The sequence below is a fragment of the Silicimonas algicola genome (assembly GCF_003148765.1).
GTDB classification, from domain to species: Bacteria; Pseudomonadota; Alphaproteobacteria; order Rhodobacterales; family Rhodobacteraceae; genus Silicimonas; species Silicimonas algicola.
Genome location: NZ_QGGV01000003.1, coordinates 353,905 through 409,178 on the forward strand (window position 1 = coordinate 353,905; position 55,274 = coordinate 409,178).

Consider the following 55,274-nt stretch of genomic DNA (forward strand, 5'->3'; position numbering starts at 1 on the left):
GGCCGAGGTGGCGCGTCACCTGAGCGAGATGGCGCAGGTCAGCTCGCGCATTGCGCCTCCGAACGGTGTGCTGAACGATCTTCTGACGTCCGGAAAGACCTTCGGCGATCTGAACGACTGACGCCTCTCAGCCGAGGATGATCCCCAGGATCACCAGCATGAGCCCGAGCGCGGAAAGAAGAAGCGCGCCCAGGTTCAGCGCCACGACCCTTTGCAGCCGGGCCTTGAGCGCCGCGTCGTCGAGCCCCGCATTGCGGGCGCGCGTCACGAGGACGATGCACCAGACGAGCCCCGCAAGGCCCGCGAGCGTCACGGCCGCGCCGATCCAGACCAGAAGTTCCATCGCCGTCTCCGCCTGCGTGCGTCCGCCACGGGCGTAATCCGTGACGCCGCCGCCTTCAACCCTTGCGACAGGCAGGGCGGGCAGCTATCGAGCAGGCCCGGACAAGGAGAGTGCCCCAGATGGAAGACAGCGTCATCGACCAGAGCTACCGCGTCACAGCCGAGGAGCTGCGCCAGTTCATCGAGAGATGGGAGCGGCTCGAAGCCGAGAAGAAGGACATCGCCGACCAGCAGAAGGAGGTGATGGCCGAGGCCAAAGGTCGGGGGTACGACACCAAGGTCTTACGCAAGGTCATTTCGCTGCGGAAGCGCGACAAGGACGACATCGCCGAGGAAGAGGCCGTCCTCGAGATGTACAAGCAGGCGCTCGGGATGTGACTTCGGGGCATCGGCCGGTGCCCCCCGGCGCCGCCGAACCGGAGACCGCGCTGCATCGCTGGTTCGCAGTTGAGGCGGGATCGTCGGAACGGCGGGCGCGACACGGCGTTCTCCCTTCGCGGGCAGACCCCTGAGGGAGATCACCATGAAGGACGCCCTATTGAAATCCGCGAAGGACCTCGCCGCGTTGCGCAAGGGACTCCTGCCCGGTGAAAGCGCCGAGTATGCAGCAGCCCGGACGGCGCTTCTCGCCGAGGAGATCGAGGCAAGACGCCACCTGACCCGGCTGGCCGAAATGCGGCATGCGCTTCCGCAGGGGCCGGTGGTCGAGAAGGACTATCGCTTCAAGGACGCGAACGGATCGGAGGTGGGTCTCGCCGACCTGTTCGGAGAGCACGATACCCTCGTCACCTATTTCTGGATGTACGGCCCGGATCGCGAACGGCCCTGTCCGATGTGTACGAACTTCCTCGGGGGCGTGAACGGCAACGCCGCCGACATCAAGCAGCGGGCCGCGTTCAAGATCCTCGGGCGCAGCACGGTGGAGCGGCAGACGGCATTCGCGCTGGAACGCGGGTGGCGCGATCTCGATTTCGTCCAGACGGTCGGCGACGACTATGCGGTGGACCACAACGCTCTGGATCCCGAGACGGGGTGGGAGTTTCCGGCCTTCGCGGTGTTCCGCCGGGAGGGCGGGACGGTGCGCTATTTCTACACGGCGGACATGCCGGCCGAAGCGGCGGATCCGGGCCAGGACCCGAGGGGCGCCGTCGATATCGCGCCCCTCTGGAATATCCTCGACATGACGCCCGACGGCCGCGGCGAGGACTGGTATCCGAAGCTGAGCTACTGACGGCTCAAGTCGCCTCCAGCACCATGTTGAGCGGCGTCTCGGCCGCGCGGCGCACCTTCGTGAAGCCGCCCGAGCGGATCACCTCGGCGATGCGCGCCTCGCCCGCCTGCGCGCCAAGCGCCGTCCCAATCTCCTGCGCGAGCGACGTGGGCACGCAGATCATCGTCGAGGCCGAGTAGTAAAGCCGTCCGACCGGGTTCAGGTTGCTTTCGAGACGGTCGCCGGCATTGGGTTCGACGACCATCCAGGTGCCTCCGGGTTTCAGTGCCGAGCGGATGTGCGTCGCGGCGGCGGCCGGGTCGCCCATGTCGTGCAGGCAATCGAAGCAGGTGACGAAGTCGAAGGTGCCGGGGAAGTCCTGCGCGCGGCCGACTTCGAAGCGGACGTTGCCGACGCCGTGCGCCGCCGCGTGGGCGGTGGCCGCCGCGATCGAGCCGGGGTGGAAGTCGTAGCCGACGAAGGTGGATTTCGGGAAGGCCTGCGCCATCAGGATGGTCGAGAGGCCGTGCCCGCAACCGATGTCGGCGACGGTGGCGCCCTCGGTCAGAAGGTCCGTCACACCGTCGAGGGCCGGAAGCCACTGCTGGACCAGCGCGTTGACGTATCCGGGCCTGAACATGCGTGCGACCGAGCAGAAGAGGCAGCCCGCCTGGTCGCCCCAGGCGACGCCCTTGCCGGTCTTGAAGGCGGCCTGCACCTTGGCCTGGTTCTCGACCATCGCGGCGGCGGTATCGAAAGCGCCGATCATGTTCGCGGGGCTGTCGGGCGAGGCGAAGACGAAGGCCTGTTCGGGCGAAAGCGAAAAGCGCCCGGATTCGTGCGTGACATAGCCCGAAGCCGCCTGCGCCGCGAGCCACTCGCGGACGTAGCGCGGATGGCATTCGGCCGCGTCGGCCAGCGTCTCGGCCGTCGCGGGGCCGATGCGCTCGAGCGTCCTGTAGAGCCCGAGCGCGTCGCCGATCCGGACGAGGGGTATGCTCATGGCGCCGCCGAGATCGCCAAGGATCTGCAGGATGAAGGTGTTCAGTGCGGTTTCGTCGAGGGGCATCGTCGTATCCTCCTGTCGCGGCTTGAGTGCCGGTGGAGGCAGCCTGCCCTCTCGCGTGCATCATGGCATGAGGCCCGTGTCCCAGAGCGGCGGAATTCTCGTGGGCCGGATGTCCCGGACGCGCTAGTCGCTGAGCGCGCGCACGATCGCCTGCGCGCGGCTGTGAACGCCGAGTTTCGAGAGAACCACCGTGACCTGGTTGCGCACCGTCTTTTCGCTCTTGCCGAGACGGCCGGCGATGGTGCGGTTGTCGAGACCCTCGGCCATGAGATGGAGGACCTCGGCCTCGGCCGCCGTCAGCCCCGCATCGCGTGGCACCGCGCCCGCGGGCGGGGTGTCGCCCAGGAAGTCAGCCAGTTCGCGGTGAAAGACCTCCCACGCCGGTTCGCCCGGGATCAGGACGTGGTTGGCGCTGTCGAGGGGGACGAAGACCGCACCGGGGACGAGGGCCGCGACCTTGGTTCCTTCTTCGAACGGCACGCGCATGTCGTTCCGGCACGAGACGACAAGCGTCGGCACCCGGATCTGCGGGCAGAGGTCGACGACGTCGATGCCCTGCATCTGCCGCAGGGTCTCGGCCGCCACCTCGGGCGAGGCCGTCTCGCGTTCCAGGTCGCCCCACCAGCGGTGCTGCTCTGGCGTGCCGCCGGGAATGAAGAGGTTGGTGAAGAACTGGCAGAACGCAGGGTTCTCGCGGCCCCATCCGATGCGGACGAAGTTGACCATCGTCTCGGCCTCGAGCCGTTCGGCGTCGGTGCGCGCCCGCGTCCGGCCGCCTTCCGCGTAAGTGTTGAAGAGGACGAGGTGCGAGACCCTCTCGGGGTGACGGGCGGCATAGTCGATGGCCAGAGATCCGCCCTGCGACACGCCGAAAAGGACGAAGCGGTCTTCTTGGATGGTGTCGGCGACGGCCTCGAAGTCCTTGTGCCAGGCCGCAAGCGACAGGTCGGCGCAATGGCGTTCGGACAGGCCGCAGCCGCGCGGGTCGTAGCGGACATAGCGGTGGTGCCGCGACATCGCCTCGACCCAGGGGCGCCAGACGGGGCTGTCGAGATCGTAGGTGACGTGGCTGAGCCAGTGCGGCGCGCGCAGGATGACCGGCCCCGAGCCACAGGCGGCGGTGGCGATCCGCGTCCCGTCCTCGGAGGTGCAGAAGGCGATGTCCTGGTGGAGTCGCATGGGGCGAGTGTAACCACTTCCGCGCGAGGCATACAGGCGGTGTGTGGGCTCGGCTGGACGCCCTCGCGACCTGCCTCGAAATCGCGTCCGGCTGCGCCTTTCGCAAGCCTGAGTGTCGCAGTTAATTTACAAATCCGACGGCGGCTCCCATACAGCCTTGAATGCGAAGCGCCCTCATTTTTTCCGCCATCGTCGTCGGGTTTGCGGGGATGTTGGCCTTCGCGGCCAGCAGCGTGGAGGCGTGGCGGTTTCCGACCTCGGACGTGACGGTCGAGGAGTTGAACGCGAGCCCTGACGCGCTTGCGAACACGCGCGCCGCCTTCGCCCTGGCGCGCTCCGGCGAGACGGTTCCCTTCCGCGTCCTGTTCTACGGCCAGTCGATCATCGGCTCGGGCTGGGGCGACCTCGCGATGGCGGACTTGGCCAGGCTTCACCCGAACATGGTCTTTCAGTGGGACAATCGATCCATCGGCGGCTTCTCGGCCGAGAACCTTGTCCATACGGCGTCCGCCGATCTGGCCGATCTCTCGCCCGACCTGATCGTCTTTCACGTCTACGGCGACCACCGCGCCTACGAGCGGACCGTCGTCGAAATGCTCAGGCGGACCGGCGCGGACATCATCCTCCAGACGGATCACGCGGACACCATTCCCGAGCCGCGCTGCCAGGTCGGTCTGACGTTGCTTGTCGCGCAGCCCAAAGGGTGCCGCTCCTGGCCCCTGCTGAGGCAAGGGAAGTGGCGCGATTACATGTCGTACCACTTCATACCGGCGCTGGCGGAACGTCTTCATCTCGCGGTCCAGCCAGTGCGTCAGGTCTGGACGGACCGGCTGCGGGCCGAGGGACGCCGGCCGGAAGAAGTTCTGAAAGACGGGCTTCACCTGAACGACGAAGGGCGTCGATGGATGGCCGACTTCTTCGTCGACTTCATCGAGCAGCAGACGGCGCGGTCGGAGGGAGCGTCCCGCAGGCGACTGCTTCCGCTGCCGCAGTCCGATGCCTCCGGCGTTCGCCGGCTTCAGACCGACGCCGACCGCGTCGAGCTTGTGTCTAGGCAGCCCCTGGGGCCCTTGTCGATCAGGATCGACGGAGAGGCGGCAGAAGAGCATCCGAGCTGTGTCGCCCACGGGCGTCCGACCGGGTCGCTGCCCGATCATCCATGGCCGTCGGTGCGCAAGGTGAGTTCGGAAAGCGCCCTTGTGCCCGAAGAGTGGCGCGTGACGATGCGCGACTTCTCGGAGGACTACTCGGACTTCGCCTTCGACGTCGTGGGCTCCGTGACCGGTCCGGACGGCACGGGTCGCGCGGGCGACGATTTCCGGTCCGGCTCCGGGCGCGTCATCCTGGATCAAGCGGACTGGACGACGGCGAGGCTGTTCGCCGAGAAGGGCGTCCCTATCCCCGACCCCTTGACCGTGACCTTCAGCGCCCGGTTCCTCTGCGACGACGTGGCGGCGGTGGGATCTGGGGGTGTGACGCAATTCTACATGACGACGCTCTTCGTGAACACGGGTGGCGGCGAGCACGTCCTGGACTTCGTTCTCGCGCCCGAGAGCGCGGCAGGCATCATGGGCGTCCTTCTGACCGATCATCGCCAATAGCGGAACGCGTTGGCGCGGCACAGGTACGGCGCGGTCGGACTTACGCGACGCGGAGGGGCGCGCTAGGGTGAGGAAATCCCAAAGGGAGTCTCACCGCATGGCCAAGTTCGTGTTCGGAATGAACCTGTCGCTGGACGGCTATGTCGACCACGAAGGCTTCGCGCCCGACGCCACGCTCTTCCGGCACTGGATCGACCAGGTGCGCGAGGCCGGCGGCAGCATCTACGGACGGCGCATCTATGAGATCATGCGCTATTGGGACGAAGAGCAGCCCGGCTGGGGCGAGGACGAGCGCGCCTTCGCGGAGGCCTGGCGGACGCAGCACAAGTGGGTGGTGTCGCGGTCCCTGACCGAGGTCGGCCCCAACGCCACGCTCCTGTCAGACGACATCGAGGACACGATCCGGCGCCTGAAATCGGAGCTTTCGGGCGAGATCGACGTCTCGGGCACGATCCTGGCCGATAGCCTCGGGCAACTCGGCCTCATCGACGAATACCGGCTCTATTTTCACCCGGTCGTCCTCGGTGGAGGCAAGCCGTTCTTCGCGGGACCGCGTCCAAAGCTTCGCCTGGTGGCGAGCGAGCGGATCGGCGGCGAGGCGATCCGGCTGACGTACGTTCCGGAGTAGGTGCGGTTCCCTGGGACAGGGTGGCGATCAGAGGATGCCGTGTCCTTTCAGCAGGGCCTGCTCGTCGCCCGCCATCCAGCCGAAGACCTTCGGTTCGCCGTTCAGCGTCTGGACGAGGTAATGGACATCGAAGTCGATCGCCGTCTCGGGTAGATCGTCGCGGGCATAGGTCGCGGTCCAGGCGGCGTGGGCGACGCAGTGATGCTCGTCCACCGGCGTGATGCGAAGGCCGCGCAGGCGCATGTGCTTCGTCCCCATCGTCCGGTAGGCCTCGTAGCCGTCGAGCATGGCCTTGCGGAGGCTCTCGTCGTTCTTCCCCGTCATCACGCCTGCGGGCGAGGCGCCGATGAACTCCGACGCGTAGAGGCGGTCAACTTCATCGGGATCGAAGTCGCCGGCGAGCGACCGGTTGAAGAAGGCCTCGTAGCGGTCGAAGAGTGTCCGGACGGCGGTTTCCATGCGCTTCGTCTTCTCGAGAGTTCTCAAGGGGAGAGTACATGGGGCGGGCAGGCAACGCGACAAGCAGATGTTGTCGGAGGTGTTTCTCAGTCCGCGACGTCGACGTCCCTGATCCAAATGCCGAACTCGGTAGCATGGCCGCTCAGCACGATCCTGTCTCCGACGGACAGGGGCCGAGAAAGCCTCCGCGAGAGGTGGCAGAAGGTCGCGCTTCCGGTTTCGAGGTGGACCGAGATGCTCTCCCGACATCTCGACCTGTTCAGGCTGATAGAAGAGATCGTGGCAACTTCCGAATAGTCCCTTCCCCAAGCGGCAGCTGCGGCCACGGGCACCAGCGACGCAAAGAAGAAATAAGAGAAAGCCGCCAAGGGAATGGAGCTCAAGAGGAGCATACAAAGACTGAAGTAGGTGGAAGCGCGCACGTTTCGCGGAATGGTCCTGCGCGCCCATCGGACCGAGAGAGCGTAAAAAAGTGAGACGAACGCAGCGGTGGTGGCCAATGTCGCCGCCACGGACAAGCTGGCCCAGAACTGGCTGGGAACGGTTCGGAACCCAAAGAACGGGGAAACGATTCCCAGTATGAACACGAACTCAAGTCCCAGAAAAAGACGTCTGGTCGGCTTCGAAGCCGCCTGAAGTTCCTCACGCACGCCTTGACCGAGAACGCCGCGTCCCAGCAAGCGATCTTTCTCCGGGTCAATGACAAGGTTTCGAAAGACAAGCCCCGGAACCAGGAATGTCAGAGCGAAGGCGAAGCCGAGCGCGACTTCGATCCAGATCGAGATGCCGGCGATTTGAACCAGAAGCAGGTATAGCAGCATCGACAGCGTCATTAGGAAAAAGGCGGCCCCCCGTCCCAGCCAGACTGCCAGTCCCTGAACCCAAGGGATCGAGCGATGCGGCAGGATCAGGGCCAACGCCATGCCGAGCCAGATGGCATGGAGCATCGCCGCCCAGAACGTTCCGAGCTGGACCTGTCCGACCATCGTGCCGCGCCCGAACAGCACGGCGAGGCTTAGAAACGCCGCCCCGCCGAGCACAAGACAAAGGATGTGAGCGGTGCGCATCGCGGTCATGCGGCCGCTCTATCGTTGGCAGGGGGCGATTTTATGGCAGTTGGTGCGCGAGACCACGTGCGCTCCCGTCAACTCGCCAGCACGTTCTTGAACTGCCAGGGGTCGGCCTCGTCGATCTCCTCGTCGAACTTGGTCCAGCGCTCCGAGATGGGCGTCCAGTCGGTGTAGTGCGCCTCGACCGGGCCGAGGTAGGGGCGCTGGACCTCGAGGCAGCGGAGGTGGTCCATCTCGTCGGTCTCGACGATGCCGGCCTGGGGGTTCTCGAGCGCCCAGGCCATGCCGGCGAGGACGGCGGAGGAGACCTGGAGGCCGGTGGCGTTCTGGAAGGGGGCGAGGTCGCGGGTTTCTTCGATGGAGAGCCGCGAGCCGTACCAGAGGGCGTTCTTCTCGTGGCCGTAAAGAAGGACGCCCAACTCGTCGATGCCCTCGGTGATCTCGTTCTCGTCGAGGATGTGCTGGGTCGCCTGGATGCGGCCTGACCCGAAGGTCTCGTGCAGCGAGAGCACCGCGTCGTCGCAGGGGTGGTAGGCGTAGTGGCAGGTCGGGCGATAGTCGGGCCGGGCCGGGTCGCCGACGGTATAGTGGTCGGAGATCGAGATCGCTTCGTTGTGGGTGACGAGGAAGCCGAACTGCGGCCCAGGCGTCGGGCACCAGGTGTGGACGCGGGTGATGGCGCCGGGGCGCGCGATCCAGATGCCGGCGCGGCAGCCGGTGGCGTGGGAATGCGCGTCCTCGGGCATCCAGGTCTCGTGCGTGCCCCAGCCCAGCTCGGCGGGCTGGAAACCTTCCGAGACGAAGCCCTCGACCGACCAGGTGTTGACGAAGGTGCCGATGCGCTTGTGGCGGGTGGATTTCTGGGTGTCGCGCTCGGCGATGTGGATGCCCTTGACGCCGAGCGACTGCATGAACCGGCCCCAGCCCTCGCGCGTGTGCGGCATGGGATCCGAGCGGCCGGTGTCGCGGGACAGCGTCATCAGCGCGTCCTTCACGAACCACGAGACCATGCCGGGGTTCGCGCCGCAGCAGGAGACCGCCGTGGGGCCGCCGGGGTTGCGGGCTTTCTCGTCGCGCACGGCCTGGCGAAGGGCATAGTTGGTGCGGGCGGCGTTGTCGGTGGTGTCGAAGTAGAAGCCGGCCCAGGGCTCGACCACGGTGTCGATGTAAAGCACGCCCAACTCGCGGCAGTGCTTCATGATGTCGAGCGACGAGGTGTCGACCGAAAGGTTGACGCAGAAGCCCTTTCCGTCGGGAAAGAGGCGCGAGAGCAGGGCGCGGTAGTTGTCGCGCGTCACGGCCTCCTCGACATGACGGATGCCGCGCTGCGCAAGGAAGGTGTGGTCGTCGAGGTTCGGCTCGATGACGAAGATCTGGCGCGCGTCGTATTCGAAATGCCGCTCGATGAGGGGCAGGGTGCCGCGCCCGATGGAGCCGAAGCCGATCATCACGATGGGTCCGTCGATGCGTCCGTGGTTCGGGTAGGCGGTCATGGGCGCGGTCTCCATTGAGAAACCGACCTATCATTGCGGGCGGGCGAGTCCAACCGCCGGTCCCGCCAGACCCTCACGGCGAGATGAAGGTCACGCCCTGCATCCGGGCGATGCGGGCGACGTCTTCCTCGTAGAGCTCGGTCAGCGCAGCGACGGTGTCCTCGGTCCAGCCCGGCAGGTCGATCTCGGTCTCGATCTCGTCGCGGAGGGCGTGCGCCTCGAGGAAGGCGGCGATGGCGCGGCGGCGCTTGGTCTCGTTCTCGATCTCGCGTTCGGCGAGAAAGTCGGTGAGCCGCGTCATCCCGTCCTCGGACATGATCGTGTCGAGCATGTCGAAGCCGCCCTCGAGCCTGGTGAAGGGATCGTGGCCCGTCACTTCGCGCATGACCTCGGACCAGATGAAGGGTGTGTCCTCGTGGCACCAGGCGACGATGCGCGCGCCGGGGTTCGCGGCCGCGATGTCGGCGATCACCTCCGACCACATGAGGTCGCCGAGCGAGAGGCCTTCCAGAATGCCGTGACCCTCGCCAGCGGCCGCGAGCGCCTCGGGCACGAATGTCGCGGGATTGCGGATGGCGAGGGCGAATTCCACTTCGTGCGAGGGCAGGCATTGGCGCAGCCAGGACGATTTCTCGGCCTTGGGGTATAGCCCGTTCTGCGCCAGGACGACGCCGACGCGGCAGAGGAAGTTCTCGTTCGACAGGACGACGCGGACCGCGGTGTCGTCGTCGCGGATTGCTTCCAGCAGCATGTCCTCGGTGTCGGTGTCGGCGGCGGACCCGCGCAGCGTCGTCGAGACCTCGCCGATCAACTCGCGATAGCGACCCGGCCCCGGCACGCCGATGCCCTCGGCTGCGAGGGCGGCGCGATTCCGCAAGATCGAGCGGATCAACAGACCGCCGTCCGTGCAATGCGCACCGAGATGGAAGATGACCTGCATCGACTGCCCACGTTTCTTGGGCGGCACGATAGACCGCGCGACTGGACAGGGGAACCAATTTCGAGCTAGGCGAATGCGATGATGACCGACCAAAACGCTCGGACTTTGCGCCGTCTCCGCCTGCGCCCCGACGTCTGGTCGGTTGGCGCGGCCGTGATCGCGGCGCTCGTGCTGATGCCGATCCTGTCGGTCGCCTGGATCGCGCTGCATCCGACGGCGCCGATCTGGGGGCATCTCGTCTCGACGACGCTGCCGCGCTACCTGACGAACTCGGTCGTCATCATGCTGTCCGTGGGCGCACTGTCGGCGGCGATCGGGACTGGGGCGGCCTGGCTCGTGGTGTCCTACCGCTTTCCCGGAGTGCGCTGGTTGCGCTGGATGCTTCTGTTTCCGCTGGCGGTGCCAGGATACCTGGGGGCCTATGCGCTGGTGGACTTTCTCGAGTACGCCGGTCCCGTGCAGACAGCGCTGCGGGAAGCGTTCGGATGGACCAGCGCGCGGGATTACTTTTTCCCCGACATCAGATCGCGTTACGGGGCGATCTTCGTCCTAACTGGCTCGCTCTACCCCTATGTCTACCTCCTCGCCACGGCGGGCTTCCGCGAACAGTCGGGGCGCGCCCACGACGTCGCCCGCGCGCTTGGCGCAGGCCCGTGGCGAAGGTTCCGCACCATCGCATTACCGCTGGCCCGCCCGGCCATCGCAGCGGGCACGGCCATCGTGATGATGGAGACGGTGAACGACTTCGGCGCTGTCGATTTCTTCGGGGTCCAGACGCTGACGACGGGCATCTTCTCGGTCTGGCTCGAAGCGGGGAACGCGGGTGGTGCCGCGCAGATTGCCTGCGTCATCCTCGCCATGATCCTCGCCCTCGTCGCCATCGAGAAGGCGAGCCGCCGGAGGGTCCGCTTTCACCGCATGACGCGGGGCGAGCACAGGATCGAGCCGCAGGACCTGCCGGGAGTCAGGGGATGGATCGCCACGGTGGCCTGCGCGCTGCCGTTCCTCGCAGGGTTCGTGCTGCCGGTCGCGGTGCTTGGCCAGCACGCCCTGACGCAGGAGGGAGGCTGGATCACGCCCGGCCTCGCGCGCGCTGTCCTCAACACCTTCGTCGTCGGTGGTGGCGCGGCGGTCGTGACCGTCACCGCGGCGCTGTTTCTTGTCTACGGCATGCGGCTGTCGGGGCGCACGCTGCCCATGGTCGTCCTGCCTGCGACGACGATCGGCTATGCCGCGCCCGGGGCCGTCCTGGCGCTCGGGCTTCTGATCCCGCTCGCCGCCTTCGACAACGCGCTCGCCGACGGCATCCTCGCGCTGACCGGGCGCGATCCCGGCCTTCTGCTGACGGGAGGCGCCACGGTCCTCATCTACGCCTACGCCGTCCGTTTCTTCGCCATCGCGCAGGGGGCGACCGACGCAGCTCTCGGGCGGGTCTCGCCCAGCCTGCCGCTGGCCGCGCGCACGCTCGGGCGGTCTCCGGGAGGCACGCTTCGGGCCGTGCAGATGCCGCTGATCCGGGGGTCCGTCGCCACGGCGCTCCTCCTCGTCTTCGTCGACGCGGTGAAGGAACTGCCGGCGACGCTGCTGCTTCGTCCCTTCAACTTCGACACCCTCGCCACCCGCGCCCACGAGCAGGCGTCGCTCGAGAAGATCGCCGAGGCCGCGCCGCCCGCCATGCTCATCATCGCCGCGAGCCTCGCCGCCGTGGCCTTCGTCGCCCGCGACATGGTCCGCGCGCGGTAGCTTGCCCGACCGCGCGCGCGTTGCTATGTGAGCGGCACGGTGCCCCTATAGCTCAGCTGGTAGAGCATCTGATTTGTAATCAGGGGGTCGGGAGTTCGAGTCTCTCTGGGGGCACCACTTTCTTGGCTTTAGCCATTTCTTAAAGCGGAGGTCACCGCCTTCCGCGCCACCTGGGGTCACGGTCAGATCCTCCGGCCGACCTGAGGCGCCCTCTGGGGGCTCGGCTTGTGCAGCTCTCGTGACGGGACTCCAGCGGCCGTCAGCCGTCTGTTCGAACCGCGATCCAGATCGTGTGGCGGGCGCCGCGTTTGGTGCGGCCTGCGCGGACCGTGTGTTCGCTGACGTCGAACCCGCACCGGGAGAGGCGTCTGGAGAAGGCCGAATCCGGCGCGGCCGACCACACGGCGAGGACACCGCCCGGGGTCAGCGCGCGACGCGCCGATTGTAGGCCCTCCGTTCCATAAATCGTCGCGTTGTCCGCACGGACAAGGCCGTCGGGGCCGTTGTCGACGTCGAGGAGAATCGCGTCGAACGCGCCCGTCGCCCCGCGTATCTGGCCGAGGACATCTCCTGTCCGCACCTCCAGCCGCGGATCCGACAGGGCCGCTCCGAAGACCTCGGCCATGTGCTCTTCAGCCCAGGCGATGAGGTCAGGCACGATCTCCGAGACGATCAGGCGCGCATTCGGGGGAGCTGTCGATTGAACGGCGCGAAGGGTGAAGCCCATGCCGAGGCCTCCGATCAGCACGCAGGGGGCGGACCGTCCGGCCAGCCGATCCAGGGCGAGCGTGCCAAGCGCCTCTTCCGAGCCGCCGAGCCGGCTGTTCATGAGCTCGTTTCCGTCCGCCAGACGGATCGAGAATTCATCGCCCCGGCGCAGAAGGCGAAGCGTCCCCCCGTCGGGGGCCGTCGCGGTCGCCAGATGGATCCACGGGACCATGGCAGCGATCCTTTCGTCGAAGCGGAGTCTTCCTCGAGCGGCCCGGTCCGGGGCCGCTCTACCCGCCCACGCGGCTGGCGGCATAGGCGATGGCGCGCTGGTAGTTGCCGCTGTCGTTCCAGGCCGACAGGACCTTGAAGTTGCGCGTGCCCTCATGGAACGGCTGACCCGGCTGCCAGCCGTTGGACCTCAGCATGTTGGCCGCCGTGGCAAGAGCGTCCACCGCGTCATAGGGATCGGCCCTGCCATCGCCGTTGGCATCGACGCCGTATTGCAGCCAGTTGCCGGCGAGGAACTGCAGGTGTCCAAGCTCGCCCGAGGGTCCTCCCCGTGTGGCGGCATTGATCGCACCCCGGTCGACGAGGGTGAGGGCCGCCAGGGCGTGGCTCTCGAACTTCGGGTGCCTGCGACAGTACGAGGCGAGCGTCACCGCACCCGACACGATGGGGGTCTCGCCAAGGTAGCCGCCCCAGCTCGTTTCCAGGCCCCAGAGCGTCGCCAGAACCGATCCCGGCACCCCGTAGCGCTTCTCGATCGCCGCGAACAGCTTCGCGTTCCGCCGGACGCGGCTCTCTGCCCCGCTGATGAAGGCGGCCGCGCTCGACCCGCTGCGCTTGGCGAGGAACGTGGCCGGATCCGACTGCAGGGTGCCGCCCTGGCTGCTGGGGTTGGATTCGAGACGCCAGGTGATGCCCGACAGCTGGCTGGATGCGAGAGCCTGAAGTCCCCGCTCGCCGATGTCGCTGCGTCTGGCATCCGAGGACAGGGCCTGGACGTAGCCGGGAAAGCCCGCCTTCTGCGTGATGCAGGGTGCCGCGACGGAGGGTGACGCGGCGAGCGAGAAAGCGACGACAACAAGGGAGAGGCGAGACTTCAAGGCGTGATCTTTCTGGGCGGACGTTGTGCAGAACTAAAGCCGCAATCGCCGGTTCAGTAAACCCATGCGGGCGTTACCCCTGCGTGGGCCGACGGTGTCACGGCATGAGCTGTCCACCGTTCACTTCGATGGTCTGCCCGATGATGAACCCCGACAGCGCCTCGGAGGCGAGGAAGAGATAGGCCCCGACGCAGTCACCCGCCTCGCCGAGCCGCCCCTGCGGAATGGTGGCGAGCATCGCGTCCATCTGGGCTTGCGTCGAATAACGCTCGTGGAATGGCGTAGCGATGACGCCCGGAGACACGGCGTTCACCCGGATGCCGTTGCCGATCCACTCCTTTGCCATCCCGCGCGTCACGTTCGAGACGAAGGCCTTCGACGACCCATAGAGCCCCGCGCCGCCGCTCGCCCCGTTTCGGGCGGCGATGGACGTCGTGTTGATGACGAAGCCGCCCTGCTTCTTCAAGTGGGGCAACGCCGCCTTCGAGGCCACGATGATCGAGCGCGCGTTCAGATCCATGATCCGGTCATAGTCGTCGTCCGTGGCCTCCGCGTAGGGGACGCGTTTGACCATGCCGCCCGCGTTGTTGATGAGACCTTCGAGCCCGCCGAGCGCCGTTGCCGCCTCTTCGACGGCGGCGGCAAGGGCCGCGCTGTCCGAGGCGTCGGCCCGGACCAGGACGGCAGAACCGCCCTCGGCCTCGATGTCCCGCACGACGCCTACGGCGGCATCGCGGCTGGAGTTGTAGTGGACCGCGACCTTTGCGCCCTGTGCGGCGAACGCGCGGGCCAGGGCCGCACCGATGCCTGTCGACGCGCCAGTGATCAGGACGCGCTTTCCATCGAGGTCGGGCAGTCTTCCATAAGTTGGGGTCAAGTTCTCTCTCCTCGAAGGGTGTCCGTGCCGAGCGGGTTGTTTGCGAACGATCTACTCAGGTGTTGCGCGATCTTTCAACTTCACACCATACTCGAAGGATAATCCGGCGATAGAAACGCCGTACTCCAGGGAGGAAATCATGGAAAAGTTAGCTGCTGCGGCAGTCTGCGCCGCATTTGTCACGGGGGCGTCCGTCGCCTCGGCGACCGAACTCGTCGGTGCGGTTCAGTTCGACGAGAACCACGCCTTCACGAAGGCCTTGCGGGAATTCGAGCGTGTCGCGGGTGAATGCTCGGGCGGATCGCTGACCTTCGACCTTCATCTCAATTCCGAGCTTGGACTCGAGAAGGACTACTTCGAGAACATGAGCCAGGGCATCGCGGTGGACTATGCCATCGTCAGCCCGTCGCACATGTCGACCTTCTCGCAGAAGGCGCCGCTGATGGACATGCCGTTCCTGTTCCGGGACCTCGATCACTGGAACGCGGTCATGGAGCAGGACGCGCTGGCGCCGCTTGCCGACGACGTCCTTCAGCAAGCCAACGTGCGCCTCATCGGCTATGCCGGCGGCGGCACGCGGAACCTGATCGTCAACAAGCCCATCACCAACATGGCCGAGCTCGAAGGTCTGCCGATGCGCGTCATGGGCGCGCCGATCCAGACCCGGATCTTCGAGGCGATCAACGCAGCACCTTCGGTCATCGCCTATGACGAGGTCTACAACGCAATTCAGACCGGCGTCATCGATGCGGCCGAGAACGAGGCTGCGGGCATCGAGCAGATGAAGTTCTACGAGGTCGGTCCCGACATCGCGCTGACCAAGCACGCCATCACGGTGCGTCCGATCGCCTTCGCGAATGCGACGTTCGAGCGTCTGACGCCCGAAGAGCAGCAGTGCGTGCTGGAGGCGGGCAAGGCCGGCGGCAAGCTGGGCCGCGATGTCGAAAGCGGGCAGGACAGCGACAAGCTGCAGGCGATGGAAGACGCGGGCCTGCTGAAGACCCACGAGTTCACCGAGCGCGACAAGCTTCTGGAGCTCGCCGGGCCGGTCAAGGCAGCCTATGCCGAAGAGCTGGGCGCGACCGACGTGCTTCAGGCCATCGAAGCCGTGAAGTGACCAACAAGGCCCCTGCGTCGCACGTCGCGGCGCGGGGGCCCATTGTCCGACACATCGAGCAGGACGCGCCATGCGCATGATTCTGGAAGGCTATTACCGCCTTCTGAAGATACTCATCACTGTGCTGATGGCCGGATTGATCGTGCCGGTCTCGATGCAGATCCTCAGCCGCTACACAGGCGTCATCCCGCGGTACATCTGGACGGAGGAGATCGCGCGGTTCTGCTTTGTCTGGATCATCATGATCGGCGCGATGATCGCGGTCCGCGACGGCACCCATTTCGACGTGGACGTCCTTCCGCACAGCGCAAACCCCAGGATCGAGTTCGCCTCGCGGCTCTTCGTCAACCTTGCCATCCTGGCCATGGCGCTGTCGTTCCTGTGGTGGGGGCAGGATTTCTTCGTTCTCGGATCGCGCCAGCAGTCCGAGATTTTCGGCCTGCCGATGTGGATGATCTACGTCGCCTGGCCGCTGGCCGGCGCGACCTGGGCGCTGTTCATCATCGAGCGGATCTACGACGACATCCGGGGCTCCGGCCCGACCGAAGGGGATATGCATGGGGCCGGGTGAAGTCGCAGCGCTCCTGTTCGGAACCTTCGGTGTCCTGGTCGTCCTGCGCGTTCCCGTGGCCTTCGCGCTTGGCCTTGCCGTGGTGCCGGTCTTCTTCATAGACGACCGGCTGACGCCGGTTCTCCTGATGCGCGAGATGTTCAAGAGCTACAACGCCTTCATCCTTCTCGCGGTGCCGTTCTTCCTTCTGGCGGCCAACCTGATGAACTCGGCCGGGATCACCGACCGGCTGATCCGGCTTGCGCGCGCTCTCGTGGGTCACTTTCCGGGGGGACTCGGCCACGTCAACGTGGTGGTCTCGATGCTGTTCGCCGGCATCTCGGGATCGTCGACGGCGGACGCGGCGGGCATCGGCTCGCTCTTGATCCCGCAGATGAAGAAGGAGGGCTACGGGACGTCCTTCTCGGTGGCGATCACCGCCTGTTCCAGCGTCATGGGCGTCATCATCCCGCCGTCGATCCTGATGGTCGTCTGGGGCGGCCTGATGTCGGTCTCCATCGGCGGCCTGTTTCTCGCGGGCGTCATTCCCGGCATCCTCATCGCCCTGTCGCAGATGATAACGGTGTATTTCTACGCCAAGCGGTACGGCTATCCGGTGCATCAGCGCTCGACCCTTGCCGAATTGCTGAGTGCCATCGCAGGCGCATCGCTGGCTCTGATGACGCCTGTCATCATCGTCGGCGGCATCGTCGGAGGGTTCTTCACCCCGACCGAAGCCTCGGTGGTCGCGGTGCTCTACTCGCTGTCGCTGGGCCTCTTCGTCTATCGCACCATCACGCCGCGACAGCTTCCGCACGTCCTCTACGACAGCGCGCGCTTCGCCGCGATCACGCTCTTCTGCATCGGAACCGCTTCGGCCTTCGGGTGGTGCCTCGCCTACTTCAAGATCCCCGCCGCGCTGGTCGACCAGATCGACCAGATGGGCCTTGGACTGATCGGCACGGGGATCATGTGCGCTCTGGCCTTCCTGCTGATCGGGATGTTCATCGACGCGATCCCGGCGATCATCATCCTCGGCACCGTCCTCTATCCGGTGACGCAGCACGTCGGAATGCATCCGATCCATTTCGCGATCATCGGCGTGATGAGCCTCGCCTTCGGACTGGTCACGCCGCCTTACGGGCTGTGCCTGCTGATCGCCTCCGCCATAGGTCAGATCCGACTGATCGAGGCCCTGCGGGACGTCATCGTGATCCTACTACCGATGCTCGTCGTGCTCCTCGTCATCATTCTTGTCCCGGACCTGATCCTCGCCTTGCCGAGATGGCTGATGCCCAACTTCGTGCAGTGAGGCCTGATCGACGCGGGGCGATTGAGCGGGACGGACGGTCGTGTGTCAAAAGGCATGGAGTGGCAGATGGCGCGAGGGGCGCGTCCGACATGGTGACGGAGCCGGAATGACCCCATGACCGAAGGCACGGCGCGGCGCTGGCCGGTGATTTCCGCCCTCGGCGTGGTGATGATCTTCACCTGGGGCAGCACTTACTACCTGATGACGGTCCTTGCCGCGCCGATCGCGGCGGACACGGGGTGGAGCCTCGGGGCGATCACCGGGGCCTTGTCGGCCGGGCTTCTCGTGGCGGGGCTTGCCTCTCCCACGGTGGGCCGGGCCATTGCGCGCCACGGGGGGCGGCCGGTCCTGGCGGCGGGATGCGCCTTGATCGCGGCGGGACTTCTGGTCATCGCAATTGCCACGAAGCTCTGGATGTTCTGGGCGGGCTGGCTGGTCCTCGGCCTCGGCATGGCGGCGGGGCTCTACGACCCGGCGTTCGCATCGCTCGGGCGGCTCTACGGCAGGGACGCGCGCAGCGCGATCACGGCGCTGACGCTCTGGGGCGGCTTCGCCAGCGCGGTGTGCTGGCCTCTGTCCTCGCTGATGCTCGAAGCCTGGGGGTGGCGCGGGGTCGCCGCGACCTATTCCGCGCTCCACCTGTTCGGGACGATGCCGCTGGTGCTCTGGGCCATTCCCGCCGCCGACCCGCCGGGGGAGCGGCCGCCGTCCGGTGCGCCGCCTCCGAGCGGTCTCGAGGGGCGTGACGCGCAAGTGTTCGGGCTGATGGCGGCGATGCTCGTCGTCAACGGGCTGATCGTCGTCAATGTCTCGACGTGGCTTTTCACTCTGTTGCAGGCGCGCGGTCTGTCGCTTGCGACCGCGGTGGCGCTCGGGGCGCTGATCGGTCCCTCGCAGGTGGGCGCGCGGGTGCTCGAGATGGCGGGCAGGGGGCGGCACCACCCGATCTGGACGCTGGCGGCGTCGGTCCTGGCCATCGCGGCGGGGCTGGCCTTGTTGGCCGCTGGCGTGGGTGTCGCGGGGGCGGCGCTCATCCTCTATGGCGGGGGCAACGGGCTTTTCTCCATCGCGCGGGGGGCGCTGCCGCTGGCCGTGTTCGGCGTCGAGCGCTATCCCGCGGTCATGGGACGGCTGGCGCGCCCGTCGCTCGTCGCACAGGCGGCGGCTCCGTTGCTGGGGGCCTGGGTGATCGCCAACGCGGGGGCGGACGCTGCGCTCTCGACGATCTCGGCGCTGGCGGCCGCGAACGTGGTCCTTCTGGCGTTGCTCTGGCGCGCCGTTCGTGGGTGAGCGACGCATCCGAGGCTCTATCCGAGACATCGGGATCGTAACGGCGCGTTCGAGCCCCATATGATGTCCGGCAGTGGTGAGGCCTCGTGGGGGCTCTGCGCGACAGGATCGCGCGAAACAGGACGAGGAACGCAGATGACGGATGTTCATGGCGGCCCCACAGGGGCGACGGACGGCAACGCCGCAAAGCGAGCCTGCCCGAGATGCAGCCCGCTGTCCCCAGGCGTGGCTGCTCTGCGAGGCGCGCGTCCCGTCGGCCAGGGCCAGTCCTAGCATCATGGCATCCGTCACGATCACGCACGCGACCCACTATCGCTATCAGGCGGCGGTGACGCTTGGTCCGCATCGCATGATGCTGCGCCCGCGCGAGACGCGGGATCTCTCGCTGACGTCGTTCGAACTCGACATCGTGCCTGCGGCTCGCATCGACTGGTCGCACGACGTGGCGGGCAACGCGATCGCCACGGCGAACTTCGATGCGATGTCCGACACGCTTTCGATCCGCTCGCGCACGCGCGTCGAGATCACCGCCCCGGTCTGGCCGGTCTTCCCCATCGCGGCCTCCGCGACGTCCTTTCCGTTCGCCTATGACATCGACGACCTCGTCGACCTCGGCGCCCTCGTCGCGCCGCAGTACGCCGACGATGCAGGGCGGCTGACGCACTGGGTCGAGGGCTTCGTGATGGGACGGCCGACCGACACGCTGTCGCTTCTCAAGGACATCAGCAACGGCATAACCGCGCAGATCCTCTACGAGAGCCGCGAGACGGAGGGCACGCAGGGGCCTTTGGAGACTTTGGACAGGGGCTGGGGCAGTTGCCGCGACTTCGCGGTGCTCTTCGCGGAAGCGGTCAGGACACTTGGCCTGGGGGCGCGTATCGTCTCGGGCTATCTCTTCGATCCGGACAGGTCGCTGATTGGATCCTCGGGCGGCGGATCGACCCATGCCTGGGCCGAAGTCTTCGTGCCGGGCGCCGGTTGGATCCCCTTCGATCCGACGAACCGTGCCGTCGGATCCGCCGGGCTCATACCCGTCGCCGTGGGGCGACGGATCGAGCAGGTTTCACCGATCAGCGGCAGCTTTCACGGCCGCACGTCCGATCAGCTGTCGCTCGATGTGGAGGTGAAGGTTTTCACCACCTAGACGCTTCGGCGCGTCGCAGGGGTGAAACGGTCGCGACCGCGCCTCGCACGGTCGCGACAGATGCAGGCAAGTCAGCCTTCGGTCTTTTCCGCGTCGGGAGCCGTCTCTTCAGCCTCAACCACGGGCGTCGGCGCCTTGCGCATTCCGAACCGCTTCATCTGAGGCTTCTTGGTCGGCTGGCTCAGGAATTCCTTCAGGTCCAGCTGCTTCTTCGGTGTTGAATAGCCCATCGTGTCGTCTCTCCATTTGATTTCGAGGTCACCGATGAGCAGAAGATACTCGTCAGTTCAGTATCCTGCGTTCAAGTCGTCCGCACCATTACAACACGCCCCCCTCCCGCAAAAGCAGGAGGCCAGGCTTCGGTATCTGTCGGCGACAGGTACCGCGGGGGCACCCTGTCCGTCCGTAAAGCAAGGCAGGCCCGGGATCAACGATCCTGGTCGCGCGCCTCGCGGGCTGCCTTCAGACGGGCGGTCTTGTCGGCCCGCTCGGTGGCTTCGGCGTCGATGATCACCTTCGCCGCCGCGCTCGTCTTGTCGATAGGCGTCGACGGAGAGGGCCGCTTTTCCTTGAAAAGGCCGACGGGAACGCCGTGTCGGTCCCGGGCTCCCTGCAGACGCGGTGCGCTGAGGAGAAGGTCATCGATTGAGTTGCTCATGCGCGGTCCTGTAACTTCGCGGCTGTGCCGCGTCCGGGTTGAGTGAAGGCAGCGGCCAAAGAGGTCCCGTGACGGCTCATGGCGGCGCTCTTCGGCTGTGGCGGCGTCGGCGGATGCGGCGGCCCCGCGGTCGTCGTCTTCCAAGTGAAAGCCGATGGAAAAGGAAAAGGGGCTGCCGATCAGAAGATTGACGCCCCTGTAACTTAAGGGACAAAACCCTGATTTACAAGGGGCGCCGAAAGTGACCGGGGGCGACTCGCCCCACCGTTGCTCCAGCATCGCGCTCGAGGACTTGCCCACGGCCCGTCACCGCCAGCCTTCGCACAAAAATCCGGCGTTCCCCGCGACATCGCGGGTTTCCTCTGGCCTTTCGCCTCTTTGCCGGGCGAGAATGTGGAGGAGCGGCGAGAAAAACGCCGGTGGCGGACGAGGGGTCAGCGAGGCACATGACGGACCGGCCGGTCTTTGACGAAATGTGGGGCACCGGCGAGACGCTGCGCGAACCCTACCGCAAGTTCCACGACTGGTTCTCGGCCGAGGACCCGGCGCGGCTGCGCGCCAAGCAGCGCGAAGCTGAAGAGCTGTTCCGCCTGAGCGGGATCACCTTCAACGTCTACGGCCGCGCCGAGGCCGAGGAACGCCTCATCCCCTTCGACATCATCCCCCGCATCATCGGCGGCGCCGAATGGAACAAGCTCTGCAAGGGGATCGAGCAGCGGGTTCGCGCCATCAACTCGTTCCTTTACGATGTCTACCACAAGCAGGAGATCGTGAAGGCGGGCCGCATCCCTGAAGCGATGATCTCGGGCAACGAGGCGTTCCTTCCGCAGATGATCGGGGTCGAGCCGCCGGGCGGCATCTACACCCACATCGTCGGCATCGACCTCGTCTGCACGGGGCCGGGTGAGTTCTTCGTGCTCGAGGACAACGCGCGCACGCCCTCGGGCGTCAGCTACATGCTCGAGAACCGCGAGACGATGCTTCAGATGTTCCCCGAGCTGTTCTCGCAGAACCGCGTGCAGCCGGTGCAGAACTATCCTGCGCTTCTGAACCAGTCCCTGTCGGATTGCGCGCCGGCGGGTGCGGCGGATACGCCCGTCGTGGCCGTGCTGACGCCCGGCATCTACAACTCGGCCTATTTCGAGCATTCCTTCCTGGCCGACCAGATGGGTGTCGAACTGGTCGAGGGGCAGGATCTGCGCGTGGTCGACGGGCGCGTGGCGATGCGGACGACGGACGGCTACAAGCCGATCGACGTGCTCTACCGCCGCGTCGACGACGACTTCCTCGATCCGCTCAACTTCAATCCCGATAGCACGCTTGGCGTGCCGGGGATCATGGACGTCTACCGCGCCGGCGGCATCACCATCGCCAACGCGCCCGGAACCGGCATCGCCGACGACAAGGCGATCTACTCCTACATGCCCGACATCGTCGAGTTCTACACCGGCGAGCGGCCGCTTCTGAAGAACGTGCCCACCTGGCGCTGCTCGGACCGGGAGTCGCTATCGCATGTCCTCGACAACCTGGGCGACCTCGTCGTGAAGGAGGTCCACGGCTCGGGCGGCTATGGGATGCTCGTCGGTCCCGCCGCGGGCAAGACCGAGCTGCGCGAATTCCGAAAGAAGCTGGAGGCGAAGCCGCGGAACTACATTGCGCAGCCCACGCTTGCGCTGTCGACCTGTCCGATCTTCTCGCGCACCGGCCTGACGCCCCGGCACGTCGATCTGCGTCCCTTCGTCCTCTTCAGTCCGAAGGGCGTCACCATCACGCCAGGCGGCCTGACGCGCGTGGCCCTCAAGAAGGGGTCGCTGGTGGTGAACTCGTCCCAGGGCGGCGGCACCAAGGACACCTGGGTGCTGGAGGACTGAGGCGATGCTGGGCAAGACCGCGAACGGCCTCTTCTGGATGTACCGCTACCTCGAGCGGGCCGAGAACACGGCGCGGCTGATCGAGGCCGGGCAGCGCATCGCGCTGACGCGGCTTCACGGCAGCGATGACGAGTGGCGCGCGATCCTCCAGACGGCGGGCGGGCTCAAGGCCTTCGAAGCGGCCAACGAAGGGGTCACGAAGGAAGCCGCGATCAACTGGCTTCTGCGGGCGCGGGAGAACGGATCGTCCGTCCTGCGCTGCATCGAGACGGCGCGTCAGAATGCGCGGCTGGTGCGTACGGCGATCACGGGCGAAGTCTGGGAGTCGATGAACTCGACCTACATGATGGCGCAGGAGACGCTGGCGCGGAAGGTGGGCGAGCGCGACCTGCCGGGCGTTCTCGTCGCGCTTCGCCGGCAGACCGCTCTGGTGCGTGGCATGACCCACGGGACCATGCTTCGGAACGACATCTACAACTTCGCGCGGGTCGGCACCTTTCTCGAGCGCGCCGACAACACGGCGCGGATCCTCGACGTGAAGTACTATGTCCTTCTGCCGTCGGCGAGCGCCGTGGGCGGCGCGGTCGACAACGTCCACTGGGAAAGCATCCTGCGGTCGGTCTCGGCGCGCGGAGGCTTCCGCATGGAATACGGCCCCGGCGCCGGCCCGCGCCAGATCATCGATTTCCTGATCCTCAACACGAAGATGCCACGCAGCCTCGCCTTCTGCGTCAACAAGCTGGGCGAGAACCTCAAGTACCTTGCCCCGCCCGAGCATCCGACCGAGGCACAGTCCATGGTGAGCCGCATCCAGCAGGACCACCTGCGGCGCGACATAGACGACGTCCTCGATTACGGACTCCACGAGTTCATCGAAACCTATCTCGACCTTCTGGCCCGCGTCGCGCGCCAGATCGAAGTCGACTACCGGTTCTACGAGTGACCCGCATGAGGCTGATGATCAAGCACACGACCCGCTACCAGTTCAAGAAGCCGCTCCGCTTCGCGCTTCAGCAGATCCGCATGACGCCCCGGACCAACGCCGCACAAAGCGTCGTGTCCTGGGAGACGCGGGCGACGGGCGGGACGAAGGAGCTGGTTTTCCTCGATCATCACCGCAACGTCACCGAGCTGATCGCCTGCGGCAAGGGCACGACCGAGCTGGAGATCGTCTCAGAGGGCGAAATCGAGCTTCAGGACATGAGCGGCATCGTCGGCAGGCACATGGGGCCGGCGCCGCTCTGGCTCTATCGGCGCGAGACGCCGCTGACCGAAGCGAAGACCGGCGTCAAGGCACTGGTCCGCGGTCTCGACAGCGCGGGCGAGGCGCTGGAGCGGCTGCACGCCTTGTCCACCGCGATCCGCGACAGGGTGGACTATGTCACGGGCGTGTCGCAGTCCGACTGGACGGTCGAAACGGTGATCGAAGCGGGGCAGGGCGTCTGCCAGGACCACACCCATATCTTCCTCTCGGCGGCGCGCGAGATGGGCTTCCCGGCCCGCTACGTCTCGGGCTACCTCATGCTGAACGACCGCACCGCGCAGGAGGCGATGCACGCTTGGGCCGAGGCGCAAATCGAAGGGCTGGGATGGGTCGGTTTCGACGTCTCGAACGGCATCTCGCCCGACACGCGCTATGTCCGGGTCGCGACGGGACTGGACTATTCCGAGGCCGCGCCGGTATCTGGTATGCGCGTCGGCGGGTCGGGCGAGCGGCTCGACGTCTCGCTCGACGTGGTGGAGCAGTAGAGGGCGCCCGTGACGTATTGCGTAGGTATGGTTCTCGACCGCGGGCTCGTGTTCATGTCGGACACGCGCACGAATGCGGGTCTCGACAACATCTCGACCTTCCGGAAGATCACGCTCTGGGAGGAGCCGGGCGACAGGGTCCTGACGCTCCTGTCGTCGGGCAACCTGGCCACCACCCAGTCGGTCGTAAGCCTCCTCAACGAGCGCTCGAAGTCGCCCGAGGACCGGACGCCCACGCTTCTGACCGCACCGTCGATGTTCCAGGCGGCCAACATGGTCGCCGACACTCTGCGCGAGGTCGTCGCGCGCTACCGGCAGGGGGGGCTCACCGCCGAGACGCAGAAGTTTTCGGCGACGATGATCCTCGGCGGCCAGATCGGGGAAAGCCCGCCGCGCCTTTTCCTGATCTATCCCGAGGGCAATTTCATCGAGGCCGGACGCGACACGCCGTTCTTCCAGATCGGCGAGACGAAATACGGCCGCCCGATCCTCGTCCGGGCCTATGACCCCGCCCTGTCCTTCGAGCAGGCGATGAAGCTTCTGATCGTCAGCTTCGATTCCACCCTGAAGGCGAACCTGAGCGTCGGCGCGCCCTTCGACTATCACCTCTATTCGAGGGATAGCCTGAAGCTGGGTCCGACGGGCCGCATCGGGGTCGACGATCCCTACTTCAACGAGATCTCGCTTGCCTGGGGCAACGCCCTGAAGGCTGCGCTGGACAGCCTGCCCGATTTCGAGAGGGTGCCTGATCCCTAGGAGGGATTAGCGCTCCGTTCAGGTTTGGCTTCTATGAGAGCCGGGCCTCAAGCGGATTGGACACCTCATGTTCTCGTTTCTCGATCGCGTCGGGATCGGCGCGAAACTTCCCGTGCTCATAGGGCTTCTCGTCGCCATGACCATCGGCGTGTCGGGCGTGCAGTCGTACCTTTCGATGCGCTCGGTGCTGGAAGCAGAGGCGACGGCGCGGCTGACGGCCATCGGCGCGCTGCACTCGGACCGGATCGAGGAACTGCTGCTGAAGATCGACGAGGACCTCGAACATGCCGCCGGCGATCTTCAGACCGCCCTCGCCATCCGGGCCTTTCACACCGGCTTCGATGCTCTCGACGCGCCCCGCGACGAGTTGCAGAAGGATATCGACGACAACACCTATCCCGCCGATCAGAGATACCTCCTCATCGAATCGCCCGGCGGCCGGCTGTACGACGTCGCGCACCGCCGCTTTCACCCGATCTTCGAAACTCTGATGACCGCGGCAGGCTATTACGACGTCTTCCTCTTCGACCTCGAGGGCAACGTCCTCTACTCGGTCTTCAAGGAGCGTGACTTCGCCTCGAACGTGCTGGACGGCGACTTGCGCGACACCGGGCTGGGACAGGTCTATCGCGCCGTGCTCGACGCCGAGGAAGCGACCGTCGTCTTCTCTGACTTCGCCGTCTACGGGCCCAGCAACGGGCTGCCGGCCGCCTTCATCGCGCGTCCGGTGTCGGACGAAACCGGCGCAAGGGTTGGTGTCGTGGCCTTCCAGATGCCCGTGGGCGAGATCAGCGCCGCCGCCTCGGGACACGGTGCGGGCCTGGGCGAGACGGGCGATTCCTTCCTGGTCGGGCCCGACGGGCTTCTGCGGTCCGATTCCGTCCGGACCGAAACCAACGACATCCTCAAGCGCGAGGTTCGCAACCCGGCGCTCGACGCGGCAATCGCGGGGGCCACGGGCACGACGACCTACGGCGAGGGCCCGGGCGCGACGATGGCCTACCACGCGCCGGTGTCCTATCACGGCACGAACTGGGTGATGCTCACGCTCCAGTCGTCCGAGGAGATCTTCGCGCCCCTGGGAGCCTTGCGGATGAGCCTTCTTCTGCGAAGCCTCATCCTTCTGGCGGTCGCGGGCGTCGCGTCGCTCTTTGTCTCGCGGAACCTGTCGCGCCCGCTGGTGGCGCTGGGAACCGCGGTCCGCCGGATCGCCGAAAAGGATTTCGGGACACCTGTCCCCGCGACAGGGCGCGGCGATGAGATCGGCGCCATCGCGCAGTCGGTCGATGCCTTCCGCGCCGACCTCGCCGAGGCGGAGGCGAGCGCGCGCGACGCCGCCTTCAAAAGCGCGGCCTTCGAGGCGACGGGCGGGCCGATGCTCTTGACCGACCTCGATCTGAACGTCGTCGGCGCAAACGCCGCCTTTTCCCGCCTCGTCAACGAAAACGCGAGCGACTTCGAGATCGAGGGCGAGATCACCCTCGACCACCTGTGCGGCATGAACCTGACGCAGATGTCCTTCCTGCCGCTCGAGGTCCGGGAAAAGATGTCCGATTTCCGCAATCTGGCACTTCGCAAGAAGCTGTCGGTCGGCAAAAGCTATGTCGGCCTTCTGGTCGACCTCGTCCACGACCGCGACGGCAACGCGATCGGCTACGTTCTCGACCTGAAGAACCAGACCTTCCAGATGGCGTCCGAAGTGCTGGTGCGCGCCATCGATCGCCAGCAGGCGCGGCTCGAGCTTGACCTCGACGGCACGGTCAGCGCCGTGAACGATCGCTTCTGCGCCATGCTTGGCCGGTCGCGGGACGATCTCATCGGCACGTCCGGCCGCGGTCTTGTCGAAAGCATCGACAGTCCCGATACGGATATCTGGGCTCAGGCGGTGCAGGGCGAGGGCACGACGGGTCAGTTCAAGATCATCGGCGGAACCGGCGACCGCGTTCTCGACGGCAGTTTCAACCCGGTCCCCAACCAGGACTGGAAGACGACGGGCTTTCTGGTCATCGGCGTCGACGTCACCGAGGCGCAGCTGGAAATCGACGCGGCAGAACGCGACCGCGCCGAGCGGCAACAGCACCTGGCCGACGTCGTGAACGCGCTCAGCGTCACCCTGACCCGCGTGTCCGAGGGCGATCTTACGGCGAGGATCGACGACGCCTTCTCAAGCGAGTTCGATCAGCTTCGCGTCGACCTCAACACCGCGGTGAAGCGCCTGTCCGACGCCTTCGGGGCGGTGGTCGACACCGCACAGCTCATCGACGGCGAAGCGGCCGGCATCCACTCGTCGGTGACCGAGCTGTCCCGCCGCACCGAAAGCCAGGCCGCAACGCTGGAAGAGACCGCGGCGGCGCTGCAAGAGCTGACCGCTTCCGTCACATCCTCGGCGTCGGGCGCGGAAGCCGCGGCCCGCATCGCGCGCCACGCCCGCCAGAACGCCGAGCAAAGCGGCGGCATCGTCCGCGAGGCCGCCTCGGCCATGACCGCCATCGAGTCCTCCTCGCAGGAGGTGTCGAAGATCATCGGGGTGATCGACCAGATCGCCTTCCAGACCAACCTCCTGGCGCTCAATGCGGGCGTCGAGGCCGCACGCGCGGGCGAGGCCGGTCGCGGCTTCGCGGTCGTCGCCTCCGAGGTGCGGGCCCTTGCGCAGCGCTGTCTCGAGGCGTCGAACGAGATCACGGGTCTCATCAATGCCTCGCGCGATCACGTCCGCCGCGGCGTGTCCCTCGTCGGCCAGGCGGGTGGCGCACTTGAAAGCATCGCGGCTTCCGTCCTCCAGATCTCGGACAACGTGGGGCAGATCGCGCAGGCGACGGGCGAGCAGTCGAACGGCCTGACCGAGATCAACGCCGCCCTTTCGCAACTGGACGAAGCGACCCAGCACAACGCCGCGATGGCCGAGGAATCGACGGCCGCGGCTCAGGCCCTGGCGAAAGAAGCGAATGCCCTCACCGCGACGACGCGACGCTTCAACATAGGCCGCAGCGCCTCGCGCGAACTGAACGCCGCCTGACGCGCATATGGCTGCGGAACTACTCCGCAGCCCATGCGGGCGATGGCGTCAGTCGAGCTGCGCCATCACATCGTCCGAGACTTCGAAGTTCGCCGTCACCCGCTGCACGTCGTCGTCGTCCTCGAGCACCTCGATCAGCCGGAAGAGCTTCTGCGCGCCTTCGAGGTCGAGTTCGGTGGTCGTGGTCGGCCGCCAGACGAGCTTGGTGGATTCCGCCTCGCCAAGTGTCGCCTCGAGCGCCGCCGAGACGTCGGCGAGATCGGTGTCGGCGGTATAGATCGCGTGGCCCTCGTCGGAGCTTTCGACGTCTTCGGCGCCGGCCTCGATCGCCGCCATCATCACGGTGTCTTCGTCGCCGGCAGTGGTGGGATAGAGGATTTCGCCCTTCTTCTCGAACATGAAGCTGACCGAGCCCGTCTCGCCCAGGTTGCCGCCGTGCTTGCCGAAGGTCGAGCGCACGACCGAGGCGGTGCGGTTGCGGTTGTCGGTCATCGCCTCGACGATGACCGCGACGCCGCCGGGACCATAGCCCTCGTAGCGGATCTCCTCGTAATCGTCGCCATCACCGGCCTGCGACTTTGAAATCGCGCGCTCGATCACGTCCTTCGGAACCGAACTCGTGCGCGCTTCCTTCACGGCGAGGCGCAGGCGCGGGTTCTTCTCGGGGTCGGGATCGCCCATCTTGGCGGCAACCGTGATCTCCTTGGCGAGCTTCGAGAACAGCTTCGAGCGCGCCTTGTCCTGGCGCCCCTTGCGATGCTGGATGTTCGCCCACTTGCTGTGGCCTGCCATGGCGTTCCCTCGTCCTTGCCGCACCTCGAAATTCGGCCCGGATATAGGCCGCTTCCTGCGGTCTTTGCAAGGCCGTCCCAAGCCGCCCGGCCGCGCCGTTCCGCGATGGACGCTCGACTCAAGCGATGCTATCCCTAGTGTCATGCACGTAGCCGACCCCAAGATACGCATCGAGCCCGGTCGGATTCGCCCGCTCGACGACGCTGCGATCAACCGCATCGCGGCGGGCGAGGTCGTGGAGCGCCCGGCTTCTGCCGTCAAGGAGCTGATCGAGAACGCGCTCGACGCGGGCGCGCGACGGATCGACGTGACGGTCGCCGACGGCGGGCGGCGGATGATCCGCGTCGCCGACGACGGCTCGGGCATCGCGGCCGAGGATCTGCCGCTCGCCCTGTCGCGCCACGCGACGTCGAAGATCGACGGGTCCGACCTTCTGAACATCCACACCTTCGGTTTCCGCGGCGAGGCGCTGGCCTCGCTTGCCGCCGTGGGGCGTCTCAGCGTGACCTCGCGCCCCGAGGGCTGCGACGCCGCGCGGATCGAGGCGCAGGGCGGCGCGCCCGGTCCGGTTCGACCCGTCGCAGGGCGGCCCGGCACGGTGGTCGAGTTGCGCGATCTCTTCTACGCCACGCCCGCGCGCCTGAAGTTCCTGCGCACCGAACGCGGCGAGATGCAGGCGGTGACCGATGTCGTGCGCCGCCTCGCCATGGCCGAGCCATACGCCCGGTTCTCCCTCTCCGACGCCACCGACGCCCCGCGTGAGGTCTTCGCGGTCGCGGCCGAAACCGGCGATCCGCGCGATGCGCTGACGGCGCGGCTGGCGGCGATCCTCGGCCCAGATTTCGCCGCGAACGCCATCGCGGTCGACGCCGAGCGCGAGGGCCTGCACCTGACCGGCCTCGCCGCTCTGCCGACATGGTCGCGGGGGTCGGCGGTGCACCAGTATCTTTTCGTCAACGGCCGCCCGGTGCGCGACAAGCTTCTGACCGGCGCGCTTCGGGCGGGATACATGGACGTGCTGTCCCGCGACCGCCATCCGGCCGCCGTGCTTTTCGTCGACTGCGAGCCCGCGATGGTCGACGTGAACGTCCATCCTGCGAAGTCCGAGGTTCGGTTCCGCGACCCGGCCACGGCCCGCGGCCTCGTGGTCTCGGGCCTGCGCCGCGCACTTGCCGGAGCGGGTCACCGGGCGTCCTCGACCGTGGCCGAGGCGACGCTCGACGCGTTCCGCGCGCCGTCCGACGCAGGTCCGCGCGTCTACCAGATGGACTTCGCCTCGCGACCTGCACCCTTGCCGCGCACGCACATGGCCGAGGCTCCGGTGCCCTTCGCTCCCGCGTCGGCGCGCGCCGAGACGTCGGGGGACGACGCGCCCCTCGACCAGCCGCTCGGTGCGGCGCGGGCGCAGGTCCACGAGAACTTCATCCTCGCGCAGACCCGCGACGGCCTGATCCTCGTCGATGCCCATGCCGCGCATGAACGCCTGGTCTACGAGCGCCTGAAGGCGCAGATGGAGGGCACGGGTGTCGCCAGCCAGGCGCTTCTGGTGCCCGAGATCGTCGATCTCGGCGCGGCGGCGGGGGCACTTCTCGCCCATGCGGAGGATCTGGCGAAACTCGGCCTGATCGTCGAGCCCTTCGGCCCCGGCGCCGTCGTGGTGCGCGAGACGCCCGCAATCCTCGGCGCCTGCGATGCGGCAGCCCTTGTCCGCGACATCGCCGACGAGCTTCAGGATCTGGGTCAGTCGACCGCGCTCAAGGCCCGCATCGACGCCGTCCTCAGCCGGGTGGCCTGCCATGGCTCGGTCCGAACCGGGCGGCGGATGCGCGTCGAGGAAATGAACGCGCTCCTGCGCGAAATGGAAGCGACGCCCCTGTCCGGCCAGTGCAACCACGGCCGGCCGACCTATGTGGAGTTGAAGCTCCACGACATCGAAAGGCTGTTCGGACGGCGATGATCCGGTTCGGCGAGACAACCCTCGACCTCAACGACCCGACCGTGCAGGCTGCACTGGCGGCGGGGGCGCTTGTGTTCCTGGTCCTGATCCTCCTTGTCATGTCGGTGCGTCGCGCCGGGCGGTCGGCCGAGATGATCGCGCCGCTCGCGGGCCACCTCAGCCTGCTCGGTCAGCGCGTCGAGGCCCTGTCGGACGGGCAGAACCGGCTGTCCGGCGGCCTGACCCACGTCTCCGAGGCGCAGGCGGCGAGCCAGGCGAACATGCTGCGGCTGATGGAGCAGCGGCTGGCCGAGGTCTCCTCGAAGATGACCGAGAACCTGCAAGGCTCGGCCACGCGCACGGCGCGGTCGCTCGGCGACCTTCAACAGCGGCTCGAGACCATCGACAAGGCTCAGGCCAACATCGAGAAGCTGTCGGGCGACGTGCTGTCGCTTCAGGACATCCTGTCGAACAAGCAGACCCGCGGCGCCTTCGGCGAGATCCAGCTCCGCGACATCGTGTCGAAGGCATTGCCCACCGACAGCTATACCTGGCAGGCGACGCTCTCGAACGGGAAGCGGGCGGACTGCCTGATCCACCTGCCGAACCCGCCGGGACCGATCGTGGTCGACGCGAAGTTTCCGCTCGAGGCCTACGAGGCGCTCGTCGCCGCAGGAACGGACGAGGAGCGCAAGCGCGCGCTCGGCGGGCTGAAACAGGCGGTGCGCGTCCACATCAAGGCGATTTCGGACCGCTATATCCTCGAGGGCGAGACGGCGGATGGGGCGCTGATGTTCCTGCCCTCCGAGGCGATCTATGCAGAACTGCATGCGCGCCTCCCCGAGGTGGTGCGCGAGGGCTTTGCCGCGCGCGTCTGGATCGTGTCGCCCACGACCTGCATGGCGACCCTCCACACCATGCGGGCGATCCTGAAGGACGCCCGGATGCGCGAGCAGGCGGGCGAGATCCGCAAGGCCCTGGCGCAGCTTCACCGCGACGTCGAGATCGTGCTGGAACGCGCGGGCAAGCTCGAGACGCATTTCGACCAGGCCCGCCGCGACGTCGAGGGGATCACCGTCGCGGCCGAGCGGGCGGGAAAGCGGGCGGCGCGGCTCGACAACTTCGACTTCGAGGAAAGCGACGCCGAACCTGCGCCCGTGGTGCGGCTGACCGAGCGACGCGAGACCTGACGCGGGCAGAGCCCCGGTCCGCGCCCTCAGTCCTCGCGACCGCGTCCGGCGCGCGACATCCGGCCCGACCGGCCGCCGCGGCGGCCGGGATGCGCCGAGCGTGACGGCAACTCCTCCATCACGTTGCGGCGCCACTCGTCGCTCATGGAACTCCAGGCCGCGATCTCGTCGCCCGAGCGGCGGCATCCGAGGCAAAGCCCGGTCTCGGCGTGAATGACGCAGATGTTCACGCAAGGCGTCTCGATCATGCGGCCCCCATGTGCTTTAGGCGGTCGAGCGCCCCTTGAAGGATGTAGGACGCCGCGACGTGGTCGATGACCTCGGCCCTGCGGCGGCGCGAGGTATCGGCTTCGAGAAGCGCGCGCTCGGCCGCGACGGTCGACAGACGCTCGTCCCAGAAGGCGATCGGCAGGGCGGTCAGCCGTTCGAGGTTCCGTGCGAAAGCGCGCGTCGACTGACAGCGCGGCCCCTCGGTTCCGTCCATGTTCAAAGGCAGTCCCAGGACAAGCCCGGCGATGATGCGCTCGTCGCAGATGGCGAGGAGGGCGGCGGCGTCCTGCCCGAATTTCGTCCGCGTCACCGTGCGCAGGGGCGTCGCGACGCTGCGGAAGCCGTCCGAGACCGCCACGCCGATGGTCTTGGTGCCAAGGTCGAGGCCCGCGAGAGGGCCGTGGACGGGCAGGGCGGCCCGAAAGTCGTCCATATTTGCGGCGATCATTCCGCCACCCCGGCGCGTGAGGCGGCGGCGGCGATGATCGCCAACGCCTCGTCGTTTCCGGCAAAAGCGTTCCTTGCCTCGACCGCAATCGCGCTGGCCCGCTCGCTCTCGCCCAGGACGGCGAGGGCGCCGATCAGCCGCGCCCAGTCCTCAGGCGGGCCGCCCTGCGTGGCAAGGCGCTCGGCCAGTCCTTCGACCATGCCCCCGATCATGGCTTGGCGGTCCTCGTCCGTCATGTCGGCGGCGGCTTCGACATCGGCACTGGTCGGCCCCCGCTCGGCCGGCACGGCATAGTCGACCCCGGCGGCGGCGGCGAGGCCTTCGATCTCGGCGCGGATGACCGGCACCCAGGGCGCATCGGGCGCCCCCGTCTCGAGCAGGCGGCGCCAGATCGGGAAGGCGCGGTCGGGCCGTCCGTTCTGTGCCAGCATCAGCCCGGCGTAATACTGCCCCGCTCCGTTCTCGGGATCGAGGTCGGTCAGGCGTCGCAGGCGCGCCTCGGCCTCGGGCGAGACATAGCCGCCGGCGGCGAAGACCATCATGTCCACGAGCATCGAGAGGTCGTCGGCGGTCGCATCCTCGCCCTTTGCGGCGATGAGCTTTTCCTGGGCCTCTCGCGCTGCGGTGAAGTTGCCGAGGCGCGCTTCGTTCTGGGCGAGAAGGGCGAGGCCCTGCGCGTCATTGGGCCTGGTTTCCAATGCCGCGCGAAGTTTCTCCATCAGATCGAGGAAATTCGCATCGGGTTCCGGCGCCGCGGGCAGGGTGGGGGCCGCCAGCGCCTCGGCCTCGGCCTGGCCCGGACGCGCGGCGGCGGCTTCCTGAATGGCGGCGAGCCTCGCCTCCATCGGCAGGTCGCGCGTACCCGGCGCGCCGATCAGGGCGTAAAGCCCGCCCGCACCCAGAAGAAGGACTGCGATCATCAAAAGGGCGGCGGGCAGGCGCGCGCCGTCCTTTGCGGCCGACGCCGCCGTCGCGCGGGCGTCGGCGTCCAGCAATCGGCGCGACACTTCGGTCCGCGCGGCCTCGGCCTCGGCGGGACGCAGGACGCCACGAGACAGGTCGCGCTCGATTTCGGTGAGCTGGTCGCGATAGACGGCAAGGTCGGACGCCCCGCCCGACAGCCCCGCGCCCCGCACTCGCAGCGACGCGAGGAGGCTTGCGGCGACGGCCGCGACGATCAGACCTGCGACGATCCAGAACATGGTTCCCGACTTAATCGCACCGCGCGCGGACGGAAAGGGTCGAAGCGCCGCAGGGCCCCTGCCGGGCCATGCCGAAACGGGGTGTCGTCCTTCCGCTTGTCGGCGGACGCCGCTTGGTCAATCCTGCGACGAAGAGTCGGGGGATCGTCCGAACCCGGTCGAATGGGGAAGCCATGAGCCGCTATTCCGTCTTCGCCGTCGCGCGCGAAGCCTTCCGGAACCACACCGGCTGGCAGCGCGCCTGGCGCAGCCCCGAGCCGAAGCGGCGTTACGACGTCGTGATCGTCGGCGCGGGCGGGCACGGGCTGGCCACGGCCTATTACCTCGGCAAGAACCACGGCATCCGCAACGTGGCCGTGATCGAGAAAGGCTGGCTCGGCGGTGGCAACACCGGGCGGAACACGACGATCATACGGTCGAACTACCTCCAGGACCCGTCGGCCGCGATCTATGAGAAATCGCGCGCGCTCTACGAGAACCTGAGCCAGGACCTGAACTACAACGTCATGTTCAGCCCGCGCGGCGTGATGATGCTGGCGCAGACCGAGCACGAGGTCAGGGGCTATCGCCGCACCGCGCAGGCCAATGCGCTGCAGGGCGTCGAGACCGAATTCATCACACCTGAGCGCGTGAAGGAGCTTTGCCCGATCATCGAGACGCGTGGACCGCGCTACCCGGTCCTCGGCGCGCTCTGGCAGCCGAGAGGCGGCACGGCGCGGCACGATGCGGTTGCCTGGGGCTATGCGCGGAAGTGTTCCGAGATGGGAATGGACATTCTCCAGCGCTGCGAGGTGACCGGGGTCACGACAGAGGGCGGTCGCGTCACCGGGGTGACGACGACGCGGGGTGACATCGGCTGCGGCAAGCTGGGGATCGTGGTCGCGGGGCATTCGGGGCACCTGGCCGCAATGGCGGGGTTCCGGCTGCCGATCGAGAGCGTGGCGCTCCAGGCGCTCGTGTCCGAGCCGATCAAGCCCTGCATGGACGTGGTCGTCATGGCGAACACCGTTCACGGCTACATGAGCCAGTCCGACAAGGGCGAGATGGTGATCGGCGGCGGCGCCGACGGCTACAACAACTACACGCAACGCGGCTCTTTCCATCACATCGAAGAAACCGTCCGCGCGCTGATCGAGACTTTCCCGATGATCTCGCGCCTGAAGATGCTGCGGCAATGGGGCGGGATCGTGGACATGACGGGCGACCGCTCGCCCATCCTGTCGAAGACGCCTGTCGAAGGCATATTCATCAACTGCGGCTGGGGCACGGGCGGGTTCAAGGCGATCCCGGGGTCGGGCTGGGGCTTTGCGGAGCTGATGGCGAAGGGTGAAAGCCCGCTTTGTGCGGCTTTCGGGCTGGAACGGTTCCGAGAGGGTCGGTTCGTCGACGAGAGCGTCGCGGCGGGAGTGGCGCACTGATGGCGCGGCGCCTTGTATACAAGGCATGCGCGGACCTCCGCGCATCGGCGGGACGGCAGCGGAACCAGGACCGGTTTCTCCATGTTGTGAGGTCAGACTGCTTCACAGAAACACAGGAGGGCCGACCATGGCCGACACCTATACCCGCACCGACAACACAACGACCCCGCCGCGCGGCGAGGTACGCACGTCCCACACCAAGACCGAGCGTTCCAGCTCGTCGGGTCTCATCGTCGGCGCGATCATCGCGCTGCTCGTCATCGTGGGCGCGTTGTTCCTTTTCGGCGGCGCGGCGGATGACGAGGTCATTGAAGGCTCGACCGTCGATACGGCCGTCCCGGTCGACGACGCCACGCTGCCCGCAGGCGATGAGATTACGCCGGCACCGGATGCGATCGCTCCGGCTGACGACGCGATCGAGCCTGCCCCCGATGCGATCGTCCCCGCTCCCGATGCAACCGCTCCGGAAGCGACCGCTCCCGCGGTCGACGCTCCTGCTGCCGAGGCTCCTGCCGCCGACGCTCCCGCTGCCGAGACGACTGCTCCGGCTGACGACGCAGAGGTCGTTCCCGCTCCGGCCAACTAAGCCGGGCGATCTGACACGGGGCTCGCGCCCCATACTGGGCGGCGTCCTTCCGGACGCCGCCCTTTCCATGCGTGGACCATCCGTCCCGATCAGGTTTCAGACGGAGAGGCCATGCTGACCCTGACCTGCCCCTATTGCGGTATCCCCTGCGACGAGACCGAGCTTGCGGCGGGTGGCGAAGCGCACCTAAAGCGCTTCGGACCCGGTGCCTCGGATGCGGAGTTCGAGGGTTACATGTTCCACCGCGAGAACCCGAAGGGTGTCCATTTCGAGCGCTGGCGACATGCCTATGGCTGCGGCAAGTGGTTCCTGGCCGCGCGGCACACGGTCACGATGGAGGTCTTCGGGACCTACGAGGCGCAAAGCACCGAGCCGCCGCAGGAGGTTCGCGACCGCATCACGGCCAGGCACCCCGGCTGGACCTGGAGGGACTTCGCGTGAGCCACAGACTGCCCTCCGGCGGTCGGCTGATCGACCGCGACGTGCCTGTGAGCTTCACGTTCAACGGCAAGACGTTCAAGGGTCTCCGCGGAGACACCCTCGCCTCGGCCCTTCTGGCGAACGGCCAGCTGATGATGGGACGGTCGTTCAAATATCATCGCCCGCGCGGTGTCGTCGCCTATGGCCCCGAAGAGCCCAATGCGCTGATGGGTCTCGGGGAGGGCAAGACCTTCGAGCCGAACGCGCGCGCGACCACGACCGAGCTGTTCGACGGGCTGGAGGCGAAGAGCCAGAACCACTGGCCGAGCCTCGAGTTCGACCTGGGCGCCATCAACGCGCGACTCTCGCGGTTCCTGCCGGCCGGGTTCTACTACAAGATGTTCATGTGGCCGCGCGGCTTCTGGAAGCATGTCTACGAGCCGGTGATCCGGCAATCGGCCGGTCTGGGGCAACCTCCGCGCAAGCGCGACGCGGACCGTTACGAGCACTTCAACATTGCCCTAGATGTCCTTGTGATCGGAGGTGGAATTGCTGGCCTCACGGCCACGCTCGCCGCTGCGGCGGCCGGGGCCGAGGTGATGCTGGTCGAGGAGACGGCGCACTGGGGCGGACGGGCTGCGGTCGATGGCGGCGAGATCGACGGCGCCCTGGCGTCCGACTGGATTGCCGAGATGCGCGACCGCCTTTCCGCCATGTCCAACGTGCGCCTGCGGACGCGCACCATGGGGGCGGGCGTGTACGACCACGGCTACGCGCTTCTCTACGAACGTCTCACGGACCACGCACCCGACACGGCAATCCCGCGCCACCGGCTGTGGAAGGTGCGGGCGCGGCAGATCGTCGTGGCAACGGGCGCCATCGAACGGCCGCTGGCCTTTGCCGGGAACGATCTTCCGGGCGTGATGCTGGCGAGCGCCGTTCGGGACTATGTCGTGAACCACGCCGTTGTCCCCGGACGCCGGACCGTGGTCGTGACGAACAACGACGATGGCTACCGGACCGCCCTGGCGCTGAAGGCGGCGGGGCTCGAGGTGCCCGCGATCCTCGATGCCAGAACCGACGCACGGGGTCCGCTCTCGGAGGAGGCGCGGCGCGCGGGGCTGAGGGTTCTTACCGGCCGTGGCGTCTCGATGGTCGAGGGCAAGGGCCGCGTCGAGACAGTCTATGCCTGCGAGCAGGCCGGCGATGGCACGGTGACTGAGGACTTCGCGGCGGACTGCGTCGCCATGTCGGGCGGCTGGTCGCCCGCCGTCCACCTGTGGAGCCACGCGGGCGGCAAGCTTGCGTGGAACGACGACGAATGCATGTTCCGACCCGACCCCGACGCGGCGCCGAGGGGTGCCGACGGCGAGGTCTTCGTCCGCGCCGCGGGCACTGCGAACGGGGCGGTGACGACGCAGGTTGTCCTGCGCGACGCCTTCGCCGCCGGGCAGGCCGCCGCCGAGGCGACGGGCCGACGCGCCACGGGGCGCGCGCCCGAGGCCGAGGAGGAAGTGCGCCAGATGATGGTGCCGGTGTGGATCATGCCGGAGAACGCTCCCTACAAGCGGCGCGCGAAGGCCTGGCTCGACTTCCAGAACGACGTCAAGGTCACGGACGTCGAACTTGCCGCGCGAGAGGGCTTCGAAAGCGTCGAGCACGCCAAGCGCTATACCACGCTCGGCATGGCGACCGATCAGGGGAAGCTGAGCAACATCAACGGCCTGGCCGTGCTTTCTCACGCTCTTGGCGTTCCCATTCCCTCGGTCGGAACGACGACGTTCCGCCCCCCGTGGACGCCGATCACCATGGGCGCCATCGCGGGCGAGGCGCGGGGCGAGTTGTTCCAGCCCATCCGCAGGACGCCGATGCACGACTGGCACGAGAAGAACGGCGCGCATTGGGAACCGGTCGGTCACTGGCGCAGGCCCTATGCCTATCCGCAGGGCGGGGAGTCCGTCCACGACGCGGTGTCCCGCGAGGTGACGGCGGCACGGCAATCGGCGGGCCTTCTCGATGCCTCGACGCTTGGCAAGATCCTCGTGAAAGGGCCGGACGCGGGCCGTTTCCTCGACATGGTTTACACCAACATGATGTCGACGCTGGCGCCGGGGAAATGCCGCTATGGCCTGATGTGCGGCGAGAACGGTTTCCTGATCGACGACGGCGTGGTGGCGCGGCTCGATGCCGACACCTGGCTTTGCCATACGACAACGGGCGGCGCGGATCGCATCCACGGTCACATGGAGGAATGGCTTCAGACCGAGTGGTGGGACTGGAAGGTCTGGGTCGTGAACGTCACCGAGCAATACGGCCAGATCGCTGTCGTCGGTCCGCGCGCGCGCGACGTGCTCGAGGCCGTGGGCGGCGACATGGACCTCTCGAAGGCTGCCTTGCCGTTCATGCAGTGGAAGGCGGGGACGCTTGGCGGCATCCCGGTCAAGGTGTTCCGCATCAGCTTTTCGGGCGAGTTGTCCTACGAGGTCCAAGTCCCGGCCGGACAGGCGCCGGCGCTCTGGGACCGGCTGCTGGAGGCGGGCGACCCCTTCGGCATCACACCCTATGGCACCGAGGCGCTGCACGTCCTGCGCGCCGAGAAGGGCTTCATCATGATCGGTGACGAGACCGACGGCACGGTGATCCCCCAGGACCTTGGGCTTGATTGGGCGATCTCGAAGAAGAAGGACGACTTCCTGGGCAAGCGCGCGCAGGAACGCGACCACATGACGGACCCGTTGCGTTGGAAGCTGGTCGGGCTTCACACGCTCGACGGCTCGGTGCTGCCGGAGGGCGCCTATGCGGTCGACGAGGGCGTGAACGAGAATGGCCAGCGGCGGACGCAGGGACGCGTAACCTCGACCTATCATTCGCCGACGCTGAAGCGGGGCATCGCCATGGGCCTTGTCGAGCGGGGGCCGGATCGTATGGGAGAGGTGCTGGATTTCGCGAAGATCGACGGCGGCGTGGTCAAGGCCAGGATCGTGAGCCCGGTGTTCTACGACCCCGAGGGAGTGAAGCAGGATGTCTGACGCTGTGACGGCGCTGCGGGGACGAAGCTTCACCGGAATGGTGACGGTGGAGGACGCGGGTCCCGTCGGGATGGTGACGGTGCGGGCCGATCTGGCGGACGAAACCGTGCGCGCCGCACTGGCCGCGGCAGGGTCGGATCTGCCCGAGGCGGGCGGGCTGACCTGGTCGGACGATGGCGGCACGCTCTGGATGTCGCCGGACGAGGCGCTGATCCTTTGCGCGGCCGACGAAGCGGCGCAGAAGGCCTCGGCGCTCGCTCGCGCGCTTGACGGAAGCCACGCGCTGGTGGCCGACGTTTCGCAGGCCCGGATCGTCATTCGGCTCACGGGCCGGGATGCGCTTGTGCGCGAGGTGCTGGCGAAGCTCTCGCCCGCCGATCTGCGCGCTTCGGCATTTCCGGTCGGGCGGGTCCGCCGCACGAGGCTGGGGCAGGTGGCCGCCGCCTTCTGGTTTCCGGCCGAGGGCGAGGCGATGCTGATCTGCTTCCGATCGGTCGCCGACTACGCCTTCGCGCTTCTGTCGAATGCCGCAGCGCCGGGAAGCGACGTCGGGCACTTTTGAGTTTTCCTTTGTCCTGCAGACCACTGGTGACGTAAGCTCACCTTTGCAGCATGGGGGGCGGCGCAATGACGGACCACCGAGCCGAGGAGGTGCTGGACCTCTGGTTCCCGGATAATGGACACTGGCTTGACCGAGAGGCGCACGCGCGCTTCTGGGACGAGCGGATGCAAGGCGGGATGGACGCCGTGATCTGCGAGCGCTTCGCGGGGCTGACCGAAGCCGCGGCGCGGGGACAACTGGATCACTGGGCCGAGACGCCGCGCGGCCGGCTGGCGCTTCTGATCGCCCTCGATCAGTTCCCGCGCTCGCTCTGGCGCGACACGCCGGGGGCTTTCGCTCAGGACATCAAGGCATGCCGGCTGGCGCTCGAGGGCGTGGCGAACGGCGCGTTCGACGGGCTGGCGCCCTGGGAGCAGACCTTCTTCGTCATCTCGATCAGCCATTGCGAGGGGCCGGATCACCTCGAACGGATGCGGATGCTTGGGATCTTGACCGACCGCGTCGCCTCGCGTCTGAAGGAGCCTCTGCTGGAGATGGCAGAAAGGTTCCGCAGCCAGACCGCGCGGGTCACCGGCATCATCGAGCGTTTCGGACGGCATCCGCACCGCAACGCCGTCCTCGGGCGGCTGTCGACCCCCGAGGAAGAGGCCTATATCGCCACCGGAGACTTTCCTCATGTCAGGAAGGTCGCCGGAGAAGCCGCCGAGGTGTGAGCCCTTGACCCGAGGTCTGAACCGCCACAGGTAAGGCGCAAACAACTGCAACAGAGAGGGGCCCCAAATGGCTTTCGACCTTCCCGACCTTCCGTATTCCCACGACGCCCTCGCTTCGAAGGGCATGTCGAAGGAGACGCTCGAGTATCACCACGACATTCACCACAAGGCCTACGTCGACAACGGCAACAAGCTGATCGCGGGCACCGAGTGGGAGAACAAGTCGCTCGAAGAGATCATCAAGGGCACCTACGACAAGGGCGCCGTGGCCCAGTCGGGCATCTTCAACAACATCAGCCAGCTCTGGAACCACAACCAGTTCTGGGAGATGATGACCCCGGACGAGAGCAAGATGCCCTCCGAGGTCGAAAGCGCGCTGAAGGACAGCTTCGGCTCGGTCGACGACTTCAAGAAGAAGTTTTCGGAAGCGGGTGCGGGGCAATTCGGCTCGGGCTGGGCCTGGCTCGTCAAGGACAGCGACGGCGGGCTGAAGGTCACGAAAACCGAGAACGGCGTGAACCCGGTGTGCTTCGGGCAGACGGCCCTTCTGGGCTGCGACGTGTGGGAGCACAGCTACTACATCGATTTCCGCAACAAACGCCCGGCTTACCTCGAGAACTTCCTCGGCAAGCTGGTCAACTGGGAGAATGTCGCCTCGCGCATGTGAGCGGCGTCCGGATCCCGTTGCGAAGGCCCGTCCATGCGGCGGGCCTTTTCGTGTCGACGCCTGCGGCGCCGACCCGCCGGGGGCGCTGCCCCCGGAGCCCCCGGAGTACTTGCGCCAAGAAGAAGATCAGGCGGCCTTCTGTTCGAGGAAGGCGCGGGCACGTTCGAGGTCAGCGCGGAAGCGTGCGGTCTCGGCCTCCCGCAGATGGTCGGGGATGCGCAGGATATAGCTCGGGTGGACGGTGACGAGGATCGGCGTGCCGTCCTCGGCCTGCTCGATCTTCCCGCGGCGCTTGAGGATGCCCTTTCGGCTGCCGGTCAGGCTTTCGAGCGCGGTGCCGCCCATGGCGACGATCAGCTTCGGCTTCACCAGCTCGCGCTCGATGTCGAGCCACCACTTGCATTGCTGGATCTCATGCGCGTTCGGGTTCTGGTGCAGGCGGCGCTTGCCGCGCGGCGTGAACTTGAAGTGCTTGACAGCATTGGTGACGAAGGCGGCCTTGCGGTCGATGCCCGCCTCCCCGGCGACGCGGTCGAGGAGCTGCCCGGCCGGGCCGACGAAGGGCTTGCCGGTCAGGTCCTCGCGGTCGCCCGGCTGTTCGCCCACGATCATCAGGGCGGCATCGCGCGGTCCTTCGCCGGGGACGGCTTGTGTCGCGTCCTGCCAGAGCGGGCAGCGGCGGCAGCCGTCGAGGGCGGTCTCGTAGTCGTCGCGGGTCTCGGGCACTTCGGCCATCAGTCGCTCCGTGATGCGCCCCGCGCGGACCGGGGGCAATGTAGGCAGCGCCTCAGCCATTTCGCGAGCTCGCGCTCGCGCGGTCGAGACCAGTTCCGGGATCAGCTCGGCCTCGGGAAGGTTCTTCCAGTACTTCTTCGGCATCTCGGACTGCATCGCCTTCACCATCAATCGCGCCGGATTGAAGATGTTCCGGAAATAGGTGCGCCAGAGGTCCTCGGTCGCGTCGGCGGGCAGGGGCGGCTTGTCCACGCCGGGAGCGAAGGCGATCTCGCCCGCCTCGAAGTGGACGGTCAACTGAGGGGTGAAGATCGTCCAGTCCATGTCGCCGAAGCGTTTCGCGAAGAAGGACGCGGTCGGCTCGGCGATGAAATGCGACGGCTCGAACCAGGCGGCGAAGCGGCGGCGCGAGGCCTCGGGGTCGCCGATCTCGCGGAAGCGGACGAAGGCGGTCATCTTGTGCTTGTCGCGGCGCACCTCCTTGGCCATCTTCTCCAGCCGGTCGACGCGGGGGTCGCCCCGGTCGTCGAGCACGCGCCGGTCGCGGATGACGGCTTGGAGAAGCCCGTAGAGCCGGGCAAAGCGTTCGGTGTCGGAGTGCCAGACGGCGTCGCGGGCCAGCGCGACGAAGGCTTTCGGGACAGTGGGGGCAGGGGCCGTCGGTTCCGGCAGCGGGGAGGCTGCGGCGAAGAGGTCGGCATCGGGTGCGCCGCGCGACCATGTGATGTCCTCGGGCGGGACGCCTGCGACCAGAAGGCGGCGCGCCTCGTCCCGCCAGGCCTCGAAGGTTCCGATCTCGGGCAGGGTGACGTGCATCAGATCAGGCTCAACTGTTCGGGCGGCGGCGCGAAGCGCGCGCGGAGGTCGGAGAGGTCGAGAAGTCCGCGCGGCGTCCAGTCGAGTAGCGAGATGAAGGGTTTCGCGTGGCGCAGGTTCGCCCCCATTCGGGTCAGGTCTTCGTACCGGACCGAGCGGTGACGGCGGGTGGCGAGGATGCGCTTCACGGTCTTGGTGCCGAAGCCCGGCACGCGAAGAAGCGTCTCGCGGTCGGCGCGGTTGACCTCGACGGGAAAGCGGTGTCGGTTCTGGATCGCCCAGGCCAGCTTGGGGTCGACGTCGAGGTCGAGGTTGCCGCCAGTGGTGGAGGCGGTGAGTTCGTCGAGGCCGAAGTCGTAGAACCTCAGCAGCCAGTCGGCCTGATAGAGCCGATGCTCGCGCATCAGGGGCGGCTTGATGAGGGGCAGGGCGGAGGAGGCATCGGGAATGGGCGAGAAGGCCGAGTAATAGACCCGCTTCAGCTTGTAGGCGGCGTATAGGCGCGTAGCCGATCCGAGGATGGTGGCATCGGTCGCGCCGTCCGCGCCGACGATCATCTGGGTGGACTGGCCCGCTGGGGCGAACTTCGGCGGGCGCTTGCCGGTGAAGCTTTCGTCGTCGCGGCTTTCCTTCAGCACGCGCACGTCGGCCATCGCCTTTCTGATCTGCTCGGGCTTCTTCTCGGGCGCGAAGGTGCGGACGGCGGTGTCGGTCGGAAGCTCGACGTTGATCGACAGGCGGTCGGCCCAGAGGCCCGCCTCCTCGACCAGTTTCGGGTCGGCGTCGGGAATGGTCTTGAGGTGGATGTAGCCGCAGAAACTGTGCTCCTGCCGCAGGGTCTTCGCGATGCGGACCATGTCGGCCATCGTGTCGTCCGGAGACTTGACGATGCCGGAGGACAGGAACAGGCCTTCGATGTAGTTGCGGCGGTAGAATTCGAGCGTGAGATGGACGACCTCCTCGGGCGAAAAACGTGCCCGCTCGACGTTCGACGAGACGCGGTTTACGCAGTAGGCGCAGTCGTAGATGCAGAAGTTGGTCATCAGTATCTTGAGAAGGCTGATGCAGCGACCGTCCGGCGCATAGGCGTGGCAGATGCCCGATCCGGTGACCGACCCCAGGCCCTTGCCGTCGCGGCTGTCCCGTTTCGCGCCCCCAGACGAGGCGCAGGAGGCGTCGTATTTCGCCGCGTCGGACAGGATCGCGAGCTTTTCCTCGAGGGTGCGCTTGGCCATATGTTCACAGTATGTTCTCGGACGGCCGACTTCAATAAACTGCGACACAGGTGAGCGGATTTCGGAACTGTGGCGGTGTCGTGCGGGTTCCTCCCTCAACAACGAAGGAGAAACCATATGGCAGAGAGAATACGGTCCAAGGACGGCAAGAGCGAAACGGACGAATTCGTCGAAGATATCGACACTCCGTCGCAGCAGGGCCGCGGACAGGGCAACCTTGAACGCAAGGTCGGCACCCGCGACGAGTTGCGGCAGCCCAAGGAAGGAGATGTCCGCACGAGGGTCCACAAGTCGGACGAAGAGGGCGAAGGCGACCTCGGCGGGCTTCATGGAACGGGAGAAAACGATGAGCGGTCTTGAGCACGGCACCTGGGTGCTGGTCGCCGACGGCGAGAAGGCGCTGTTCCTCGTAAACAACACCGATTCCGAAGATCCCTATCTCGAGGTCCGCCGCGAGAAACATCAGGACAATCCGCCGGACCGCGAGCAAGGCACGGACCGTCCCGGCCGCTTCAACGATGGAGGGCCGAACCAGCGGTCCGCGTTCGACGAGACCGATTTCCACCGTCTCGAGAAGGAGCGTTTCGCGGACGACTTGGTCGAGATGCTGTACAAGAGCGCGCACAAGGGCGAGTTCTCGAAGCTCGTGCTGGTCGCGCCGCCCCGTACATTGGGCGAGATGCGCGCCAAGATGCACAAGGAGGTCTCGGACAAGGTTGTGGCCGAGATCGACAAGACGCTGACCAACCACCCCATCGACGAGATCGAGAAGCTGGTGAAGGCGGAACTTGACGCCGCCGCCTGAGGCTTCCACGACTGGCGCGGCCCGTTCCTGACCGGGAACGGGCCGTTTCCCGTCCGAAATGCCCGGAGTCCCAATGCAACAGAGCGACCCGGCCGAGGTCCGAAGCGGCCTTGTGGCATTGGTCGCAGCCTGCACGATCTGGGGCTTTGCGCCGCTGTTCTACCGCTTGTTGCTGCACGTCCCGACGATGGACGTGCTGTCGCATCGCATCCTGTGGTCCTTCGTGTTCTTCGCCGTCGTACTGTGGCGGCGGGGCCGTCTGCCCGCCCTTGGTGCTGCGATCACCGACCGAACCCAAGTGGGCTGGATCGCGGTCGCGGCGCTGTTCATCTCGTGCAACTGGTTCTTCTACATCTTCGCGGTCCAGACGGGCCACGTCTCGCAGTCGAGCCTCGGCTATTATATCTCGCCGCTCGTCTCGGTGCTGTTCGGCTGGCTGATCTTTCGCGAGCGGCTCCTCGCGCTGCAATGGGCGGCTGTCGGGGTCGCGGCCCTTGCCGTGGCGCTATTGACCTGGGGATTGGGCGTGGCGCCGTGGATCAGCCTGCTTCTGGCCGTCTCGTTCGCCGTCTACGGCGTGGTGAAGAAGCGGCTGACGGTGGGCCCGATGGTGTCGGTGACGGCGGAGGTCGTCATGGTGCTGCCCGTCGTCCTGGGCTGGCTGGTCTGGCGCGGGGGCGGCGAGATCGCGGATGGATGGACCTTCGTCCTTCTCCTCCTCAGCGGTCCGATGACCGCGACGCCGATGATCCTGTTTTCCTATGCGGCGCAGCGGGTGCGGCTGTCGACGCTCGGCGTCGTGCAGTACATGAACCCCACGATGCAATTCCTGATCGCGGTCCTTGTCTTCGCCGAGCCCTTCACCTTCTGGCACGCCGTGGCCTTCCCGATGATCTGGGTGGCGCTTGCGGTCTATTCGGGAGTGGCGCTCGCGCGCGACCGGGCCGAGCGGAGGGCCTCGACGGCGGCGGGAACTGTCGGCACAGTCTGAACGAGGCGCAGGAGCGAGGGCGCGGCGAAGCCCTGGGCCACGATGTGGTCCAGAAGAGCCGTCAGCGGCCGCCAGAAGCCGTTGACGTCGATAAGGAGGATCGGCTTGGCGTGGAGGCCGAGCTGCGCCCAGGTCAGGACCTCGAAGAACTCGTCGAGCGAACCTGCGCCTCCCGGCAGCACCGCCACCGCGTCGGCGTTCATCAGCATGACCTTCTTCCGCTCGTGCATCGTCTCGGTCACGATCCGGTCGGCCGAAAGACCGCGCGGCGCTTCGCGGGACAGAAGGTGAACCGGGATCACGCCCAGGGTGCGGGCGCCGGCGTCATGCGCGGCTTCGGCCACGGCACCCATCAGCCCCACGTCGCCCGCGCCATAGACCAGCCGCCAGCCCTCGGAGCCGATGGCCCGGCCAAGGTCGCGCGCAGCCTCGAGGAAGGCGGGGTCACCGCCGGGGCGTGAGCCACAATAGACGCAAAGGGAATACGGTGCGCCGTCCATCGTTCATCCGTTCATCATGGGGTTTTGACCCCTGATAGCGGTGTTGATAAGGTCGCTCAAGCGCCGTTCCGGGACAGGCGCGCAACCGAGGGCCGAAGGCCCCGAGCGGGGAGTTGATCGCGTGAAGCCGATGTGGAGAGGCATCGTCGTCGTGGCCCTTGTGGGCTTCGCGATCCTTCTGACGTGGTGGTTGAGAAGTTCCGGTCCCGATGGGGTGCCGGAAGGATCGGCCGCGGTCGAGACCGCTCCGGCCACAGTCCCTGCGACGGGGTCCGAGGGCAGCGCCATTTCTGGCGACGCCGCGACAAGTGACGCCCCAATAGACGAGGCGACCGCTACGGGCAGCGCATCTTCCACGGATGGCTCCGAGGCCACCCTAGAAGCTGGCGAGGAAACGGCGGCGGTCGCGCCGGCCGCAGGCGATCCCGCGGGAGCGACCGAGGAGGTCGCGGAGGAATTCGGCGAGGCGGCCTCCGACATCGGCGGCGCTGCCAGCTTCGACATCGTGCGCGTCGAACCGGGAGGCTCGACCGTCATCGCAGGCACCGCCACACCGGGAGCGACAGTGGATCTCGCGCTAGACGGCGAGACGGTGGGCGAGGCGACGGCGGACGGCTCGGGCGGGTTCGTCATTTTCGCGGACCTGGGCGCCTCGGACGCGCCGCGCGTGCTGACCCTGACCGAGACGCGGGAAGACGGCGAGACGGTGGAGGCGCCTGCCTCGGTCATCCTCGCCCCGATCGAGGAACTGGTGGCGGAGGCGCGGCCGGCAACCGCTCCGGCGGCCGGCGGCGAGGCGGTCGCGTCGCTCGACGCGGAACCGACGACAGCGCCCGACGTCGCGGGCGTGGAGCAGACGGGTTCGGCACCCAGGCCTGCTGCGTCCACCGAGATCGCGGATGGGTCCGCGCCGGAAGCTCCGACCGATGCGCCCGAAGCGGCCGCCCCTCCGTCGCCGGATGCCGCCCCCGGTGCGCCTGCGACCGAGACGGCTGCGGTGGCTCCCCGTGCGCCTGCGGTGCTTCTGGCCGACGAAACCGGGGTGCGCGTGCTCCAGAACCCGGGCGACGCCCCCGAGGCCATGGACAACGTCTCGATCGACTCGATCAGCTACGACGCCGAGGGCGAGGTCTCGCTTGCAGGCCGCGGGACGGGGACGACGTCGGTCCGCGTCTACCTCGACAACAAGCCGGTGATCGAAACGGCCATCGGCGAGGGTGGCCAGTGGCAGACCGAACTGCCCGAAGTGGACACCGGGACCTATACCCTGCGTGTCGACGAGATCGACGCCGAGGGCCGCGTCGTGTCGCGGGCCGAGACACCGTTCCGCCGCGAGTCCGTCGAGGCGATCCGTGCGCTCGACCAGAGGCCCGTCACCGCGCTCGCGCCCGTGTCGCTCATCACGGTCCAGCCCGGCAACACGCTCTGGGGGATCGCGCGCGAGAAGTACGGCGACGGTCCGCTTTATGTCCGCGTCTTCGAGGCCAACACCGACCGGATCCGCAACCCGGACCTTATCTATCCCGGCCAGATCTTCACGGTGCCCGACTGAGAGACGTGCCGATCAGAGACGTCCCGAGAAGTACAACATCGCCGCTCCGAGACCCTCGTCGGACGTGAACGCGCCGGGGTGGCGGTCGGCGAGGTCCAGGACGAACGCCAGCCGCTCGCGCGTCTCCTCCGCCTCGCGCGGAAGATCGACGGCCGCCTCGGTCCGCTGCCGCCCGTCCAGACCCTCTCTCGAGGCGAACCAGCCCGGGTAGATCGACGTCGCCATCATCTCAGCCTCCTTCAGAGCCTTGTGACTAAGGCCTATGTGGCTTTTGGCTTCCGTGGTATCCGCTACGGCGTTGGATCGCTCTACAGAAGTGTCGAGCCGCGATGAACTGGTCGGATGTCCGCGTTTTCCTCGCCGTCTACCGAGAGGGATCGACGCTGGCGGCGTCGCGCCGGCTGGCCCTGTCGCAGCCGACGGTCGCGCGCCGGATCGATGCGCTTGAGCACGAACTGGGCCTGACGCTTTTCGAGCGCGACACGCGCGGCTTTCATCCGACACCGGCCGCGCGCGGATTGTTGCCGCAGGCCGAGGCTCTGGAGGTGTCGGCGGAGGCATTGGAGGCCGCCGCACAGAAAGCGCGGCGGACCGAAGCGCAGCCGATCCGCATCACGGCGCCCCGCAGAAACTTCTCGCCGATATTTTCGGGCATCCTGTCCGAATTCAGCCTGAAGCATCCGGACGTCCGGTTCGAGCTGATCTCGAGCTACAAGATCCTCGACCTCGCTGCGGGCGAAGCCGACGTCGCGATCCGCATCGCGCCGCGGATCACCGATGACCGGCTGATCTGCGCGAAGCTCACGGATGTGAAGTCGACGCTATTCGCCTCTCGAGGATACGCCGCCCGCCACGGTCTTCCGGTCTCGCCCGAGGAGTTCGCCGGTCACTCCTTCATCATCTACGATCCCGCGCCAGCGACCCTGCCCCTGAACCGCTGGCTGGTCGAGAGGATCGAACCCTCGCAGATCGTCGCGCGCTGCGGAGACGTCGAATCCGTCACGGCCAGCATCGAGGCCGGGCTCGGCATCGGTCCCTCGACCATCGCCTTCGCGACCGATTATCCGTCTCTGGTGCGGTGCTTCCTGCCGCCCGAGGGCACCGACGTATCCTCCTGGCTCGTCATCTCGCCCGACGTCTATCGGCGGCCCGAGGTCCGCGCCTTCGCCGCGTACTTCGCGCCGCGCTTTCGGGCCGCCTATACCGCGATGCGCGAGAAGGCGATGATCGACCAGACCTATGTGCCGGGCGCCTGATCGCCGCATCTGGCCAAGCCGAGGCGAAGCGCTTAACTAGGGCCCGATGTCCGCCTCTCCCTCCAATCGAACCGGCCGCCGCTCGGGCCTGTCCATCATCCGCAAGGTCGCGCCCTACCTTTGGCCCGACGATATGCCCTGGGTGAAGCGCCGCGTTGCTCTGGCGCTGTTCGTGCTGCTTCTGTCGAAGGTGATCGCGGTTGCGACGCCCTTCTTCTACAAGGCCGCCGTCGACGCGCTGGCAGGTGAGGGGACGGATCCGGCCTGGGCGCTTGGCGCGGGGGCGGTCGGTCTTACGGTCGCCTACGGCGTGGCGCGGCTCATGTCGAACGGCTTCCAGCAGTTGCGTGACGTGATCTTCGCCGCCGTGGGGCAGCGTGCGCTGCGGATGCTGGCGCTCGAAACCTTCCAGCACATCCACGCGCTTTCGCTGCGCTATCACATCACGCGCAAGACGGGCGGGTTGAGCCGGATCATCGAGCGGGGCGTGAAGGGTGTCGATTTCCTTCTGCGCTTCCTGCTGTTCTCGATCGGGCCGCTGGTCCTCGAGCTTCTGATGATCGCCGTCGTCCTCGCCTGGGTGTTCGACATCTGGTATCTGGCCGTCGTCTTCGTCACCATCGCGCTCTACGTCTGGTTCACCTTCGCGGTCACCGAATGGCGCGTGAAGATCCGCAAGGAGATGAACGACCAGGACACCGACGCGAACCAGAAGGCCATCGACAGCCTCCTGAACTTCGAGACGGTGAAGTACTTCGGAGCCGAGGCGCGCGAGGCCGAACGCTATGACGGCTCGATGGAGCGCTATGTCGCCGCCGCCCTGAAGACGAACTATTCGCTGGCCGTCCTGAACTTCGGACAGGCGCTTCTGATTACCGCAGGCCTCGTCGTCGTCATGGTGATGGCGGCCATCGGCGTGGCGAACGGGGCGCTGACCGTGGGCGATTTCGTCATGGTCAACGCCTACATGATCCAGATCACCATGCCGCTCAACTTCCTCGGCACGGTCTACCGCGAGATCCGGCAGGCGCTGGTCGACATGGCCGAGATGTTCGAGCTTCTCGAGCAACCGGCCGAGGTTCAGGACAAGCCCGACGCGAGGGCTCTGCGGGTCGACGGCGGGGCTGTGCGCTTTGACGACGTCGTGTTCGGCTATGACGCCGAGCGGCCGATCCTGAGGGGCGTCACGCTGGATGTGCCAGCCGGCCAGACGGTCGCCATCGTCGGGCCGTCGGGGTCGGGCAAGTCGACCATCGGGCGGCTTCTGTTCCGGTTTTACGACGTGAACGGCGGCGCCTTGCGCATCGACGGGCAGGACGTGCGCGACATCACCCAGGAAAGCCTTCACAGGACCATCGGCGTGGTGCCGCAGGACACCGTTCTCTTCAACGACACGGTCTATTACAACATCGCCTACGGCCGCCCCGAAGCGTCTCGCGCGGAAGTCCTCGAGGCCGCGCGCGCCGCGAAGATCCACGGCTTCATCGAAAGCCTGCCCGAGGGCTACGACACGCAGGTCGGCGAGCGCGGGCTGAAGCTGTCCGGCGGCGAGAAGCAGAGGGTGGGCATCGCGCGCACCCTTCTGAAGAACCCGCCCATCCTTCTTCTCGACGAGGCGACAAGCGCTCTCGACACCGAGACCGAGCGCGAAATCCAGCGCGAACTCAAGGCCATGGGCGAGGGGCGAACGGTGCTGACGATCGCGCACCGTCTGTCGACCATCGCCGACGCCGACCGCATCGTCGTGCTGGAGGACGGTGTGATCGTCGAGGAGGGCACCCACGATGCGCTTCTCGCCAGTCAGGGACGCTATGCCACGCTCTGGGCGCGGCAGGGAACCGACGACGACCACGACGCCGCGCCCCGGGTCCGCGACATCGAGGAGCGCGCGGTCGCAGAGGGCTGAGATTTCGGCACGGTCCGAGGAGTAGCGGGTCGCTCCCGGAGGAGGACGGTCGCACCGACAATGGACGCCGCCGCACCGAGTGCTTCCCGCTGGCCCGGACGCCGACTGTCTTACCCCCCCGAGCCGCAATTTCCGCCTCATGCAAGCACGGCGGGAACAACACGCCGCTGTTCCTGTTCATGCACGTGAACGAGGAGTGGACATGAGCAATATACCCGACAAAGGAACCCGGCGCTCGGGCGCAGCGGCCGTCGTGCGGCTGCGCGATCGGATTGACAAGGGTGAAACCGGCGACAAGGTCGCGTTCTCCGATCCCGCCGCCGCACCACTTGGAACCGACGCGGAAGCCGGGGGACATTCGCCCACGGTTGCCGAGGCCCGCATGGCGGATGCCAAATCTCGGGCGCCGTCAGCGGACGAGGACCCGATGCGCCCGCCGGAGCACCGCGAGTCGTCCCGCAACGGTCTCGCCATGTGGATCCTGGTCGTCGCCGCGGTCGCTGCGCTGGGCCTGGCCCTTCTGGCGCTCTAGGGCCGCTTGCCCTTTCGCGCACTCATATCACCCCCTTTGGCAGGCCTTGCAGCAGCGCAAAGGCTATCCTTTCAGAGGATCCGCGGACGAGGTCTCAGGACGACCGCCGCCGCGCTTGTCCTGAGCGGCTGTTCAGGTCGCCAATCGGTTCTGGATCCCGCCGGCTCGGACGCACAGGCGCTTTTCACGCTCTTCGTCTCGCTGCTTGTGGGGGCCGCGATCCTCTGGGTCGCCATGAACGGGCTCTTCTACTGGTTCACCAGAAGGAGCACCGGGACATTGCCCGAACGCTCGGGAAGAATGCTCATTCTCTTTGGCGGCGTCATAGCCCCGACGGTCGTCATCGGGGCCGTGCTCCTCTGGGGACTCTCGCTCTTGCCCGACCAGCGGGCACCGGGCGACGGCCTGACCGTCTCCGTGCTCGGTGAGCAATGGTGGTGGCGCGTGGAATACACGATGGAGGGCGTCGAGGGCTCCGTCGTCTCCGCCAACGAGATCAGACTGCCGACAGGTCAGAGAACCGACCTCAGACTGACGTCTGACGGCGTGATCCATTCCCTCTGGGTGCCAGCCCTGGGCGGCAAGATGGACATGTTTCCCGGTCGCGAAACCCGCATGAGCCTGGAGCCTGTGGAGCCAGGGATCTATCGCGGTCAGTGTGCGGAGTTCTGCGGCGCAAGCCACGCCTGGATGGCCTTCATGGCAGTCGCCATGATGCCCGAAGACTTCGCGACCTGGCTCGAGGCAGAGGCCCAGGATGCCGCCGAGCCGCAGAGCGACGCCGCCCGGCGGGGGTTGGCCGTCTTCCAGGCAGCCGGCTGCGGCGCATGCCATACCGTGCGCGGCACACCGGCTGTCGGCAAGGTCGGCCCGGACCTGACCCACGTCGGCTCGCGGCTCACGATCGGGGCAGGGCGGCTCGGCGCCACGCTCGACAACATCGAGCGCTGAATCGCCCACACCGACGATCTGAAGCCGGAAGTGCAGATGCCGCCGTATCCGGAACTGTCTCCGAGACAGAGTGCGGACCTCGCCCGATATCTCAAGGAGTTGAAATGACGTCGCGCTCCCTCAGCCCCCTGCGGCCAAAGCCGGAAGGCCCGTTTCCTCCGACCGAGGCGATGCTGGACGAGCAGGCGCCTCAAGGTCTCGACAGCGATAGTGCGAACCGTCTTCGGGAGGTCTGGAAGACGCCGACCGGATGGCGCTATTGGTCGGCGGTCAACAATTCCGAGGTCGGCAAGTGGTATTCGCTGACGGCCTTCTTCTTCATGCTCTGCGCCGGGATCCTCGCACTTGCGATGCGGGTCCAGCTTGCCGCCCCGGACATCGAGGTCATGTCCGCCGACCGCTACAACCAGTTCTTCACGATGCACGGCTCTGCGATGATGTTCCTCTTCGCCGTGCCGATGTTCGAGGCCATCTCGATCATCCTGCTGCCGGGGCTTCTGGGCGCGCGGGACATGCCTTTCCCGCGCCTTTCGGCCTTCGGGTACTGGTCCTTCCTGATCGGCGGGGTCTTCGTCCTGGGCTCTCTGCTGTTCGACGCGGCACCGAGAGCGGGGTGGTTCATGTACCCGCCCCTGGCCACCGAAGACGCCGGGCCGGGAAGCGACATCTGGCTTCTGGGTCTCAGCTTCATCGAGGTGGCCTCGATCGCGGCGGCGGTGGAGCTGATCGTCGGCACCCTGAAGTGCCGCCCGCCGGGGATGCGCGTGAACCTGATGCCGCTCTATGCGTGGTACGTCCTCGTGGTCGGAGGCATGATCCTATTCGCGTTTCCGCCCCTCATCGCCGGCGACTTCCTGTTCGAGCTCGAGCGCAGCTTCGACTGGCCGTTCTTCGATCCCACGCGCGGGGGAGACCCGATGCTGTGGCAGCACCTTTTCTGGATTTTCGGGCACCCCGAGGTCTACATCATCTTCCTTCCGTCCATCGCGATCGCGGCCATGATCGTGCCGACGGTCGCGCAGAGACCGATCGTCGGCTACTCGTGGATCGTTCTGTCGGCCGTCGGGACGGGCTTCCTCAGCTTCGGGCTGTGGGTCCATCACATGTACACGACGGGCCTACCGACGCTGTCGCTCGGCTTCTTTTCGGCGGCGTCCGAGGCTGTCGTCATTCCCACCGGCGTTCAGCTCTTCGCATTTCTCGCCACCCTCATGGCGGGGCGGATCCGTATGATCCTGCCGATGCTGTGGATTGCCGGCGCCCTGGCGATCTTCACCATGGGAGGATTGACGGGCGTGATGCTGGCGCTCGCGCCCTTCGACTTCCAGGTTCACGACACGTACTTCGTGGTGGCCCACCTTCACTACACGCTGTTCGGCGGCATGGTCTTTCCGGTGATGGCGGGGGTCTATTACTACTATCCCTTCATCGCCAAGAAGACGCTGTCCGAGCGGCTGGGACGCTGGGCCTTCTGGCTGATCTTCACCGGCTTCAACGTGACCTTCCTGCCGATGCATCTGACCGGGCTTCTGGGCATGCCGCGACGCGTCTACACATATCCCGAAGGTCTGGGCTGGGAGGTGACCAACCTCATCTCGACCGTTGGGGCCTTCGTCATCGCGGCGGGGTTCGCCGTCTTCGTCTGGGACCTGCTGCGGCCCAAGGGCAGCCAGCCGCTCTGCCCCCGCAATCCCTGGAAGGCGGGAACGCTGGAGTGGGCGCACGACGTGCCTGAAGAGCCCTGGGGGATGCGCTCGATCCCCTATATCTCCACACGCTATCCGCTTTGGGAGCAGCCCAAGTTTCTCGACAGGGTCGAAGAGGGACGCTTCTATCTGCCTGACGCCGAAGAGGGCCTTCGCGAGACCATCGTCACTTCGGTGATCGACGCGAGGCCGATCCTGGTGCAGCGCGTGAACACGCCGACCTGGATCACCCATATCGCAGCCGTCTTTACCGGGGGCGCCTTCATCTTTCCGACGTTCCACCTCTACACACCGGCCATCGTGTCGGGTGTGCTGGCCGTCTGCGCGATCCTCTACTGGCTCTGGACGACGACCGCGCGGCCACCGGAAGCCGACATGAAGGACGTGGGCCTCGGACTTCGGCTGCCCACCTACGTCTCGGGTCCGGAGTCCTGCGGGTGGTGGGCCATGTGGATCACGATGCTAGGGGACGCCACGGCATTCTCGTCCATCGTGTTCGGCTTCTTCTTCTACTGGACGTCGAATACCGCCTTCCCGCCGCCGGACGCTCTCCATGCCGGGGCAGGCGCCGTAGCGGTGGCGGCGGCGGCGTTTGCGGCAGGATGGCTTCTGACGATTGCGGCGCGTTTCACGAACCGGCGGGGCAGGGTGGGAGCGGCCCGCGCGGCATTGGCTGCGGGCGCGCTTTCGACCTGCATCGGGGCGGCTGCTCTGATCGTCTCCGTTCTTCCTCTCGATCCGACGTCCCATGTCTATCCGGCCCTGATGTGGGCGCTGATGGTCTGGATCGTGGCGCACGCCGGAGTCGGCCTGGTGATGCAGCTTTACTGTTTGGCGGGAAGCCTGACCGGCAAGATGACGCCGCGCTACGAGGCCGACATCTGGAATGTGAGCCTCTACTGGCACTTCTTCGCGGTGTCCGCCCTGGTCGCCTGCGCACTCATGGGTCCGGTGGCGAGGTTGCTGTGACAGATCAGGGACATCAGACGAACCAGGATCGCAAGGAATTCTCGGATGAAGCCGGCAGCCTGTGGCGGATTGCGCTGGCGCCCTCGGTCTGGGCCGGACACTTCGTGCTTTGCTACGCAAGCGTCTCGCTTGCCTGCGTGCGCGGGCTTCTTCCGATCGAGGCCACACGTCTGTCGCTGATCGCGGTTTCGGTCAT

Annotated in this window: 55 protein-coding genes and 1 tRNA gene (2 of these 56 only partly in view); 36 read left to right on the forward strand and 20 right to left on the reverse strand. The window is 66.9% G+C overall.

Translation table 11 applies throughout. The features are described from left to right. On the forward strand, positions 1-121 hold the 3' end of the coding sequence (locus tag C8D95_RS09135) for an enoyl-CoA hydratase-related protein (RefSeq protein ID WP_109758864.1). 1,970 nt of this gene lie to the left of the window's left edge; only the last 121 of its 2,091 coding nucleotides appear in the window; its start codon lies off the left edge, out of view; it ends in the stop codon at positions 119-121. Between the two features lie 6 nt (positions 122-127). On the opposite strand, the gene C8D95_RS09140 is transcribed toward C8D95_RS09135, so the two are convergent. Next, positions 128-343, reverse strand: coding sequence for a hypothetical protein (locus tag C8D95_RS09140; protein WP_109758865.1), 216 nt, complete (start codon positions 341-343; stop codon positions 128-130). 119 nt (positions 344-462) lie between these two features. On the opposite strand from C8D95_RS09140, the gene C8D95_RS09145 reads away from it, so the two are divergent. Both C8D95_RS09145 and C8D95_RS09150 read left to right on the forward strand, forming a co-directional pair. Continuing rightward, positions 463-720, forward strand: coding sequence for a DUF2312 domain-containing protein (locus tag C8D95_RS09145; RefSeq protein WP_109758866.1), 258 nt, complete (start codon positions 463-465; stop codon positions 718-720). A 145-nt stretch (positions 721-865) separates the two neighbouring features. Next, a complete protein-coding gene (locus C8D95_RS09150) occupies positions 866-1,573 on the forward strand; it encodes a DUF899 family protein (protein WP_109758867.1) in 708 nt (235 codons plus the stop codon). Positions 1,574-1,577: 4 nt separating this feature from the next. On the opposite strand, the gene C8D95_RS09155 is transcribed toward C8D95_RS09150, so the two are convergent. Together C8D95_RS09155 and C8D95_RS09160 are read right to left on the reverse strand one after the other, a co-directional pair. Continuing rightward, positions 1,578-2,621, reverse strand: a complete 1,044-nt coding sequence (locus tag C8D95_RS09155; protein ID WP_109758868.1) for a class I SAM-dependent methyltransferase — start codon at positions 2,619-2,621, stop codon at positions 1,578-1,580. A 123-nt stretch (positions 2,622-2,744) separates the two neighbouring features. Then, the gene (locus C8D95_RS09160) at positions 2,745-3,800 is read right to left on the reverse strand and encodes an alpha/beta fold hydrolase (RefSeq protein ID WP_109758869.1); all 1,056 of its coding nucleotides are present in this window, start codon (positions 3,798-3,800) and stop codon (positions 2,745-2,747) included. 161 nt (positions 3,801-3,961) lie between these two features. Here C8D95_RS09160 and C8D95_RS09165 point away from each other — a divergent pair, with 161 nt between their 5' ends. Then, positions 3,962-5,401, forward strand: coding sequence for an SGNH/GDSL hydrolase family protein (locus tag C8D95_RS09165; protein ID WP_109758870.1), 1,440 nt, complete (start codon positions 3,962-3,964; stop codon positions 5,399-5,401). Positions 5,402-5,498: 97 nt separating this feature from the next. Further along, positions 5,499-6,029: a dihydrofolate reductase family protein gene (locus C8D95_RS09170; protein ID WP_109758871.1), complete on the forward strand. Its 531-nt coding sequence runs from the start codon at positions 5,499-5,501 to the stop codon at positions 6,027-6,029. A 27-nt stretch (positions 6,030-6,056) separates the two neighbouring features. Here C8D95_RS09170 and C8D95_RS09175 read toward each other — a convergent pair whose 3' ends face one another. The 4 genes from C8D95_RS09175 to C8D95_RS09190 form a co-directional block, all read right to left on the reverse strand. After that, the gene (locus C8D95_RS09175; RefSeq protein WP_109758872.1) at positions 6,057-6,488 is read right to left on the reverse strand and encodes a DUF6841 family protein; all 432 of its coding nucleotides are present in this window, start codon (positions 6,486-6,488) and stop codon (positions 6,057-6,059) included. 86 nt (positions 6,489-6,574) lie between these two features. After that, on the reverse strand, positions 6,575-7,495 hold the full coding sequence (locus tag C8D95_RS09180) for a hypothetical protein (RefSeq protein WP_146202987.1): 921 nt from the start codon (positions 7,493-7,495) through the stop codon (positions 6,575-6,577). Between the two features lie 137 nt (positions 7,496-7,632). Continuing rightward, positions 7,633-9,051 (reverse strand): homospermidine synthase, encoded by a 1,419-nt coding sequence (locus tag C8D95_RS09185; protein WP_109759021.1) that lies wholly within the window; start codon positions 9,049-9,051, stop codon positions 7,633-7,635. 73 nt (positions 9,052-9,124) lie between these two features. Next, positions 9,125-10,018 (reverse strand): hypothetical protein, encoded by an 894-nt coding sequence (locus C8D95_RS09190; RefSeq protein WP_146202988.1) that lies wholly within the window; start codon positions 10,016-10,018, stop codon positions 9,125-9,127. A gap of 54 nt (positions 10,019-10,072) precedes the next feature. Between C8D95_RS09190 and C8D95_RS09195 the strand changes: the two genes are divergently transcribed. Further along, the gene (locus tag C8D95_RS09195; protein WP_109759022.1) at positions 10,073-11,734 is read left to right on the forward strand and encodes an ABC transporter permease; all 1,662 of its coding nucleotides are present in this window, start codon (positions 10,073-10,075) and stop codon (positions 11,732-11,734) included. 41 nt (positions 11,735-11,775) lie between these two features. Then, positions 11,776-11,851: transfer RNA gene (locus C8D95_RS09200), tRNA-Thr, on the forward strand. Positions 11,852-11,993: 142 nt separating this feature from the next. On the opposite strand, the gene C8D95_RS09205 is transcribed toward C8D95_RS09200, so the two are convergent. The 3 genes from C8D95_RS09205 to C8D95_RS09215 all read right to left on the reverse strand — a co-directional run bounded on the left by C8D95_RS09205 (position 11,994) and on the right by C8D95_RS09215 (position 14,428). Next, the gene (locus C8D95_RS09205) at positions 11,994-12,674 is read right to left on the reverse strand and encodes a spermidine synthase (protein ID WP_109758875.1); all 681 of its coding nucleotides are present in this window, start codon (positions 12,672-12,674) and stop codon (positions 11,994-11,996) included. 58 nt (positions 12,675-12,732) lie between these two features. Then, entirely contained in the window at positions 12,733-13,551 is an 819-nt protein-coding gene (locus C8D95_RS09210) for a lytic murein transglycosylase (RefSeq protein WP_109758876.1), read from the reverse strand. A gap of 97 nt (positions 13,552-13,648) precedes the next feature. Next, positions 13,649-14,428, reverse strand: coding sequence for an SDR family NAD(P)-dependent oxidoreductase (locus tag C8D95_RS09215; protein ID WP_109758877.1), 780 nt, complete (start codon positions 14,426-14,428; stop codon positions 13,649-13,651). Positions 14,429-14,567: 139 nt separating this feature from the next. Between C8D95_RS09215 and C8D95_RS09220 the strand changes: the two genes are divergently transcribed. The 5 genes from C8D95_RS09220 (at position 14,568) to C8D95_RS09240 (ending at position 19,841) form a co-directional block, all read left to right on the forward strand. Next, positions 14,568-15,545: a TRAP transporter substrate-binding protein gene (locus tag C8D95_RS09220; protein WP_109758878.1), complete on the forward strand. Its 978-nt coding sequence runs from the start codon at positions 14,568-14,570 to the stop codon at positions 15,543-15,545. 70 nt (positions 15,546-15,615) lie between these two features. Beyond that, positions 15,616-16,116, forward strand: coding sequence for a TRAP transporter small permease (locus C8D95_RS09225; RefSeq protein ID WP_109758879.1), 501 nt, complete (start codon positions 15,616-15,618; stop codon positions 16,114-16,116). After that, positions 16,103-17,407, forward strand: coding sequence for a TRAP transporter large permease (locus tag C8D95_RS09230; RefSeq protein WP_109758880.1), 1,305 nt, complete (start codon positions 16,103-16,105; stop codon positions 17,405-17,407). Before C8D95_RS09225 ends, C8D95_RS09230 begins: the two co-directional genes overlap by 14 nt. 114 nt (positions 17,408-17,521) lie before the next feature. Further along, positions 17,522-18,697, forward strand: coding sequence for an MFS transporter (locus tag C8D95_RS09235; protein WP_109758881.1), 1,176 nt, complete (start codon positions 17,522-17,524; stop codon positions 18,695-18,697). 277 nt (positions 18,698-18,974) lie between these two features. Beyond that, positions 18,975-19,841 (forward strand): transglutaminase family protein, encoded by an 867-nt coding sequence (locus tag C8D95_RS09240; RefSeq protein ID WP_109758882.1) that lies wholly within the window; start codon positions 18,975-18,977, stop codon positions 19,839-19,841. Positions 19,842-19,912: 71 nt separating this feature from the next. On the opposite strand, the gene C8D95_RS22005 is transcribed toward C8D95_RS09240, so the two are convergent. Both C8D95_RS22005 and C8D95_RS09245 read right to left on the reverse strand, forming a co-directional pair. Further along, a complete protein-coding gene (locus C8D95_RS22005; protein WP_164721519.1) occupies positions 19,913-20,071 on the reverse strand; it encodes a hypothetical protein in 159 nt (52 codons plus the stop codon). Positions 20,072-20,268: 197 nt separating this feature from the next. After that, positions 20,269-20,499: a hypothetical protein gene (locus C8D95_RS09245; protein WP_109758883.1), complete on the reverse strand. Its 231-nt coding sequence runs from the start codon at positions 20,497-20,499 to the stop codon at positions 20,269-20,271. A 446-nt stretch (positions 20,500-20,945) separates the two neighbouring features. Between C8D95_RS09245 and C8D95_RS09250 the strand changes: the two genes are divergently transcribed. From C8D95_RS09250 to C8D95_RS09270, 5 genes are all read left to right on the forward strand, one after another. After that, positions 20,946-22,370 (forward strand): circularly permuted type 2 ATP-grasp protein, encoded by a 1,425-nt coding sequence (locus tag C8D95_RS09250; protein ID WP_109758884.1) that lies wholly within the window; start codon positions 20,946-20,948, stop codon positions 22,368-22,370. A gap of 4 nt (positions 22,371-22,374) precedes the next feature. Beyond that, entirely contained in the window at positions 22,375-23,313 is a 939-nt protein-coding gene (locus C8D95_RS09255; RefSeq protein ID WP_109758885.1) for an alpha-E domain-containing protein, read from the forward strand. A 5-nt stretch (positions 23,314-23,318) separates the two neighbouring features. Further along, entirely contained in the window at positions 23,319-24,119 is an 801-nt protein-coding gene (locus C8D95_RS09260; RefSeq protein ID WP_109758886.1) for a transglutaminase family protein, read from the forward strand. 27 nt (positions 24,120-24,146) lie between these two features. After that, positions 24,147-24,875: a proteasome-type protease gene (locus C8D95_RS09265; RefSeq protein ID WP_109758887.1), complete on the forward strand. Its 729-nt coding sequence runs from the start codon at positions 24,147-24,149 to the stop codon at positions 24,873-24,875. Positions 24,876-24,942: 67 nt separating this feature from the next. Continuing rightward, positions 24,943-27,891, forward strand: a complete 2,949-nt coding sequence (locus C8D95_RS09270) for a methyl-accepting chemotaxis protein (RefSeq protein WP_109758888.1) — start codon at positions 24,943-24,945, stop codon at positions 27,889-27,891. Between the two features lie 48 nt (positions 27,892-27,939). Here C8D95_RS09270 and C8D95_RS09275 read toward each other — a convergent pair whose 3' ends face one another. Then, positions 27,940-28,683, reverse strand: coding sequence for a YebC/PmpR family DNA-binding transcriptional regulator (locus tag C8D95_RS09275; RefSeq protein ID WP_109758889.1), 744 nt, complete (start codon positions 28,681-28,683; stop codon positions 27,940-27,942). Between the two features lie 142 nt (positions 28,684-28,825). Here C8D95_RS09275 and mutL point away from each other — a divergent pair, with 142 nt between their 5' ends. Continuing rightward, entirely contained in the window at positions 28,826-30,640 is a 1,815-nt protein-coding gene (gene mutL / locus C8D95_RS09280) for a DNA mismatch repair endonuclease MutL (RefSeq protein ID WP_109758890.1), read from the forward strand. Beyond that, the gene (locus tag C8D95_RS09285) at positions 30,637-31,809 is read left to right on the forward strand and encodes a DNA recombination protein RmuC (protein WP_109758891.1); all 1,173 of its coding nucleotides are present in this window, start codon (positions 30,637-30,639) and stop codon (positions 31,807-31,809) included. The genes mutL and C8D95_RS09285 overlap by 4 nt, the downstream gene beginning before the upstream one ends. Before the next feature lie 26 nt (positions 31,810-31,835). Here the strand turns inward: C8D95_RS09285 and C8D95_RS09290 are convergent, their stop codons facing one another. Genes C8D95_RS09290 through ccmI form a run of 3 tightly spaced genes read right to left on the reverse strand, consistent with a single transcriptional unit; the run spans position 31,836 to position 33,729 of the window. After that, on the reverse strand, positions 31,836-32,057 hold the full coding sequence (locus tag C8D95_RS09290) for a DUF1289 domain-containing protein (RefSeq protein WP_109758892.1): 222 nt from the start codon (positions 32,055-32,057) through the stop codon (positions 31,836-31,838). Then, positions 32,054-32,527: a Holliday junction resolvase RuvX gene (ruvX, locus tag C8D95_RS09295; protein WP_109758893.1), complete on the reverse strand. Its 474-nt coding sequence runs from the start codon at positions 32,525-32,527 to the stop codon at positions 32,054-32,056. Before ruvX ends, C8D95_RS09290 begins: the two co-directional genes overlap by 4 nt. After that, entirely contained in the window at positions 32,524-33,729 is a 1,206-nt protein-coding gene (gene ccmI / locus C8D95_RS09300; RefSeq protein ID WP_109758894.1) for a c-type cytochrome biogenesis protein CcmI, read from the reverse strand. Before ccmI ends, ruvX begins: the two co-directional genes overlap by 4 nt. Positions 33,730-33,902: 173 nt before the next feature. On the opposite strand from ccmI, the gene C8D95_RS09305 reads away from it, so the two are divergent. The 7 genes from C8D95_RS09305 to C8D95_RS09335 all read left to right on the forward strand — a co-directional run bounded on the left by C8D95_RS09305 (position 33,903) and on the right by C8D95_RS09335 (position 41,124). Next, positions 33,903-35,147, forward strand: a complete 1,245-nt coding sequence (locus tag C8D95_RS09305; RefSeq protein WP_109759023.1) for a sarcosine oxidase subunit beta family protein — start codon at positions 33,903-33,905, stop codon at positions 35,145-35,147. A gap of 127 nt (positions 35,148-35,274) precedes the next feature. After that, positions 35,275-35,733, forward strand: a complete 459-nt coding sequence (locus C8D95_RS09310; RefSeq protein WP_206508485.1) for a hypothetical protein — start codon at positions 35,275-35,277, stop codon at positions 35,731-35,733. Between the two features lie 111 nt (positions 35,734-35,844). After that, entirely contained in the window at positions 35,845-36,174 is a 330-nt protein-coding gene (locus C8D95_RS09315; protein ID WP_109758895.1) for a sarcosine oxidase subunit delta, read from the forward strand. Then, on the forward strand, positions 36,171-39,182 hold the full coding sequence (locus tag C8D95_RS09320) for a sarcosine oxidase subunit alpha family protein (protein ID WP_109758896.1): 3,012 nt from the start codon (positions 36,171-36,173) through the stop codon (positions 39,180-39,182). The genes C8D95_RS09315 and C8D95_RS09320 overlap by 4 nt, the downstream gene beginning before the upstream one ends. Continuing rightward, positions 39,175-39,744: a sarcosine oxidase subunit gamma gene (locus tag C8D95_RS09325; protein WP_109758897.1), complete on the forward strand. Its 570-nt coding sequence runs from the start codon at positions 39,175-39,177 to the stop codon at positions 39,742-39,744. Before C8D95_RS09320 ends, C8D95_RS09325 begins: the two co-directional genes overlap by 8 nt. A 65-nt stretch (positions 39,745-39,809) precedes the next feature. Beyond that, a complete protein-coding gene (locus C8D95_RS09330; protein ID WP_109758898.1) occupies positions 39,810-40,457 on the forward strand; it encodes a DUF924 family protein in 648 nt (215 codons plus the stop codon). 67 nt (positions 40,458-40,524) lie between these two features. Next, the gene (locus C8D95_RS09335; protein WP_109758899.1) at positions 40,525-41,124 is read left to right on the forward strand and encodes a superoxide dismutase; all 600 of its coding nucleotides are present in this window, start codon (positions 40,525-40,527) and stop codon (positions 41,122-41,124) included. Positions 41,125-41,250: 126 nt separating this feature from the next. On the opposite strand, the gene C8D95_RS09340 is transcribed toward C8D95_RS09335, so the two are convergent. Continuing rightward, positions 41,251-42,675 carry a UdgX family uracil-DNA binding protein gene (locus C8D95_RS09340; RefSeq protein ID WP_109758900.1) on the reverse strand — a complete coding sequence of 475 codons (1,425 nt, stop codon included), beginning with the start codon at positions 42,673-42,675 and terminating at the stop codon, positions 41,251-41,253. Continuing rightward, positions 42,675-43,910, reverse strand: a complete 1,236-nt coding sequence (locus C8D95_RS09345) for a putative DNA modification/repair radical SAM protein (RefSeq protein WP_109758901.1) — start codon at positions 43,908-43,910, stop codon at positions 42,675-42,677. The genes C8D95_RS09340 and C8D95_RS09345 overlap by 1 nt, the downstream gene beginning before the upstream one ends. A gap of 117 nt (positions 43,911-44,027) precedes the next feature. On the opposite strand from C8D95_RS09345, the gene C8D95_RS09350 reads away from it, so the two are divergent. From C8D95_RS09350 to rarD, 3 genes are all read left to right on the forward strand, one after another. Continuing rightward, complete coding sequence (locus C8D95_RS09350) at positions 44,028-44,270, forward strand: hypothetical protein (RefSeq protein WP_109758902.1); 243 nt, start codon at positions 44,028-44,030, stop codon at positions 44,268-44,270. Continuing rightward, positions 44,257-44,715 (forward strand): host attachment family protein, encoded by a 459-nt coding sequence (locus C8D95_RS09355; RefSeq protein ID WP_109758903.1) that lies wholly within the window; start codon positions 44,257-44,259, stop codon positions 44,713-44,715. Before C8D95_RS09350 ends, C8D95_RS09355 begins: the two co-directional genes overlap by 14 nt. A gap of 73 nt (positions 44,716-44,788) precedes the next feature. Beyond that, positions 44,789-45,706, forward strand: coding sequence for an EamA family transporter RarD (gene rarD, locus C8D95_RS09360; protein WP_109758904.1), 918 nt, complete (start codon positions 44,789-44,791; stop codon positions 45,704-45,706). Here rarD and C8D95_RS09365 read toward each other — a convergent pair. Further along, entirely contained in the window at positions 45,628-46,206 is a 579-nt protein-coding gene (locus C8D95_RS09365; RefSeq protein WP_109758905.1) for an LOG family protein, read from the reverse strand. The genes rarD and C8D95_RS09365 overlap by 79 nt on opposite strands. 121 nt (positions 46,207-46,327) lie before the next feature. On the opposite strand from C8D95_RS09365, the gene C8D95_RS22500 reads away from it, so the two are divergent. Then, the gene (locus C8D95_RS22500) at positions 46,328-47,758 is read left to right on the forward strand and encodes a LysM peptidoglycan-binding domain-containing protein (RefSeq protein ID WP_420902665.1); all 1,431 of its coding nucleotides are present in this window, start codon (positions 46,328-46,330) and stop codon (positions 47,756-47,758) included. A gap of 12 nt (positions 47,759-47,770) precedes the next feature. Here C8D95_RS22500 and C8D95_RS09375 read toward each other — a convergent pair whose 3' ends face one another. Then, on the reverse strand, positions 47,771-47,986 hold the full coding sequence (locus C8D95_RS09375) for a hypothetical protein (protein WP_109758906.1): 216 nt from the start codon (positions 47,984-47,986) through the stop codon (positions 47,771-47,773). A 101-nt stretch (positions 47,987-48,087) separates the two neighbouring features. On the opposite strand from C8D95_RS09375, the gene C8D95_RS09380 reads away from it, so the two are divergent. The 6 genes from C8D95_RS09380 to C8D95_RS09405 all read left to right on the forward strand — a co-directional run. Beyond that, the gene (locus C8D95_RS09380) at positions 48,088-49,014 is read left to right on the forward strand and encodes a LysR family transcriptional regulator (protein WP_109758907.1); all 927 of its coding nucleotides are present in this window, start codon (positions 48,088-48,090) and stop codon (positions 49,012-49,014) included. A gap of 46 nt (positions 49,015-49,060) precedes the next feature. Continuing rightward, positions 49,061-50,920 (forward strand): ABCB family ABC transporter ATP-binding protein/permease, encoded by a 1,860-nt coding sequence (locus C8D95_RS09385; RefSeq protein ID WP_109758908.1) that lies wholly within the window; start codon positions 49,061-49,063, stop codon positions 50,918-50,920. 202 nt (positions 50,921-51,122) lie between these two features. Then, complete coding sequence (locus C8D95_RS09390) at positions 51,123-51,452, forward strand: hypothetical protein (RefSeq protein ID WP_109758909.1); 330 nt, start codon at positions 51,123-51,125, stop codon at positions 51,450-51,452. A gap of 36 nt (positions 51,453-51,488) precedes the next feature. Beyond that, complete coding sequence (locus C8D95_RS09395) at positions 51,489-52,403, forward strand: cytochrome c oxidase subunit II (protein ID WP_338143059.1); 915 nt, start codon at positions 51,489-51,491, stop codon at positions 52,401-52,403. A 104-nt stretch (positions 52,404-52,507) separates the two neighbouring features. Continuing rightward, entirely contained in the window at positions 52,508-55,078 is a 2,571-nt protein-coding gene (gene ctaD / locus C8D95_RS09400) for a cytochrome c oxidase subunit I (RefSeq protein WP_109758910.1), read from the forward strand. After that, positions 55,075-55,274, forward strand: partial view of a hypothetical protein gene (locus C8D95_RS09405; RefSeq protein WP_109758911.1) — the 5' end (the start) only. The gene runs 205 nt beyond the window's last position; only the first 200 of its 405 coding nucleotides appear in the window; the start codon lies at positions 55,075-55,077; the stop codon falls past the right edge of the window. The genes ctaD and C8D95_RS09405 overlap by 4 nt, the downstream gene beginning before the upstream one ends.

What these genes read in the sequence shown, in the direction of transcription:
- C8D95_RS09140 (WP_109758865.1), bottom strand. Translation starts at nt 343, where the DNA reads ATGGAACTTCTGGTCTGGATCGGCGCGGCCGTGACGCTCGCGGGCCTT.
- C8D95_RS09145 (WP_109758866.1), top strand. Translation starts at nt 463, where the DNA reads ATGGAAGACAGCGTCATCGACCAGAGCTACCGCGTCACAGCCGAGGAG.
- C8D95_RS09150 (WP_109758867.1), top strand. Translation starts at nt 866, where the DNA reads ATGAAGGACGCCCTATTGAAATCCGCGAAGGACCTCGCCGCGTTGCGC.
- C8D95_RS09155 (WP_109758868.1), bottom strand. Translation starts at nt 2,621, where the DNA reads ATGCCCCTCGACGAAACCGCACTGAACACCTTCATCCTGCAGATCCTT.
- C8D95_RS09160 (WP_109758869.1), bottom strand. Translation starts at nt 3,800, where the DNA reads ATGCGACTCCACCAGGACATCGCCTTCTGCACCTCCGAGGACGGGACG.
- C8D95_RS09165 (WP_109758870.1), top strand. Translation starts at nt 3,962, where the DNA reads ATGCGAAGCGCCCTCATTTTTTCCGCCATCGTCGTCGGGTTTGCGGGG.
- C8D95_RS09170 (WP_109758871.1), top strand. Translation starts at nt 5,499, where the DNA reads ATGGCCAAGTTCGTGTTCGGAATGAACCTGTCGCTGGACGGCTATGTC.
- C8D95_RS09175 (WP_109758872.1), bottom strand. Translation starts at nt 6,488, where the DNA reads ATGGAAACCGCCGTCCGGACACTCTTCGACCGCTACGAGGCCTTCTTC.
- C8D95_RS09185 (WP_109759021.1), bottom strand. Translation starts at nt 9,051, where the DNA reads ATGACCGCCTACCCGAACCACGGACGCATCGACGGACCCATCGTGATG.
- C8D95_RS09195 (WP_109759022.1), top strand. Translation starts at nt 10,073, where the DNA reads ATGACCGACCAAAACGCTCGGACTTTGCGCCGTCTCCGCCTGCGCCCC.
- C8D95_RS09205 (WP_109758875.1), bottom strand. Translation starts at nt 12,674, where the DNA reads ATGGTCCCGTGGATCCATCTGGCGACCGCGACGGCCCCCGACGGGGGG.
- C8D95_RS09220 (WP_109758878.1), top strand. Translation starts at nt 14,568, where the DNA reads ATGGAAAAGTTAGCTGCTGCGGCAGTCTGCGCCGCATTTGTCACGGGG.
- C8D95_RS09225 (WP_109758879.1), top strand. Translation starts at nt 15,616, where the DNA reads ATGCGCATGATTCTGGAAGGCTATTACCGCCTTCTGAAGATACTCATC.
- C8D95_RS09230 (WP_109758880.1), top strand. Translation starts at nt 16,103, where the DNA reads ATGGGGCCGGGTGAAGTCGCAGCGCTCCTGTTCGGAACCTTCGGTGTC.
- C8D95_RS09235 (WP_109758881.1), top strand. Translation starts at nt 17,522, where the DNA reads ATGACCGAAGGCACGGCGCGGCGCTGGCCGGTGATTTCCGCCCTCGGC.
- C8D95_RS09240 (WP_109758882.1), top strand. Translation starts at nt 18,975, where the DNA reads ATGGCATCCGTCACGATCACGCACGCGACCCACTATCGCTATCAGGCG.
- C8D95_RS22005 (WP_164721519.1), bottom strand. Translation starts at nt 20,071, where the DNA reads ATGGGCTATTCAACACCGAAGAAGCAGCTGGACCTGAAGGAATTCCTG.
- C8D95_RS09245 (WP_109758883.1), bottom strand. Translation starts at nt 20,499, where the DNA reads ATGAGCAACTCAATCGATGACCTTCTCCTCAGCGCACCGCGTCTGCAG.
- C8D95_RS09250 (WP_109758884.1), top strand. Translation starts at nt 20,946, where the DNA reads ATGACGGACCGGCCGGTCTTTGACGAAATGTGGGGCACCGGCGAGACG.
- C8D95_RS09255 (WP_109758885.1), top strand. Translation starts at nt 22,375, where the DNA reads ATGCTGGGCAAGACCGCGAACGGCCTCTTCTGGATGTACCGCTACCTC.
- C8D95_RS09260 (WP_109758886.1), top strand. Translation starts at nt 23,319, where the DNA reads ATGAGGCTGATGATCAAGCACACGACCCGCTACCAGTTCAAGAAGCCG.
- C8D95_RS09265 (WP_109758887.1), top strand. Translation starts at nt 24,147, where the DNA reads ATGGTTCTCGACCGCGGGCTCGTGTTCATGTCGGACACGCGCACGAAT.
- C8D95_RS09270 (WP_109758888.1), top strand. Translation starts at nt 24,943, where the DNA reads ATGTTCTCGTTTCTCGATCGCGTCGGGATCGGCGCGAAACTTCCCGTG.
- C8D95_RS09275 (WP_109758889.1), bottom strand. Translation starts at nt 28,683, where the DNA reads ATGGCAGGCCACAGCAAGTGGGCGAACATCCAGCATCGCAAGGGGCGC.
- mutL (WP_109758890.1), top strand. Translation starts at nt 28,826, where the DNA reads ATGCACGTAGCCGACCCCAAGATACGCATCGAGCCCGGTCGGATTCGC.
- C8D95_RS09285 (WP_109758891.1), top strand. Translation starts at nt 30,637, where the DNA reads ATGATCCGGTTCGGCGAGACAACCCTCGACCTCAACGACCCGACCGTG.
- C8D95_RS09290 (WP_109758892.1), bottom strand. Translation starts at nt 32,057, where the DNA reads ATGATCGAGACGCCTTGCGTGAACATCTGCGTCATTCACGCCGAGACC.
- ruvX (WP_109758893.1), bottom strand. Translation starts at nt 32,527, where the DNA reads ATGATCGCCGCAAATATGGACGACTTTCGGGCCGCCCTGCCCGTCCAC.
- ccmI (WP_109758894.1), bottom strand. Translation starts at nt 33,729, where the DNA reads ATGTTCTGGATCGTCGCAGGTCTGATCGTCGCGGCCGTCGCCGCAAGC.
- C8D95_RS09305 (WP_109759023.1), top strand. Translation starts at nt 33,903, where the DNA reads ATGAGCCGCTATTCCGTCTTCGCCGTCGCGCGCGAAGCCTTCCGGAAC.
- C8D95_RS09310 (WP_206508485.1), top strand. Translation starts at nt 35,275, where the DNA reads ATGGCCGACACCTATACCCGCACCGACAACACAACGACCCCGCCGCGC.
- C8D95_RS09315 (WP_109758895.1), top strand. Translation starts at nt 35,845, where the DNA reads ATGCTGACCCTGACCTGCCCCTATTGCGGTATCCCCTGCGACGAGACC.
- C8D95_RS09325 (WP_109758897.1), top strand. Translation starts at nt 39,175, where the DNA reads ATGTCTGACGCTGTGACGGCGCTGCGGGGACGAAGCTTCACCGGAATG.
- C8D95_RS09330 (WP_109758898.1), top strand. Translation starts at nt 39,810, where the DNA reads ATGACGGACCACCGAGCCGAGGAGGTGCTGGACCTCTGGTTCCCGGAT.
- C8D95_RS09335 (WP_109758899.1), top strand. Translation starts at nt 40,525, where the DNA reads ATGGCTTTCGACCTTCCCGACCTTCCGTATTCCCACGACGCCCTCGCT.
- C8D95_RS09340 (WP_109758900.1), bottom strand. Translation starts at nt 42,675, where the DNA reads ATGCACGTCACCCTGCCCGAGATCGGAACCTTCGAGGCCTGGCGGGAC.
- C8D95_RS09345 (WP_109758901.1), bottom strand. Translation starts at nt 43,910, where the DNA reads ATGGCCAAGCGCACCCTCGAGGAAAAGCTCGCGATCCTGTCCGACGCG.
- C8D95_RS09350 (WP_109758902.1), top strand. Translation starts at nt 44,028, where the DNA reads ATGGCAGAGAGAATACGGTCCAAGGACGGCAAGAGCGAAACGGACGAA.
- C8D95_RS09355 (WP_109758903.1), top strand. Translation starts at nt 44,257, where the DNA reads ATGAGCGGTCTTGAGCACGGCACCTGGGTGCTGGTCGCCGACGGCGAG.
- rarD (WP_109758904.1), top strand. Translation starts at nt 44,789, where the DNA reads ATGCAACAGAGCGACCCGGCCGAGGTCCGAAGCGGCCTTGTGGCATTG.
- C8D95_RS09365 (WP_109758905.1), bottom strand. Translation starts at nt 46,206, where the DNA reads ATGGACGGCGCACCGTATTCCCTTTGCGTCTATTGTGGCTCACGCCCC.
- C8D95_RS09375 (WP_109758906.1), bottom strand. Translation starts at nt 47,986, where the DNA reads ATGATGGCGACGTCGATCTACCCGGGCTGGTTCGCCTCGAGAGAGGGT.
- C8D95_RS09380 (WP_109758907.1), top strand. Translation starts at nt 48,088, where the DNA reads ATGAACTGGTCGGATGTCCGCGTTTTCCTCGCCGTCTACCGAGAGGGA.
- C8D95_RS09385 (WP_109758908.1), top strand. Translation starts at nt 49,061, where the DNA reads ATGTCCGCCTCTCCCTCCAATCGAACCGGCCGCCGCTCGGGCCTGTCC.
- C8D95_RS09390 (WP_109758909.1), top strand. Translation starts at nt 51,123, where the DNA reads ATGAGCAATATACCCGACAAAGGAACCCGGCGCTCGGGCGCAGCGGCC.
- ctaD (WP_109758910.1), top strand. Translation starts at nt 52,508, where the DNA reads ATGACGTCGCGCTCCCTCAGCCCCCTGCGGCCAAAGCCGGAAGGCCCG.